Below are 46449 nucleotides of genomic sequence, written 5' to 3' on the forward strand. Positions count from 1 at the left end.
TTTCGAATAACGTGCAGGCTCACTACGCCTACTTAAATCTGCATGAATGTTGGGTTTGAGAAGGCTGTTGTCAATATATCCTGAGCTTAAATTTAGATTATAGTGTTGTGATTTTGTGGTTTTTTTAACGATTATTTAGATGAACACCTAAGGGTGTAAGACACAAATTGTTTAATGAAAAATTGAAAATTATATTTTCGGCCTCCGGCCCTTATGCTATAAAGGTTTCCTAACCTTTCAATCTAACCTTAAGTTACGTGTGTTTGCCCGAAAACACGCATAATCTTGCTATACAACACTCAAAGAGAGTTACCCATGACTAATTTTCAATATTACTTTCAACAACTGCCTTGTTTTAACTGTAAAAAAACCAAAGTAAACACGGATCTTGGCTGGTTAACGGCGGCGATGAAAGAGGATGTCGTAGCACAAGCGGCTGCAATTATCGCGCAAGAAGGCATTGAATCAGAGCTTTCAGTAAACGTGACTTGCACTAAAGACGAAGCTCGTGATTACTTATTGCTGAATTTTTATGGTTATTCAGAAGAACAACTAGCGGATCAAGTAAAAGCCGAAGATGAAAAAGAAGTAGCGGATGAAATAGCAGAGCTATTGGCAGAAGGTAACGATACCGCAATCTTTGAGCACGAAATCGCACTACAAAGCTGTACTGAGTGTAACATTGATTAAGCGTTAAATTAGGCGTTAGCAGAGGAGAATTTGCTAACGTCTTTTCGTGTCTTCCATTTTTAGTTCTACCCAATTCAAATATTAATCGTACGTAAATGGCCATGACCCGCGTCATACGTCTCTTTTAAATGCTGTTGTAACAGTAAGAAACTTTGCTCTCTGAACCAACGATGAGCAGAGTCATTCTGGTATTTACTGTGCCAAAGTAAATAATAACTATGCAGTGGAAGCTCAAACGGCAACGGTTGAATTGTGATTGGTAATTTATCGGAAAATTGACCCGCGATATGCAGCGGTGCCGTCACAAGCGCATCTGTTTGGCATACAAGTTCTATGGCAGAAGTAAATGATGGAGTCTTTGCGAGCACTTTTCTTTTTTTCTTATGCTGCTGAAATAACTCACCAACGTACTGCTTCATTTCTCGTAATCCATGAACTAATACATGCTTTGATTCAAAGTAAGCCTGTTGGCTCAATGGCTGATTGGCTAAGGGATGTGAATTAGACATGATGATCACGTACTCATCATCGATCAGTTTCTTTCCATAAATGTTTTCTGGAAAATGATCCAACGTGGAGGCCACTAACTCAATTTTACTCTCTGAGAGCGCTTGAATGTGTTGCTCTTGCCAAAGTTGACCGTATAAGGATGCATTAGGTGCGTGAGCCACTATTTCTTTGCATATAACGGGAACAATGGATTCAGAAAGAAAGGCGGTGTAAGCCAGTGTAAACTCTCGGGTGCATTCTTTAGGAGAGAAAACCTCTACGTCATATAAGTCATCAAGGGTAGCCAATATTGATGGCAGTTTTTTCAGCAATGTCTCACCTTTTTCACTCACGACAAACTGGTTTCCCTCCCGAATCAAAATAGGATCATTAAAGGCGGATCTTATTTGAGTTAAGGTTCTGCTCATTGCTGATTGCGTGACGTTTAATCGCCTCGCAGATTCAGTCAAACTTCGAGTCTGTAGCAATGTGTATAACGGGCGTAGCAGTTTGTAGTTATTCATACCTCATCCTTGAGTTCTTATTTACAGCTGTTTTAGCATCCAAACATCACATGCACCATGAAGCGTGTCTTCAAGTGGTTGCGGTAAATGTTCAAAGCCTAGTTTTTCGTACAATCGCACTGCCGCGACCATATTGGAAAGCGTATCAAGGTAGCATTGAGTAAACCCTTGTTCTTTACCAAACGCTAGACACGCGATAGCAAGTTGCTTTCCAAGACCGAGCCCTCTGCTCTCTTCAAGCAAGAACAGCTTTTTCAATTCACAGGTATTCTCATCATTACCAAAGGGGGCAAGGCCACAGCCACCGACGACTTTTCCATCCAATAACGCGACCAAATAATGACTGCGGTTTTCTTTAGTATAAGACAAACTCATTGCATCCACTTCGGCATCCGATGGACCAAAGCCCTCACCGACGGCTCCGTATTCTTCGCCTACGCATTTAATAACACGGCTTAACTCTTTGTTATGCTCTGCTGACACTTCTACTATTTTAAGGCTCATAATTGCTCTCTTAGGATCGATAACTCATATCGAAAATGTGGCTAACTCAACAAGTGTATCTCTATATTTTATTGATATTGTATTCACCATTATTTAAAGCTGATTACTTGTGCTTGGTTTGTGTTAACAACGCTTGCTGAGGAACCATTTGCTGCTTACTGAGCTCTTCCGCTTTCAACTCTAAATAACGTTCTCTCTCATTATAACGCTTGGTAGAGTCTGTATTTCTCAGCGGTTCTTTCATTTCATTTTGTCGTTGATTTAATATCCGCTCTTGCACATCCATTTTAAGCTGCATGCTTGGAACCGCTGCAACCGTGGTCGATAGCATTAACGCCGTTAATAAAAAATAGGTTCGTACAGCCATAACATTCACCTTTGTATCACTCATTTTGTTTCGATGAATTAACTATAAGGTGACACAGCAATGATTAAAAATCACATTAACTCATGCAAGTCATGATTTAAAGTCAAACCCATTATTTACGTCTTACCACCCTATCAATTGGCAAAATTCGGGATGTTCAACTCCAAAAATCGTAGAACACTCTCCGATAGTTGACTTTACAACAGCAATAAATAACGTGGTTTAATGGGATTGTTTTAGTGTGGATACACGGTATAAAATAAATAGATAACGAGGATGTGAGTTATCGTTGAGGCATTAAAAAATAAAAAGTGACATCACTAAGATGTCACTTTATGAAGATAATTAAAATTTATAGTAGCAAAGTTTACGACTTATCTTCTTTCACTGTCCAATAGATGACAACGTCTTGCTTGCCCCATTGTCTTGCTTTTTCAACATCGTTGCCCATGTAAATATCAATTTTCTTTTTCCAGCGCTTATTCATTTTATCCAGAACAAGGTATGTACCTTCAAACCCTTCGATTCTCACTTCTTGATTATGAGTAAGCCCCATATCAATAAGATCTCTCGACACTGCAATTGACTTCATTCCTGGCTTAAGCGTATCACCCCAAGCAGCAAGGTTTGGCGTCGAATCGGTTTCTCCAACACTTGAAGTATATGCACTGGCCGTCACTTTGAGTGACTGTTCACCACCTCCGCAGCCAAATAGTGACGTCATACTAAGTGCAGCAAGAAGATAAAAACGAACTTTCATAATAGTTTATTCCTTTAATTGATGAATAGATTGTCTGTGTTACTTTACCCGTATTCTTAAAAATTTACTTTACACATAAAGGAGTTCAATATCCTTTTTTAGAGTAAGTATCAAGGTTAAGAAAACTTAAGACCATAATTATTCTCTGTTTTTCAGTCACATAGTTAATATTTTAAATATCAAACCAAATTACTTCTTACCCCCATACAGCTTTGCAAAGTTCGGAATATTTTGTTCCCACACCGGTGAATCCTCTCCAATAATTGACTTTAAAACATCAATAAATAGCTTGGTTTTAATGGGTGCATCTCGATGTGGGTACACGGCATAAAAAGTGCCAAAGTCCTCAAGATTCAAATGCGTCATGATCGGTATAAGCTTACCTTCAATGATTTCATCCTCAATCATTTGTGCGGTAACAACTGCTAGCGTATTTCCTGCCAGTGCGCTTTTTACTACCATTTCAACATCATTGACTTTGTAAGCGGTATTTAGATGAAACTGCTGCTCAATATCGTTCTCATCAAGATAATTGAATTTATTAATGAATAATCCAGGCGCGGCATAAATCGTCGCTGGCAGTGATTCTAATTTTTCAATTGTCTCTATCTGACCGTGTTCCTGAATGAAATCTGGAGAGGCGACAATTAATAAACGACTTCGGGCAATCTTACGAGAAATTAAACTCGAGTTCTTTGGCTTACCAATACGAAAGCCAATATCAAAGCCCTCTTGCACGATATCAACGACTCTATCTTCTAATCTCAGCTCGCATTTCACATCAGGGTACTGTTTCTGAAAAACAGAAATTGCATCTTGAACGTACTGACGACCAAACATCATTGAGCTAGTGATCTTTAATATCCCTCTTGGCTCTGAATGGTAGTTTTGCGCCAAGCGATGCGTGTTATTCAACAATTCACGTAATTGCGTCGCTTGGTTCACCATCTCATTGCCTGCCGCCGTTAACGACAACGAACGAGTGGTGCGATTAAGTAACCGAACCCCTAGTTCCTCTTCTAAACGACTTATCTGTTTTGAGATAACAGAGCGATCTAGGTTCTTTTGCTCGGCAACATTAGTAAAAGAGCCAAGCTCTGTCACTTCAAGCAATAACAGTAAACGATTAGAAAAATCCATATGAGCCTCATGAGAATAGATAAATATACATTGGTGCAATATTAGCATCAATATTATGCTATTAACGGTATTTTTCTCATCTAATAGATTGTTTATAGTTATCTCACTAACGGAGAGGACGCCCTTTCAACGTTACTATATTTGACTAGCCGATAGGCGATTTAGAGGAAGTACATTATGAAAACATTATCAATCACTAACCAAAATGGCATCGCAACCGTTGCTATCAACAACCCACCAGTGAATGTGTTGACCATTAATCTAATCAACGAAATTAATGAGTTTGTGCTTTCTTTAAAAGACGACCGAGATACGAAAGTGGTTGTATTTAAATCACTGCATGAAACGTTCTTTTTAGCGCACCTTGATCTTAATGTGATTAACGGCACTCAAGGTGGTCAAGCGGCATCTATTGAGTTCAACCACATGATCATGAATATCAAGGCGATGAAACAAGTGTCTGTTGCCTTAGTTGATGGCGTAGCTCGTGGGGGCGGTAATGAGTTTGTTATGGCGTGTGATCTTGCTTATGCCACTGAGAATGCTGCATTTGCTCAACCAGAAGTTCACGTAAATATTCCAACTGGTGGTCAGGGTGCGGTGCAATTTGCAAGAAGAATGGGTAAAAACAAAGCATTACAAGCTCTGCTATTGGGTAACGATTTCACTGCACAACAAGCTGAAAACTTAAACATCATTACTCAATTTGTACCTAAAGCAGAAATGGAGGCATTTTTAGCCATGACGCTTGGGGTAATTAGTAGCTTAGACATTCGTAATATCGTGATGTACAAAGAAATCATCAGCACGTCAATTAAAGACGAAGACGCAGGTGCAGAGCTAGAATTACGCTACTTCTTAGAGCGTGCTAAAGAGCAAAAAACAGCGAGCATTATCTCTGCGTTTCTAAAACACGGTGGTCAAACTGAGCGTGAAGCAAAAGACATTCAAGGGATTTTTGTTGATACGGCGGCTGAACTGTCTGAATAAAGTTACGTTATGCCCATAGTAGCCGTCGTATTGACGGCTACTTTTGATGATACAGCCAAGACAATGTTAAAGAAGACATTTACCCGTGTTTTTATATCGGGAATGAACTACTCTCTTTAAGTATAAAGTCAAATATACAAAGAGGATAACGATGGATTTAAACCTGCTTAAAACATTTGATGCAGTGATGAAATCAAAAAGTGTTAATGCAGCCGCGGAAGCACTAAACGTGACGCCCCCAGCGGTAAGTCACGCGTTAAATCGCTTACGAGAGCAATACCAAGATACCCTTTTTATCCGTCAAGGCAGAGGAATTACCCCCACTAGCTTTGCCTTAGAACTGCATAGTGAAATTCAAGGTCCTCTTAATCTTCTCATCAACGGTTCAAAATCTCGTTTAGAGTTTGAACCAAAAAATAGTCAGCGTACCTTTCGTATCTCTAGTCATAAAGATATTGATTTACTGATGGTGCCAACGTTAGTCAAATATAAAGAACAACATGCCCCGAATATAACCATCGATGCCGATATAGAACATTTAAATGAACAGGATAGACAAAATGCTCTCCGTAACAGAAGCGTTGATGTTATCTTAGCGACCGTACCACTGACCGATCATGGTTATATTAATCACGTTTTATTTGAACAAGAGCTAGTCGTAACAGCAAGCAAAAACCATCCAAGAGTAAAAGACATTCTAACGATGGAAGACTTCATGAATGAAAGCCATCTTATGTGGAAAACACAGCGATTAAATACGAATACGCTTGATTCTTTAGTTATTGAAAATAATCTTCCAGAAAGAAAAGTGGCTTATAGAACAGGCTCAACAACGACAGCACTTATGTTAGCGTCAGAAACGGACTGGTTATGTGTCACCAGTCGATGGCATGCAATTAAAGTTGCAGAGAGTTTTGGTTTGAATATATTTCCTGTTCCTTTTGAAACAAATAAAATCCCCGTTTATATGACATGGCATCAAACTCAAAAAAACGATACTGGTCACCAGTGGCTGCGAGAAGCCATCATTAACTCTGTTCCTAAAAAACCATAGTACTTAGTTATTATTCATCATTACTGCCTATAAAAAAGGCGACACTATGATTGTAGTCTCGCCTTTAATATTAGATCGATTGGTTATTTATCCCTCAAATACCCAATTCTCCCAACTTTGCATTCTAAGTATGACTTTACGTACAAGACTGAACATTTCCCATTTTGGTGAATACACCGCGACATGAGCATCAGTTCCCGAAGGGATTGGCATTCCATCCATCAAAGATGGGTTGTCTAGCTCTAACTTGACTAAAATCCGACCACCTTGGCTAATGTTTTCAGGAGCCAGCATAACTCCTGATGGAGCAATTGCACCTTGCGCTATAATATTATTTATTTGAACAACATGCGCTTTATAGGCGTGTCCGGGGATCGTATTAAAGGTAACTTCGGCAGGATAACCTTTCTTAATATATCGAGCAGGAGACTGCTTAAATGCTGCAAATAACTGTTTGTCCTCTTTGTGAACAAAGACAAGATTACCTTGAAAAGGAACAATTCTACTTTTCATTCCGGGTCTTAAAGCGACTTGCGTAACATAACCATCAGTAGGAGCAACCACCGTTGTGTGCTCCAAATTAAATTTAGCCAAATCAAGTTGCGTTAAGTATTTATTTTTATTCGCTTTTTGTTGTAATAATTGAGATTTAATATCATCGATACTTTCTTGAGAAGAAAATCCTTTCGTTCCTAATTTTTTATATCTAGCAAACTCGGCTTGGTAAAAATCAATCGCTGAATCTGTACGTTTGATATCACTTTGAACTCTATTCACTTTATCTTGAAAAGGGGTTTTATCTATTTGATATAAAGGATCTCCGGCTTTTAGTTCTTGATTACCCTGAACAAATACTTTGGTTACTAAGCCCTCAACTTGCGAGGTAATTGGCGTCGTCACACTATAAAGTCTCGCCATACGGGATACAGGTTGATACATCGCCATGTATAAAAATATCCAACCAACAAGGAACAGGCCAATGACAGAAGCCGTTGTAATCGTCCATTTATTTCTCGGAAGATTACAAACTTTAAATATGATGATACATAAAGCGATGTAACTTAATATGATGATTGTTTCCATCTTTTTACCCCTTACTATTCTTTTCTAATTCGTCAAGGCGGGCAACTAAAGATGAATAATCTTCTGATGACACACTTTTTCTCTCACCTAACCACTCTTTTTTCTCACCGTTATACATCGTTGCCCAAATCCACAAAAACGGCCACAGAACATGAAGAAAAAACAAACTAACCCAACCCGCTACATGTATTGCGTCAGCATGAGGGTGATCTCGCTTAAGAGCCATCTCATAAGGGATATCATGCACAATAATTAAGCCGTAAATAAGTATTAATAAAACAGCAAAAAGTATCCCTAACGAGGCGTAGTCTAAAAATAGGTTCATATCATTCCTCTAGAATTGTTTATTGATTACCTTCATTGAGGTCTTTGATTTACTTATGTCGTAATTCAGGTTTAAATATTAGCGACTACGGCGATGGGTAACTATTGATTAAGCTTTAAATGTGGATTTAGCTCTGTTTAATTCTCAATCTTTATTATTCATGGCTACCAAGAAAAATTTAATAATAAAGATCGGGCAATCCATTCAAGTCCTATTAATAAAGCTTATAATTTGCTATATGACGGTTTAATGATGCGTTGATGCAATGGCAAGAGCACGCCAATTGAAGATATCGCTTCTTGAATCCTTAATTTATCAACAACAGAATAAGATTAATCATAATTTAAGGAATCATCGTGCGTAAATTCATTATGTATTTAACTGCGCTCAGTTTACTGTTGCTTGCTCTTGTCGGGTGCTCAGCGTTCTCCAATAGCCCCAAACCTTTGCATTTATCTGAACAGTATTACAATTATCTTCAGCCCTCATTTGATCAGTACTTAGCCGAAACCAAAGATTGGCTCTCTGAACATCGCGCTTTTATCTCTGATGATCATGAAAAAGAATTAACAATGAACATGCCTTTTGAGCGTGGTAATACAAAATCGAAAAAAGCAATTCTACTGGTGCATGGATTAGGAGATTCTCCATACAGCTTTAGTGATCTTGCGACTACATTTGCTAAGCAAGGGTTTTATGTGCAAGTTCTTTTGCTTCCGGGGCATGGAAGTAAACCAGAAGATATGCACTTAACGACATATCAAGACTGGCAAAATATTGTTGACCATTACGCTAATCTACTTAAAAAAGACTATCAAGAAGTGTGGCTAAGTGGGTTTTCAACTGGCGCTAATTTAACGGCGATTCATACATTAAATAATGGAGGGATTGATGGTCTTGTCTTTGTCTCTCCCGGTTTTGAATCACTAAATCCTACATTAGAAAAACTAAGTTCAGTCGTTTCTGTATTTTGGGATGGTATATCAAAAAAAGAAAATAATTTTGCACGATACAGCTCTATATCCATGCACGGTATGGCTCAATACTCCGACAGTGCCGTTGCATTTAGAAATACGATCGCCAATAAAGAAATTACCGTACCTACCTTAATTGCCATTAGTGAAGCAGATAGTATTATTAATTCACAAGCAACCACGGGATTTTTCGCAGATAAGTTTGTAAACCCTAACAGTCAATTGATTTGGTATGGCGATCAACAAAGCCTACTAATAAAGCAACGAACTCAAGCCTACCCGATGACGTTAGATACGTTACACATCAGCACCGCATCACATATGAGCCCATTATTTTCGCCCAACAATAGTTATTATGGGAAAAAAGCAGAAAAGCTGATCTGTACAAATAGTTTAGACGACGAACAAACCCAATCCTGCAAGCAAGGAGAAAATGTGTGGTTCTCTGCATGGGGTTATCAAGAAGAAGGAAAGGCTTATGCTCGACTCACATGGAACCCATATTTTGACAATTTAGAGAATGAAATCAATAGATTGGTGCAGATAAATTAAGGTGTAATTGCATAGGATAATTACCCTGAATTACAAAAAAAAGATCTTATCTATTTTTCATAAAAAAGGGCAACATTCGCCCTTTTTATTTTGGATAATTAAACAGTATTCGTAATTAAAGACTAATTCTGAGCTTCAGGCTTCATTGATGCTCCCGCTTTTTCTTCTGCCTCTAACGCTTCTCCACGAGCGATTAACCTTTGAATCACTTTAGATAATCCTAACGTCAATACCGCCATAAACGCCGCCACTTGCGCTAGCATATAAAAATAACTGGTATATACCGTCTCCACCACTTCTGGGGTAAATACGATGTCTTTAGGTAAAGCGATTTTTGTTGCTATCACAGCCGCTAATATTCCACTTAATGAGATAGCCACAGCACGTAATCCAATCGAGAAGGCTGCAAGATAACGCGGTACCATTTCAAAAATGAATCCAGCGCCTAATGCACCAACGATAAGCTCTGCACCTGATTGGAAAAAGTGAACAAATAAAATCCAGTCTGCTGAGATTTTTCCATTTTCTCCCATTGTGCCCGCAGAAAATCCCAACAAAGCAAATGCAATAGTGGTTAACATAAATGCGCCGGCAATTTTAGTTGGAATCGTTGGTGAGTAGCCTTTGCGATCTAACCATGCGTACAGTTGGATCATTGGCCCACCAAGCACAAAACACCATAGCGGATTAAATGCCATGTTCGATTCAGGGTGAATAGGAATAAAGCCAAGTAAGGTGTCATCCATTAAATTAATCGCATACATGTTCATTGAGGTAAACATTTGACCATAAAAGAAATAGAACACGATTAAGATACAAACGGTAATAAGCACTGCCACCATTTTATATTGAAATGCACGGGTCGCTTTTGTTATCTCATAAATGAAGTAACCAATAGCGCCAAAACCTAATGCATAAAGAATGTATTTACCCGTATCAAGATTTGAGAATATCCAAAATATTAAGCCAAGCATTGCTGCTGAACCCGAAAAAAATAACACCCATGTTTTTACTGATAATGGTGCTTTATCTAAATCATTACCGACACTTGCAAGCTCTTTACGATACTTATAAAAGAGAACCAAGTTGAGCGCCATTAATATTGCAGATACAAAGAAAACACCTTGGTATGCGAGATAAGTGATTAAAAAAGGAAAAAGGTATTTAGCAGAAAAAGAACCAAGATTATTAATTGAATAGTTAACCGTAAGACCTTGTTGAAAGGATTCACGGTTAGTTTCAGAATAGGAGTTACCAAACAGCACCGTTGGACAAGTAGCAGATAAACCACGAGCAAAACCAATTAATGCAATAGCTAAAATACTCATTGGAATATTAAGTTGGCTTGCCCCAATACCGAGTAATAAGAACCCCACTAAATAAACCGCATAACCAATATAAACGGCACGAAACGCACCTATAAATTTATCCGCTAGAAAACCACCAACAGCTGAAAATACAGGACCAACCGCACCAAAGGCGCCCATCATCATAATGGTATCGGCTTCACTGTAATTAAGATCATTGAGGAAGAATTTGGTTAAAAGAACAAAAGCACCATAGAAAGCGGCACCCCATAAAAATTGTCTAAAAATTAGAACCTTAGCTATCGTGGGAAATCGTGCATTATTGTCTTGCATACTGCTACTCCAGAATCATAATGACATTATTAACACTTACTTTTTGCAAGTGTATTTTGTCTTTATATCATCTGCGTGTTCCTCTATTTGATACACAAATCTCAAATTTAACCGTCAAATCTTACGTTATTTATATAATGCGATCTAAACCCTAAATTGACCTACTTTTAACTGACATTAATATTAAATGTAGGGTTATATTTATAAAAATTATAAATTTGCGGTTTTATACGCTAGTGATAGTTAATTATCTTATCAAGGGTTCTACTTTTTAATTACGCCATTATATAGTGATAAACTTACTGCTATTACTCATATATCAGGTGCCAATTACAGTTTAACGAGAGAGTAAATTCAATTATTTTGGATTGTTGTAAAAAACATATCCCAAAAAATAACCCCACTTAAAAAAGCGGGGTTTTTAATTACTATCAACCAATCTTTACTGACTGATTGCATTCAATATAGCTTATTGTGGATTAAGACCTAATTTTTCTAACACTAACTTAAAGTTAGCTTGGCGTTCTTTAATATTATGAACATCACCAGTCGAACAAGTCGCGTCAGGACAACCACGGTTTACAATACCAGAAACATCATCAATAAATTGAGTCCCTTTCAAGCCACTATCAACATATTTTTTAATTTCATTGTAGTAGTTCCAATCGGCGTATTGCCCCCCCTCATCTGAATAAGCTTGTACTGAGGTTACCCAGTAAAACAAGCCTGCAATCCATTTAATTTCTTTATTCTCTTCAGAACTACAAATCAACCCTGGATTCGAACATAGATCAAGATCTGCATATAATGGGTTTGTCGGTGGCGCTTCAACCGTTATGCCATCAATAGTTTTGCCAATCGTCTCAGGATCCACGTGTGAACGTCCTAAATAATGGTTCAACGTACCGAAGTTCTGACGACCAGTGGTTTGAATAACACCTCGGCCCCACCAACCACAACCCTCCACACTTTCTTGGCTACTGCCGTCCCATAGGAAAGTACCCGCTTTTTGACCAACGTAAATTTTACATTCGTCACGCTCCCATACTTGTTTAGAGGTATCGACTTTATCAGGCACAACGTTACAGTGACCACTGTTTGTCCAACGACCAACGCTACCATTAACAAGAAGGCCACGCTCTTCTAATACTGCATCAGGAGCAGCAAAAACTGGAGCTGGAGCGCCGTACCATTTAGCGTGTGTTAAAGCACTGACTTCCATCTTGTTATCACGAGGACAAGAATAAGCAAAGTCTAAACCTGAAACCGGATTAACACCGTAATCTGCGTATTTTTGTCCAAGCTGACCACAACTCGCAGACATCGGATAGTCTGTTGGAGCACCATATTTCACTTCAGACCAGTTATTTTCGTCACAAGCATTGTAGCGAATAGTCTCTTGCATACTTTGAGCTAAGAAAGCAGCGATCGCGACTTTTGCATAAATGATGTTGATAGCATCATCCACTTCATCACTCAGTAGCCAGAACTTATTGCCTGCAACACCGATATTGTGCATTGCATTTAGACCATCAAGGAAGTCTGGCCATTTATACACGGTCGATGGAACCCACTGGGATTGCGGTGTTTCATATAAGAACACTTCGTTATTCATCACATCGGTAACATTCGTTAACTCGCTGTTCAATGCTTCAATACGTGTTAATGAGCCTTTTTCTAACTCTGCTCCAACATAATATAGAGGCACTTTCGCACCTTGGTAACGTTCAATTTTAGTCGTTAAATCAGCGCTATCTTTGTCAAACAAAATAGCAAAAATATTACTGTACGCCGCTTTACGAATTTGTTGATCATGAGTGAGGTCACCCATGAAATAGGTAGCGGCTTGCGCTGTTGGAATATTTGCCAACATAGCTGGAGTCTTCATGTAATCGGTGACTTGTTTCACATACTCAAGTGCACTGTGCCATTGAGCATTTGACAATGCCGTTGTTGCGCTTGATTTAGTGAAAACAACAAAATCAGCTTTAGTTGCTGTTGTTACTTTATAAAGCTCTAATTTATCAAGTAAATCTGCGGTGTAGTTAGAGGCTGCATTCCACACAGATTGTCTGCCTGAATGCGTATCGTAAGCAAAATCACCAATACTTAAAGACCATCCAAAACTCGCTTCTGGCGCAACCGTTGATATGATGAGATTATGAGCTTGAGCCCAACCCTTCAGGTCATTGCTAAGTGCATTTACTTGAGTTATATCGATTTTACTACCCGTAATATCAACCGCGTTTGTTAGCGCTTCCTTAACCGCAATATTATCTATAAATTGGCCTTTATCTTGTATCGCTTTATCAAGCACATCACTACTGATAATAATTGATGAAGAACCTGCTTGTTCTAACATTTCAATGATAGATACAAACGCATTAGTTAGTTTATTTACATCAGCTAACTCTGTACTGCTACTTGTTTCAATCGTTAACGTCATCGGTGCCATTGACGATGGACTAGTAACAACAAATGTATTTGGCCAACCAGTGACTTCTAGACGAATAGGATCCATCGGATTTGGTAACGAAAGAACCGGAGCTGTACCTGGATCTGAGCCATCACAATTTAGATGAAGTGCCCATGAACTATCACTACCTGGTGTCGTTTGTGTCCAGTAAACCGCAGAATAAGCGATACTGTTATGAACCATAATGTCACCGCTTGTTGCATGATCACCACGTGTCCAGTCTGGATAAATATTGAAGCCCTCGCATAATCCACCTAAAGCAAAAGGAACAACGCTAGAGGTCTGATTTTCATCAGAAGCATATACATAACCACTAAGCATCACGCTCAATATTGCAGCTGTTATTTTATTTATTTTTTTCATAATTTAATTCTTTCCATGTTCACACATTTCAATAGATCAAACATCTGATCCTCAGTGATGATTGACCGTTGCACTCCGTGCAATTTTCTTCAAATCATTATTAATGTATGTAACATAGCGAATCATGCATCACAATATACCTTTGATTTATTTAGTAAAATATGATTATTACCTCTAATAAAAAGTAGGTAATAAGAGAATGAATGATTTATAACTGTGAGGTGAGTCCAATACAAATTCCAAATGATTTTGTGTTCTAATATCACTATAAGTTTAGAGAGGCTTTATTGCCGCACTCAAAATAACATTCCATTATCTCGCTCATAATCCACATTTATTTATCATGGTGAAAATGACTTATGCGTTATTGCCTCATTGCTTTTTATTTTAGTTATTGCAGCTTCTCAGTAAATGCGACCCCTTGGGAATCAATACAAGCGCCTAGCCAGACAGCGGTCGAATCTATTGGTAGCTATGCTAATGGGTGCCTTGAAGGTGCACTCGCTTTACCCTTAAGCGGTTCTGGTTACCAAGTCGTTCGCAGTGAACGAAAGCGATATTTTGCGCATTCCGATACCATTCGTTTTATTCAAGATCTTTCCCTCACATCAGAAAAAGAACTCAATAAGCAGCTATTAATTGCGGATATGTCATTACCACAAGGCGGTCGATTCTCTCATGGTCATTCAAGTCATCAAACAGGTCTTGATATTGATATTTGGTTTCGTTTATTGGCCCAGCCCTTAACAGAGAAAGAGCTTAATCAACCTTATTCAATTAACCTTGTCGATAAATCGACATCAAGCATTCGAGACAAATACTGGAAAACGGAGCACTTTGGTTTAATTAAAGCCGCCGCACAGGATGACAGAGTGGCGCGTATCTTTGTGAATTCGGCCATCAAAGAAAAACTGTGTGAGCAAGAGAATGGGGATACTCAATGGTTGCGTAAGGTTCGTCCTTGGTGGGGACACAGTGCACATATGCATGTACGTCTGTCTTGTTCAGACAAAGACACTAACTGCATTAATCAACCCGAGCCACCAAAAGGAGATGGCTGCGGACATGAAACACAGAGTTGGCGACTAAACCCTGTGCCACAGAAAAAAAGAGCACCCGCGCCAATTCAACCTGAACAATGTCTGGAAATGCTAAATAGCCAAGAGTAGAAATAGGAAGAAGAAGAAGAAAATTAGGTCACTTATACGCCGGTATATATGACCTATTTATTTTCAGATGTGTTTTATTCAACAGGCAATAATTCAATAAAATCTTGCGCGAGAGATTGTCGAAAAAAATCAGACATGGACGCCATAGTAAATACCGCGGCGTCTTCAAAAATGGTCGTAGACCCACTGAGTGTCCAGTAAGAACTTCCTTTGTTAGTGTTCACTTTCACTTTAAAATGCGTTGGCGTCGTAGTAACCATTTTTCAATTCCTTAAAATAAGATACAGGATCATGCTACCACTTCCATTTCACGAAACCAGACTTTCCCCTTATCAATCGCAAGATTCTTTTTATTTGTAACTGGCTTGTGCTTTGAGATAATTTTTATTGTTAATCATTGTTTATGGAAGTGAACACCGTATTACCTCTATTTTACCTAAGATATAGAGGGTAATATGGGAGTATCTATTGTTAAAAAGGCAACAATGACATTATGGATCAACTACGCGCCCTAAAATATTTCACCGCAACCGTGGAGGCAGGAAACTTCTCCGCGGCGGCTAAAAAATTTGATGTCCCAGCGTCTTCTGTCTCTCGCCGAATTGCCGACCTTGAGGCATCACTTGGGGCTCAACTTCTCAAACGAACCACACGAACCGTATCTCTGACCGAGGTGGGTTTACAGTATTACACTCAAGTGACGGATCTTATTCAGCAACTTGAACAGTGTGATCGCTCAGTGAAAGATTATCAAACCCTCCCTACTGGCACGCTTAAAATTAGTTCAATGGTGGGCTTTGGTGAGCGTATTCTTGCTCCGATATTGGATGAATTCTCATTACGCTACCCTGATATTTTATTGGACGTAGAATTAAACGATCAACTCTCTAAGCTAGACAGAGATGATGTAGACATTGCGATTCGCGGTGGCTTCGCGCCAGATGAACGGGTCGTTGCTATACACCTTATGGATAATCAATTCGTTCCTGCAGCTTCACCGTCTTATCTCGCCAAATATGGCCAGCCTAAAAGCACAAAAGATCTGCCTAATCATAAAGGGCTTTATTTTAAAACCCCTCATGGTCCAACACCGTGGTTAAGTGAAATAAACGGTGAATGGAAAAACGTATCGGCCCCAAGCTCACTCATCACAAATAATGGAAAATGGTTGGCAGAAAAAGCAGTACAAGGCGAAGGGATCCTGATGATGCCACGATGGGTATTGCAACCCTACTTTGATGTTAACGAATTAATAGAGCTTCATTTTGATGAACCATTAAGCATCACACAAAGCCAAATTCTTGGTGTGTATATGCTTTATCAAAAACTGGCTTATGCAACCCCTAAAGTCAAAGCCGCGGTCGATTTTATCACTGCCAGAATAAAAGGACAAAAATAGCGACTTTACTGCCTATTTATTAATGAATTTTCTTTTATACATCGAAAATTTGGAATAAATATCTGACTTTCAAAAAAATTAAATATCTTAATTCCACCTTTAACTTATAAGTCTCGCGAATGAAACCTATAGATTACAAAGACACTGGTTATTTAATGATAATAATAAAAAGAGAGAGTCATATGAAAAAGACACTATTAGGCATGATCATCGGATCAACGCTAGCTGCTAATGTTTACGCAACCCCCCACCCACTAGATGAGGCGAGCGTTCAGATTGTAAATAAAATGACTGAACTGGCTGTCCTTGCCAGCAACCCGAGCAATGTTACCCAAGATGGCGAACAAAAGTATCTTGAATATAAAGGTAAAAAGCTAAGAATTAATTTTGACGGCAATGTGAAATTTGGCTTAATGGATTTTGATTCGGAATTTGAAACCGTATTTGATTTCCTTCCTACTCAATGGGAAAAATATTGGTACGACGGTGGATTTGACATCTACCCAGAAACATTTGATATCGCTGAGAAATGTACATTTGGTCTTTATGCTGCAGCAAGAGGCTCTAAAGACAACGAAGGTAATTACATTTGGGAAAACACGATGTCGACCGAGATCGATACCTCAGAGTGTACTCCTGTTATTGAAAAACCAGCGGTCTTCTTTAACACCAATCAATTAGAAAATGTGTTAGTTGGTGACATCTCTGGCGGCGTATTATTTGCTCAAGCACATATCGTTCCGGCTAAAGTCGATGAGCAAGAAAAACGCATGCATTTGGTTGCTCAGCGCAAAACAAAAGTCATGTTTAAGCCAACAGAAGCCTTTGCTTCGTACGCTGAAGTCACATTAACAGCAATGGATCATAACGGAAAAACACTCGGCACCCTAGAGATGATTCGTCCTGATACATTAGCGCGTAACGTAATGGCAATCGCTGAAATTACCGACACAAACATTGATTTTAGCTATGATCCTGAAGCGGCGTTTAATGTACGTGAAGTCTCGAGTGATGCCATTTCTGCCGCACTTACAGACCATAACGTCGTCAAACTAAGCACGTGGAATGGCCACTGGATCCGAGACATTGCGCTTGAACAAAATAACCCACAACTTGATGGTAAAACGTTTGTATTTACATCAAGCGCTGGTTACAACTCAAATGTAAGTTATTACCCACAACGTTCTAAAACCATTGTAAATGGTACAACAACGGTATTTAAAAACGTGAAAGGAACATGGGTATTACAAGACGATTTACTTTTTAATGACATCGGTTACGCCGATGGTTTCTGGTCAGCCGACTTACCAAAAGAATGGCTTAATCCTGGTCTGAGCCTGTCATTCGAAAACCAAGGTAAGAAAGGGACATTAAGCCAGATAAAAGTGGGCGCACCAACTGAATTACTGATGCATACCATTGACGTAGGTATGCTTGTTGAGCCTCGTGATTCTTTCCATTTTCAAGCCGACAAAGAAGCACAACGTGAGTACTTTGAAACCGCACCAGTCAGTAAAATGATTGTGAGTGAATATGAGTCAGTACACTTTACTGAAGTGATGCTGCCTGATGGTACGTTATTAACCGATCACGATCCAAGTGATGGTGGCTGGCACTCAGGCACCATGCGTCAGCGTATTGGCAAAGAACTTATCTCTATCGGTATAAACAATGCGAACTATGGTATTCATTCAACTGCGGGGGTTGGCGAAGGAGAAAACCCTTATTTAGCGGCTCAGCTAACAGCCCATAACACCCGAGGCAATTACAATAATGGCGTGCAAATGCACGGTGGCTCTGGTGGCGCAGGCATGGTGACGCTTGATAGCTCAATTGGTAACGAACTTAGCCATGAAGTGGGTCATAACTATGGTTTAGGCCATTATCCTGGTGGGTTCAATGGGTCTATCCATAAACCTGCAAATATGAGCAACTCAACATGGGGTTGGGATTCTTCACGTGATGTGTTTATTCCAAACTTTTCACCGTCTAATAATGGCGTTCAAAGCTGTCTTGACGGCCAATGTGTTGAACCATTCAATGGCATGTTCAGCTTTGGATCCGATTCAATGGCTGGCGGCTGGGCTATGTATGGCGCGCAACGTTTTACCATGTATACCCCGTATTCAATGCATTTCATTCAACAAAACTTAGAAAGCAAAATCGTATTTGATGAAACCTCATCAACCGGTTTTAAAAAGTGGGATGAAAAAACAGAAGCCATGGTTGAATACACTCACACGATTGACGATCTTGAAACAACCTCTGTGGCACCATGGGAAGCAAATGCGACTCATATTGCAACGCTACTGATCGATTTCGATAAAGTGACACTTTCAACGTGGAACGGTCATTGGGAACGAAATATGTCGGTTCCTATGGCATCAACAGCAAATAAAGGGAAGATTTTCACTTTCAATTCAGATGCTGGTTACACCTCTAACCTAGAAATTAATGGCGAAACGGTAGTCGTTCACTACGGCAGCCGTTTCGTGTTTGTTTCAGATGGTCAAACTTGGGTACAAGATGGACAATATGAGCAAAATAAAGTTATTCGTCCTACTTCATTTGGCGTTCCTGTAACGACGTTGGTTGGTTATTATGATCCTCAAAACAAACTGGATAGCTATATCTTCCCTGCCTTACACGGGTCTTATGGTTATGTTTATCCTGATGATTCAGCGAACTTAATTGCTGGCGAGTGTGCGTTAGAAATCAACACAAGCAAAGGGGATATTTTAACCTATGCCCTTAAAAACAACCGTCGTAATGCGGACAACATGAATAAGTTCCACGTTAACGTGGCTCGCTCTGAAAAACCGGTAACGGCAGCGGTTGTGTGTGATGGTAAGGTACTGAACTCAATGGTAATCAGCACCCCAAAACGTGATCCGGTTTATACCATACAAGAAGGTAATGAAGCAGTACGTTCAGTGTCATTTTCAATTCACAATACGCCAAGGATCTTAGCGGGACGTTACGAATCTGAACAATGTGCAAACGTTGATCATAAGCATTAATGTGTAATCAACTCAGACGATAAACCTATTTTTATCGTCTCTCTATCAGTAAAAGGGGTTATGATCTTTCTCAGAGAAAGTATCTTAGCCCTTTTTTATTCATCCATTATAGTCCGACTAACATCCTTTTGTTTTACTCTCTTACTCCCGTAAAAACAACAATAATTAACGATTAATAATGAAAATAACGTAAAAATTCAGGGGTATTTCACGCGCTCTTCTAGCACGTTAAATTATTAATTTTTTCTTTATTATCAAATAGTAAATCTTACTTTTCACATCCAGAAATAAAAAATTGATACAGCTCAAAAAAACATCGGTGGATTAGGCGTAAGTTGATCTTAATTTAACGTTTTTGAGGGAATAAAAATGACCATCTCCAAAGTTTTTCTAAGAGATATTCTTGGTTTGGCTTTAGTAATTTCAACGGTTTTAGCCGCGCTCTATATCCTCTTAGATATAGTCGCTGTATTTGCTTATTTAAACCATGAAGAAAAGATCGCATCGATATTTTTCGACGAATCCTTTTATCTTCTGGTATTTTTCATCCCCCCTTACTTTATAAGTAAGTACATCAACCATCTCGACATGAAAACACCACAAAAGAATATTGGTTAAATCGGAAAGGGAATAAAGAAGCTAAAAAACAAAAAGGCTAAGATCTTTCTCATTGAAAGTATCTTAGCCTTTTTTCATACCCTATCGTTGCAATAGGATGAATAATTAATGAGTCGTACGATTTGTGCCATTACGAACGAGATCTTGTCCCGTTTGAAAAACGTCTTCGGTTACCCAACGAGAGAATAATAGTTGGTGTTTATCATCCAATACGGCAACAAAGCGACGACCGTCTTTATTATTGGTTGCCATAGCAATACCTGCAACATTCGTTAGCCCTAAACCACCACTTTCTACAGAAATTAAGAACGTTTCTAAATCTTCTAGATTAGTGATCATATCTACTTCGTTGGTCATATTTATATTCTCTTGATAAACAAAACTTACTTTTTTGGCAATGCCATTACGATAGGCGCTACTTTACCGAGGTTCCTGATAAATTGAAACTCCCTTATCTATACTCTACCTATAGATTTATCATCATTTACTGCAATCAGTGTTAATCTAAAACTCTATTGGTAAACGGAGCCACATCATGTCACAACAAAGAGCGTTCAATGCCATTCTTGGCGCACTCGTCGCTGATACTGCGTCGATGGGGTTTCATTGGTTATACGATCAAACCTTAATTAAAAAATACACCGCATCAACGCCTGAGTTTCATGCCCCCAATCAAGACGAATACGAAGGTAAAGGTTATTTTGCTCACAAAGGAAAGGCGGTAGGCTCTCCTTCTCAATATGGCGCACAATTGACTGCGATGTTGGCGTCGTTATCCCACACTCAACCGTATTCAGAAAGCCGTTATATCGCGAGTTTTCGTACGTGGTTTGATTTTGGCGGTCAATGGCAAGGGTATATAGATAAACCAACCAAAATCGCGTTATTAGCAATGCATCAAGAAGAGGTTTCAATATTTGGTGCCGATGATACACAAAACCCAGCCATCTCTAAACTGCCTGCATTAGTTGCTTATCACTATAAAGAGGATGCACTGCCTGACTATATTGAATCGGCGGTTCGTGTTACCAATAATAATGATATTGCGGTGAAATACGCACAAGCAGTCGCTATCATGATAAAAATGGCGATCAACGGCCATACCGTTAAAGAATGTATTGAAGAAGCAAAGCAGAGCTGCTCATTCATAAAAGAAGAGATAGAAAAAGCAGAACAAGATAGAAAACTCACCTCTTTGCAGGTTGCAGAAAAGGTTGGGCTACATTGTGGCTTAGATGCCTCTTTTATTGTTGTTATGCATATTCTATTAACCGCGACCTCTTATGAAGAAGCCATTCAAACGAATATTTATTGTGGTGGCGATAACTGTGGCCGTGCGATCCCACTCGGTGCTATTTTAGGGGCGTGTTTTACTGATTCGAATCAGGCAATTCCATCATCTTGGATTGAACAATCTACCTTGCCTAATTCATTGCTTGCGCGTTTTTTATCTTAGAATCACGAGAGTAAAATAAAACAGCTTCACTCTTTATGCTGAAGCTGTTATTTCACTAATTTAGACACAAAAGGAATATTACGGTGTTTATCTTGCCAAGGTAATCCATACCCTATCAACATGTCGTCATTTTCCATTTCATACGCAAAATATTGTGGATAAGGAATATCAACACGACCCGGCTTCACAAACAATGTGGCGATAGAAAGGGACTTTACACCAAACTCTTCAGCAATGTATTTCGCTACACGCTTCATTGTGCCACCAGATTCAATAGCATCGTCCACTAAAATAACGTGTTGGCCTTTGATTGGGATATTTTGATGATACACAATGCTTGAGTTGTTATTACTGTCACCCGGCGTATGCGGACAAGAGACATAATCCATCTTGATGTCCAACGTAAGCTCTCTCACCATGTCTGCAGTAAAGATAATGCCCCCTGGAACCATCGAAATAATCACCACTTCTTCACCAGAAAACTGTTTATTTAATTTGTCACTAACAATACGAATGCCCGCATTGATCTGTGCGGTACTTAAGACCAAGTCACCGATGTGTTTATTATTCATCTTATTCACTTATGTTTATCCATTGCCGTCACTCTAGCATTTTCTGATAACGCGTTGTTTGGCGGTGTTAACATATTGAGTTTACCGTCAATATCCCACGACAATTTAACAAAACTAAGTCCATGATTAAATGGGACTCAGCGAGTAGAGATTACTCGTCAGTTTTGAGGCCAGAGATTAACAAAGTATGAGTTCTCTTCGGTGACAATGACGCGTCTTTCTCTTTAGGGAAATTATTATTCCAAGTTGCCAGTGAGCACAAAGATATATACCCATGACTTTCAAGCGTTAGCTTGAAAGACTGTAAACTTGCTCTTTTGTGGTCTTGATATTCTTTCATTATTCTGATTTTTACAGCAAATAGTACGGCTAACTTACTATTGATTTCTTTGCCAACACAGGGCATTCAACTTTTTGTTATACCATAACTTGCTGTCTTTTATAAAAGCCAAGTAACCCCAATGACTCGCTGGTACTGCCATCATCTACTCTTTGGCCTGATAGATAAAAATACCATCACAAAAATAGACGCTTATTTTAATAACAAGCGTTGAGCACCATTGCCCTCTTCATGCAAAATATCATCAGGGTTTAGTAACTGACATCTATCCATACTCAAACAACCACAGCCAATACATCCGGTTAAGTTTTCTTTAAGAGACTGGATTTGTTCAATTTTTTTATCGAGATCTTTTTGCCATTTCTTTGCGACCTTTTCCCAATCACGTCTTGTTGCCGTTTCCTTCATGGGTAGGTCAGCTAACTCTTTCGTTATTTCTTCTAGCGTAAAACCAACAAGCTGAGCCACTTGAATAAGCGCAATGCGCCTTAACATTGACGGATGAAAACGGCGCTGATTTCCCGCCGTTCGGATAGAGGCAATGAGATTTTTAGTTTCATAGAATCGCAATGCAGAATCGGCAACACCACTTCGCTCTGAAAGCATGCCTATCGTAAGCAATGTTTTTTCATTTAACATTAATCACTCCATGATATTGATAAATTAAGTTGAATAAACGTAACGTTGCTCTCTTTTAGAGTGACACAAACATATCATCAATCATTTTCTCTAAAGGTGCATCGCCATTACTTGCACAAGCATAAGCTCTTAATCCCATAATTTGTACTTGAACAAAACGCGCTAATTGAGTCACATCTTTGTCTTTGCTTAACTCACCTTTCTGCTGTGCTTCTTCTAACAAAGTAATAAATTGACCTTCCATGATAACGAGCATTTTCTTTGCTTCAGCGAGCAATTCTGCGTTTTCTTCCGTTAATTCTGCAATCGTTTTTACCAGCATACACATACGACTTGGTACTGGCCCTTTATTGCCAATAATATTCAACGTGACAAACTCTTTTAAAGCAGACAAAGGCGATGTCGTATTCGCTTTGCATTCAGCAATGTGGGCAACACCCATTTCGGTGTATTTGTTTAATACTTCTTTGAATAGCCCTTCTTTACTGCCAAATGTCGCGTAAATACTGCCAGGACGCATATCAATCACGTCTTGAAGATTACGCATTGATGTGGCGTGAAAGCCTTTCTCCCAATAAAGATTGGTGGCTTTTTCAATCACATCATCTCTGTTAAATTTGGCTGATTTTGCCATAATAAGTTACTCTCAAAAAACTTGAACACTTGTTCAATAATAGCACTTTGTAGATTGAAATGCAGTTTTTGCTTAAAAACAATCTCCTCTACTCAATAACTGAATCAATTTGATCTATGCTTTGTAAACCACATCATGATCAATTAAAAACCATTCTCTAAGGAATAATAATGAATCAAATTAATCCAAAAAAACTTTTAAATAGTAAATGGACGGCCGTTAATCCGATCAAAAAAGAAAAACATTTTTTAATTACTGAAATTGAATTTGAAGACAATGAAGTAACACATTGTTTAATAGAAGCCGTAATGACAAAACGAGCAGAATCTCTGGATTGGAAAGAATTAAAAGACCAAGAAAATTGGCTTTCAGGTTGGAAATAAAAAACGCCTATGTCAAAAGAAAACATAAACGTTAATTAAGAAAAAATAGCGTAAAATTAGCCTTGTTTCTTTAAAAATAGATCGATTGACCCTTTTGGGGTTTTGGCGATTTTTTGCATTAATGAGAAATCAGGGTTTGTAATCGCATAATCGTTTTCTAGGGTATCTAACAGCACTTGCCATAATGAAGCCGTCACTTCAGCATCGGCTAACGCTCTATGGAACACACCATCATTATCGATTTGATGATAAGCCACTAACTCTCCCAACTTATGCGATGGTGCTTCTTGAGTCAGTCGTCTTGATACCAATAATGAACACGCGAACGTTCCATCATAATCTCGCTGAATCGCGTCAAGCTCTGCATCTAAAAAACGCTGATCAAACGAGGCATTATGAGCCACTAAATTACACCCTTGAATGAAGTCCGCAAACTCGTGCATGACCGTGGCACAATCATCCGCTCCCATCAGCATGGCATTGGTAATGCCGGTGTAATTCGCAATGAACGAGCTTACTCTAAAACCAGGATTCATCAATTTTTGAAAGCGATCAACAATAACGCCATTTTCTAGCTTCACCGCACCAATTTCTATGGCGCGATCGCCTTGGTTTGGAGATAAACCCGTGGTTTCGAAATCGAGAACAACAACAGTATTAGCAAGCGCGGCTGGGTTTTTAGAAGAGCTTAAAGGCACGAAATATTTCCAAGTCATATAATTAGTCGCCAATGATACCACTTCTGTTGTTTATATATAAAATGATAAGAACATGACTCTCACGTAAGGCTAATTAATAAGCACGCTATTTAAGGATCTTTTCTCTGAAGATTTAGATAGCGCCCAGCCAGAAGCATTGACATCGCTAATGTTGAAATTACCCCACGCAAGTTTTACGTAGACATACGTCAGTTATCTATCGTTCTTAATAGGCGAAAACTGGATAAAAAAGAGTTTGAATTACTAGTGTAGATTTAGCGTTTAATAAAGTACTCAAAATAAAAAAGCGCGAGCTGATATCATCAGTCTCGCGCTTTTTTTGCTAAGTAACGTTAATTAAAATTAAGCTACATGCATTCTGTTTTTATGATCTAGGTACTCGTTATAAGTACCTTGGAAGTTAACCAATTTCTTACCTGTAACGTCAATGATTTGAGTCGCTAGAGAAGAAACAAACTCACGGTCATGGCTTACAAAGATTAATGTGCCTGTGTACACTTTTAATGCTTCGTTTAGCGCTTCAATCGCTTCCATATCCATGTGGTTGGTTGGTTCGTCCATAACAAGTACATTGATTTCTAGCATCATTAACTTGCCAAACAATAGACGGTTTTTCTCACCACCAGAACAGTTTTTCGCTTGTTTATTTGTATCATCCGCTGTAAATAGTAGACGACCCAAAATACCGCGAACCATCAAGTCATCGTGTTTCACTGTACGCCACTGTGAAATCCAATCAAAGATGCTTAAATCGTTATCAAAATCAGCCGTACTGTCTTGTGGGCAGTAACCAAAGGTCGCATTTTCAGACCATTTAACGATACCTTCATTTTGCTCAAGGTCGTTAACTAAACAACGTAACAATGTCGTTTTACCCACACCATTTTCGCCGATGATAGCCAGACGAGTACCCGCTTCAAGCAGTAAGTTACCGCCTTCAAATAATACGTCTTCTTCAAAACCGTGGCCTAAATCTTTCAATTCAAGTGCTTGGCGGTGCAATTTCTTGCCTTCACCGAAGTTAATTGATGGGCTCATACGGCTTGATGATTTGACTTCATCTAACGAGATTTTGTCCATTTTCTTTGCACGAGAACTTGCTTGCTTCGCTTTAGATGCGTTCGCACCAAAACGGTTTACGAAATCTTGCAGTTCACTGATCTCTGCTGCTTTCTTCGCGTTACCAGAAAGTAGTTGCTCACGGATCAAACTAGACGCTTCAAGGAAGTATTCGTAGTTACCTGGATAAACACGAAGTTCGCCGTAATCAATGTCTGCCATATGAGTACATACAGAGTTTAGGAAGTGTCTATCATGCGAGATGATGATCATTGTACATTTACGTTGATTAAGCTCACCAGCTAGCCAGTTAATCGTATTAATGTCCAAGTTGTTGGTTGGTTCATCAAGTAGCAAGATATCTGGGTTTGCGAACAATGCTTGTGCTAGTAACACACGCAGTTTCCAACCTGGAGCAACTTGTTGCATTAAGCCATAATGAAGTTCTTCATCAATACCGGCTTGTAATAGAATGTCACCGGCACGGCTTTCTGCGCTGTAACCGTCCATTTCTGCGAATTCACTTTCAAGTTCAGCAACCTTCATGCCATCTTCTTCACTCATTTCTGGTAGTGAATAGATGCGCTCACGCTCTTGTTTGATTTCCCATAATTTCTTGTCACCCATGATCACAACATCAATTACACTGTATTTTTCAAACGCAAATTGATCTTGGCTCAACACGCCTAATTTTTGTCCTGGCGTCATTGATACGTTGCCTGAACTAGGAGTTAATTCACCACTTAGAATCTTCATGAACGTTGATTTTCCGCACCCATTCGCACCGATCAAACCGTAACGGTTGCCGTTGCCAAATTTAGCTGAAATATTTTCAAATAAAGGCTCTGCGCCAAATTGCATTGTGATGTTGTTTGATTGTATCAACGAAGTAATTCCTAGGGTTTACTGACAAGTCATTATTGGGCTAAATTAGAGGGCCACAAGATGAAGGACGAAAGTATGATGAATGAGAAAATCTAGCCGCGGATTATACAGAGATCTTGATCACATTGTCGAGAGATATGACGTTTTAATACACAATAAAAAAAGCCCCAGAATAATCTAGGGCTCTCAAAAAGCACTAATCGCGCGAATGGAATTAGAAATAGGAACTAAATTAAAATTTATAACCGACAGTAAAAGAGAATTGATCAGCAAAAACATCATGTTCTCCATCTTTTAAGTTCATAAAATCTAAACGTAAATCAGTATAAAAATGTTGGTTAAATACCGCTCTTGTACCTACACCAAAAAACAGCGTTGAATCCTTCCAATCACCAAGATCATGTCCGACAACGCTTACCTCTTCTTTGAATGTTGCAAATCCCACGACTCCATAAGGCTTAATTGATGCATTTTGCATATAGAATGTGTAACCAATATCAGCATCTAGTTTGAATGTTGTCGTATCACTGTCAAAAATAGAATCGTTACCACTTCCTTTATTAAGAGAAAGATTTACCCCTACGATATCGTTAATGTCATAGCCATAACCAAGAGTTAAACCGCTAGTTGAGTAATCACTCCCAAAGGTGATATCTTCAATACTGGTTGAGTTAAAACCAATACCAACTCGATGACCATCAAACGCATTTGCATAAAGTGTTGTAGAAGATAGAAGTGATGTTACTAGAAGTGTTTTTAGTGCTAATTTCATGATTACTCTCATCTTAATTAAATAGTAATGATTTCATCCTTGAAGTCGTATTCTTAGTCGTTGAGTAAATATTATGAGATTGAAGAGATTGAGGCTAAACACCTCTCGTTATAACGTTAATAAGTCACTCTTATCACATAAAAAACCCCAGAATAATCTAGGGCTTCTATTTATATTATAATGAGTCGTAAAGGGTTATCGCCATACTCCCCATTCGCCTGTTGTTCCCGGCTCTTCACCTTTTGTCCACCACTGAGCAACCCATGTTCCTCCTTGATGTGTCACTGTCTCTCCCGCCTGATAGGCATTATTTTTATCCCATTGATTCGTTGGTTCGACTGGTGGCTCAACAGGAGGAGTGATGTCGGCTTTAATTAGCGACAGTTGATAGCTTAGATTTGCCTTAGGAGCGAATACTCGATTCGCATAAATATTAGTGGTGTCATACATATAATGGCTCATCTCTTGATGCCAAATACCAATAAACCATGCTTTATTTTTCAACTGATTAAACTGACCCGCTAACTCTGCCGACCATGTTGCTGTGTTATTTACGGTTATCGCTAAGCTAATGTCTGTTGTCTCTGCGCCTGTTGCATCAAAAGTTCTAAATCTTACCGAGTCTCCAGATTCTACAGGACCAAATCCTTGACTAATGTAATAGCCTAAATCGGAATATTGTGGCGGTGGCTCAACAGGATCGATAGGCCCGGGAGGCGTCGTTCCAGTCCCATCAAAGGTGATATCACTGCAGTTATAAAATCCTTCGCCTGCGGCATCTTCACGTTGCCAACGAGTGTAGAGCACAGCTGAATCGACACGGTCTGCTGGGAGAGTAATTTTAATGCGGTATTTTTTATCGTCTCCAACAATAATATCTCCTGCCGTATCGACGACATCGAGATCACCCCAAGTAAGCGGAACGGTTGGATCATAATTTACGTTAGATAAATAGAATTGCCAGTAAGAAGGGTTATGAGGGGCGGTGGCATTAAAGACGAGTTCAAGTTGGTTATTCTCATCTAACGTAATGGCCGTTTTTTGCCAATGCGTTGATCCCACATTCAACCCTGATTTGGCCTTATCTCCTGCGGAACATAAATTACCATCACGAACAATGGCTTGAACATGGGCCATGTCTTTATAATTAGGAACATTGGCCGCCACTTCATTACGCTGAACAAAGGGGAATGCACCAGATTCATCAAACGCAGACTGACACGCTTGATTTGGAATGGTGTTATCCCAAAACCCACCATCAAGATAACAGGTGTTTTGCCTCGCACTTGGGTATTCAACCCAGCCATGCGCTTGTGCTCCCATTGAGGATAATGCGCCAACAAAGGCAATGGTAAGCGAATTGATTTTTATTGTATTTGTCATATTTCATCCTTGTCTATAAACAATAAAAGCGAGGCGATTAACGCCTCACTTTCGTTTATAAAATTAGCAAGGATTGATGAATTGGCGATAAAATCAGACACAAATAAACGGTTTATTCACGCATTTGTTATCTGCTTTCCATCTAATAATGAGTCAAATGAAAGCCTATTATATTCTTTCGAGTCAGTTCATTATTTATGTTTCACATTCATTTTGGATCAATACTGCATTCTTCTTACTTAGATGATCTCTGTTGCTGCTTCTTCTCTTTCTTTTCTTGTTTACGTTGTTCAATCAATTTTGCCGCGTCACCACCAACGTGAGTTTCCCCTCTTTCATTAGCCAACTGCACTTGTTTTTCACGCTCACGGAAACGAGATTTTTGCTCTTCGGTATGTTGGTCAATACATTTAGGGCAACTTACGCCTTTCTCAAAAGAGTCTGACTGCTTATCTTCGTCTGTGATCGGTAAACGGCACGCATTACACACATCATAATGACTTTTCTCTAATTGATGATTGACGGCAACTCGACCATCAAACACATAACAATCACCTTCCCATAAGCTGTTTTCTTCTGGTACTTCTTCAAGGTACTTTAGTATTCCACCTTCAAGATGGTACACCTCATCAAATCCTTGCTCTTTCATGTAAGCCGTCGATTTTTCACAACGAATACCACCAGTACAGAACATAGCTACTTTTTTATGCTTTGCTGGGTCTAAATTTTCAGTAACGTATTGAGGAAAATCGCGGAACGTCTCTGTCTTTGGGTTAACAGCGTGTTTGAATGTGCCGATATCAACTTCATAATCGTTACGAGTATCAACCAATAGCACTTCTGGATCAGAAATAAGTGCATTCCAATCGGCTGGTTTTACATACGTTCCCACCACATGAAGAGGATCGATGCCCTCTACGCCCATGGTGACGATTTCTTTTTTCAATTTCACTTTAGTACGATTAAAAGGTTGAACGTCATTGATTGATTCTTTATAAACTACATCCGCTAAACGTGAATCTTCTTTGAACCAAGCTAGCAATGTATCAATGGCTTGGCGAGAGCCAGCAACGGTGCCATTAATGCCTTCACTTGCCAGAAGTAATGTACCTCGGATCTGATTGTCTTCCATCACTTGTGTTAATGGCTGACGTATTTCGGTGTAATCTTCTAATGAAACAAATTTGTATAACGCACAAACGATATATTGAGACATGGGTAACTTTCCTTTTTTGCGAGGCTGGATCGTAAATCCAGAGCAATGAGTATTTGCCTTAGCGGCTTATAATAGTGCGGGGAGTATAGCGGAGGTCTATCGATACAAATACGGACAGTTTTTGTGGTTTTTAAGTCTCTGTATATTTAAACAAAAAAGGCAGACAACGATTATCGTCATCTGCCTTAGGCATATTTACTTATTATAATTCGCGATTAATTACGAATTATATTCACTGATATCGAAACCAAGTAGTTTACCAATACCTTCACCGTACGCTGGATCAGCTTTATAACAATGAATTACGTGACGTAGTTGAATCTCTTTTGGCACACCATTTAAGTTACGCGCTGTGTTATCAAACAAAATCGCTTGTTTCTCAGCGGTCATTAGACGGAATAGATCACCCGGTTGTGAGAAGTAATCTTCATCTTCACGGTGATCCCAATGTGCTGCTGCGCCATCTAAATTTAGTGGTGGCTCAGAGAAATCTGGTTGCTCTGCCCATTGGCCTTCGTTATTTGGTTCATAACCTAATGTACTACCAAAGTTACCATCAACACGCATTGCACCATCACGGTGGTAACTATGTACAGGGCAACGAGGGGCGTTCACTGGGATGTGCTGGTGATTAACGCCTAAACGGTAACGTTGAGCATCGCCATACGCAAATAAACGACCTTGTAGCATTTTATCAGGAGAGAAGCTGATACCCGGAACCACGTTTGCAGGGTTAAACGCTGCTTGTTCTACTTCTGCGAAATAGTTTTGTGGGTTGCGGTTTAGCTCAAATTCACCCACTTCAATTAATGGGTAATCTTTGTGTGGCCATACTTTGGTTAAATCAAATGGATTGTAAGGTACTGTTGCCGCTTCTGCTTCTGGCATGATTTGTACTTTCAATGTCCATTTAGGGAAATCTTGGTTATCAATGCTGTCTAGTAAGTCACGTTGATGACTTTCACGATCATTACCGACTAATTCGCCCGCCTCTGCATCTGATAGGTTTTTAATGCCTTGTTGAGAGACAAAGTGGAATTTCACCCAATAACGTTCATTATCGCTATTGATGAAGCTGAATGTATGGCTACCAAAACCATGCATATGACGGTATGTCGCAGGAATACCACGGTCACTCATCACGATAGTTACTTGGTGCAGGGCTTCTGGTAATGACGTCCAGAAATCCCAGTTATTTTTCGCGCTTCGCATATTTGTGCGAGGATCACGTTTTACAGCGTGATTTAAATCAGGGAATTTCAATGGATCACGTAAGAAAAACACAGGAGTATTGTTACCCGCTAAATCCCAGTTACCTTCTTCAGTATAAAACTTCAGAGAGAAACCACGGATATCACGCTCAGCATCTGCCGCACCACGTTCACCCGCAACGGTAGAGAAACGCGCAAACATGTCTGTTTTTTTGCCAATGTCTGAAAATATTTTTGCTTTTGTGTATTTGGTAATATCATGAGTAACCGTAAACGTACCATAAGCACCTGAACCTTTTGCGTGCATACGACGCTCAGGAATAACTTCACGATCAAAATGCGCCAGTTTTTCTAAAAACCAAACATCTTGCAGAAGTTGAGGACCACGTTTACCCGCAGTTTGAACATTTTGGTTATGTGCAACAGGGCAACCTGCTGCTGTCGTTAATTTCTTACTCATTACTCATTCCTTAGTATTATTATAAAAGTACACAGTAAAGCGATTAATAGAGGTGGTGCTAAATACAAAAGTGACAATTTTCACTGTCTAACCCGAAAGTACCATCACGGCTAGACAAATGATGTAAACCGGCAGATACGCCCATTTCATACCCTGCAACCAGTGTAGGATATTTCATGGAAAGGCGCTTAACCGCAAAATCTTCTGGTGGTGCGATCACTCGAATCGTCGTTCCTTCTGGAGGGTTACGAATAAATTCCAGTGATTGATTATAATTTTCTGCTCGTACTAACATAGCTTGTGCTATTTGAGGGTATCGAGCTAATAACTTAGTCATTAACCAAGGTGATCGTGTTGGTTTCATTTCATAACTGAGTGGATGAGATAAAATGACCGTAATGTCTCTCGCCCCTCTTCGATACGCTTCTTTCACCGGAATAGAGTCCGCTACACCACCATCAGTATAACAACCACCAGAGAAACAAGGCGTCGACTTGTAGGCGATAGGAAGCGCAGTCGTTGCTTCTAATACGTCATCCACATTCTCTTTTTTTACTTGATAGTAATCCGCATTGCCGCTGTCAATATTGGTAACGGCAGCATACAAAGGAATAGAAGAAAACAAACGTTCAAAATCCAAAGGATGTCGTGTATTTGATTCATCAATTAACCATCGAACATCAACAAGATCACCTCCTCTCGCAAACCGAGGAAGATTAAAAAAGCGCTTATGAGTAGCAAGCTTGGTAATTACATGAAAGCTGCGTTGAGGATAATGTGCAAGGTAACCTAATAAATTAGACGCTCCCGCAGACACTCCAATAGCAAAATCATAAGGCATAAATTCATTTTTCATGAAGATATCCAGTACGCCGCTAGCAAAAATGCCACGCATTGCACCGCCTTCAACTACTAATGCACTCTTCGCCATCTCTTTACCCTTTAATAATCTATGGGTATAGAGTAACCATTAAAGAGAATAAGAGATAATCGCTTGTACTTATAGCTGTGATTTACAAAACCTATCAAAAACTAGATTAAAATCATGAATTCATTCATTACTCTCTCTATTGAGAAGTAAATATTGACCATTTAATTAAAAAAGCATATGAAACAATTAGTTAAAGGACGTTATATCTTAAGAAATAAATTACCTTTATTTGCTTCAATGCAAAGAAATAAACTTCATAGCAATCACTTCATTTCTCTTTATCAATCACTCTCTACAACCCAATCAACAAATTATCACAAATTAAAATAACATCAATATAAACAGCAAGTTAAGCAAAAACACAACGATATATTGTTACTAATTATTGGCTCAATTATAAATTAAAAACAAGATTATTACCTTACCGTAATAATGAATTACAGTTTATCTCATTGTGTCTAAAGAGATAAAGGCGAAAAATAGCGCCATCGTTTGAGCAATCAAATAACCAAAAGAACGACACAATTTAATAAGAGATTTTTTATGGCAACGAATTGCTTAAATAAAAAAATAACAAAAATTCTGACATTCATTAAGAGAAAAAATATGACTATTACAAAACTGCACCCTGCCATTGATAATGGTTTCTCAGCAACCGATGAGAACTTTCAAGGCGGAACATTACACTGCCAATGTAAAGAAAATAAAGTAGCAGTAAAACTAACGGCACAAACTGCACATAACCACGCTTGTGGCTGTTCTAAATGCTGGAAACCAGAAGGCGCGATTTTCTCTCAGGTTGCCGTAATTTCTCGTGATAACGTTGAAGTAATTGCTAACGCTGAAAAATTAGTTGTTATCGATGAAACAGCTACAATCAAACGTCATGCGTGTAAAGAGTGTGGAACTCATATGTACGGTCGTATTGATAACCAAGATCACCCATTCTTTGGTTTAGATTTCGTTCATACTGAATTGTCTGAAGATGCAGGTTTCTCTGCGCCACAATTCGCGGCATTTGTTTCATCGATTATCGAAACAGGTACTGATCCTAAAGACATGGATGCTATCCGTGCTCGCTTTGAAGCATTAGGCCTTCCAACTTACGATTGCCTATCTCCAGCGTTAATGGATGCCATTGCAACTCACATCGCAGCACAAAATAAATAAGATCGATCTTATTTTTATAACCACTAAATAAAAAATCCGGATCACCCACTGAATGATCCGGATTTTTATTACTATTTTCTGTATTTATTAATACTCAAATAATGGAAGATACTCTTCATAGCCTTCTTTCTCTAAATCTGATTTTGCGACAAAACGCATTGCAGCTGAGTTCATGCAGTAACGCAACCCCGTTGGTTTCGGTCCATCACTAAAAACATGCCCTAAATGTGAGTCTGCAAACTTACTGCGGATCTCGGTACGTTTACTGAATAAGGAAAAATCATCTTCTTCAGCAATATATGCTTTATTGATTGGCTTAGTAAAACTTGGCCATCCCGTGCCTGATTTGTATTTATCGGTTGATGAAAATAACGGCTCACCACTGACGATATCAACATAAATACCTTCGGCTTTATTATCCCAATATTTATTATTGAATGGGCGCTCGGTTCCTTCCTCTTGCGTTACGTAATATTGTTGGTCCGTCAGCATTTTTTTAATCTCAGAGTCTGATGGCTTGTTGTATGGCTTTACGCTTTGCGCCATTGTTTTCTCATCAATATATTGGCGTAATGTCTTTGGGTTCTCATTTCTATCTTCACCAAACACCGCATCTAAGTACTGATCACGTCCTGAGTTGTAACGGTAATACTTATAACGTACTGGATTATTTTTGTAATAATCTTGATGATAATCTTCTGCTGGCCAAAATTTCTCAAACTCAATTAGCTCTGTTGCTAATGGTTTTGGGTAAATTCCCGCCGCATTAATCGCATTCATGAACTCTTGAGCAATCACTTGCTGATCTTCATTATGGAAGAAAATTGCGGGACGATATTGTGGACCTCTATCCACAAATGAGCCTTTATTATCTGTCGGGTCCATGTGTCTAAATAGTTGATCGAGCACTTGCTCATAGCTAACGATCTTAGGATCAAACGTCACTTGAATTACTTCAATATGTCCAGACTTTCCTGATGACACTTGTTTGTAGGTAGGGTTTTCAAGTGAGCCTCCTGAATAACCTGAAACCACATCCACCACCCCATTTAACTTTTCTAAATCAGATTCCGTACACCAAAAACAGCCTCCCGCTAATGTTGCAACTTCGTAGTTTCCTTTCTTCAGCGTAGACATGTCTTCAGCGGTTGAAAAAAAACTGGTCATGACAGCAAAAAATGGAATAAACAGTAGTGCTATCGTTGTAATTTTTAATCGGTACTTCATAACAACCTCTTTATGGTTTCTTATTAATATAGTTATCAGAGTGATGTGAATCGAGAAAGTTGCAATTTATTATTAAATATTAATTCTGTGTTATAGCTTTTCGTTATTAAGATATAGCTCATACATATGGTAATGCTGTCGGGCTTTTTATTGATTCAGTGCATCTTTTTTCACACTTTCTTTGGGTAGAGTGGTTTTATATTTCCTTTCAATATAGAAGAAAAATCATGACTCAAGTGAATCAAGAGCGTTTAATTAATCACTTTCTAGATATTGTTCAAATCGACAGTGAATCAAAAAATGAAAAAGCGATTGCAGAAGCACTTGCAGAACAACTAGGTGGACTAGGCTTTACCGTTACTAAATTACCCGTGCCTGAACACGTATCAAACGGCTTTAATATTTACGCAAGATTAGAAGGCGAGTTAGAGGGCAGCATTGTATTTAGCTCTCACATGGACACAGTAACTCCGGGTAATGGCATTGAACCTATTATTGAAGATGGCGTTATCCGCTCTAAAGGCAACACCGTTCTTGGTGGTGATGATAAATCGGGTATCTCTGCGGTAATAGAAGCAGTACGTGTTATTAAAGAAAATAACCACGCCCACAAAACGATTGAACTTGCGTTTACGGTTTATGAAGAAGGTGGCTTACACGGGTCTAAAAACTACGATATGAGCTACATTCAATCTAATCACGCTATCGTATTAGATTCAGGCGGTCCTATCGGTACTATTATTACCTCAGCGCCCGGACAACAGAATTTAAAAGTAACCATTACGGGTCGTCCTGCACACGCAGGTTTAGCACCTGAAGAAGGGATCAATGCATTAACCGTTGCCGCTGATGCAATTACAAACATGACACTTGCACGTATTGACGAAGAAACGACAGCTAACATTGGCGTGGTTCGTGGTGGTCAAGCGACAAACATCGTTATGCCAGAACTGTACATTGAAGGTGAAGCGCGATCTCTTGATGATGTGAAACTGGCAAAACAAGTTGAGCACATGGAGTCAACGTTCAAAGCAGCGGCTGAAAAGCACGAAGCTCAAATCGAGATTATCTCAACGCGTGCTTATAACGCTTACAAAATTTCAGACGACAATGCACACGTTGCAAGCATTAAAGAAGCATTTGAAAGCATCAACATTAACCCATTCACTAAATCTACTGGTGGCGGCTCTGATGCGAACGTATTTAATGAAAAAGGCTTAACAACAGTAAACCTTTCTACTGGTATGTCTAAAGTTCATACTACGGAAGAGTTTATTAAAGTCTCTGATATGGTTGATATTACTCGTTTCTTAACGGCGTATTTAACTCGTTAATTACCGACGTTGATTGATACATAAATGGAAGAGCGACTCCAACTGAGAGTCGCTCTTTTTTTGCTGAGATTACCTGAGAAAAAGAAAGTGAAAAATCCCGTTAAAAATGAGAAGCCAACGGTAGATTGTTTTCTAAAATCCCTTATTATTAATAAATAACAATAGTGAAAAAACTTTTATTATTGCGTCTAAAAAACAAGTAAACGGTTACATCTAGCGGTCATTATCATTGATATTTCAATAAGGTGGGTGCAACATGAACATACCAAAAACAACAATCCTCTACGTCATCGCGTTTGTTTTTATCAGTATCATAAGCTTTAGGGTCTATATGATTAAACAACAATTAATCCAGATAAATGAACACGTCCCTACCCAATCAGAAGCAACCCATATCTATGACTATTTACTCTTGAATCAACGTTAATGCATTTATTCATTGAGCGATGATTACGATTAAAAGAACAAGATAAAAATTAGAAACAGTTCACGGAATTAACTTACAGAATAAAAGCCGTTATCAAACCAAGTTATGATAAATCTTTCCAATATTTTCATATATTAAAGGATGATTTATGAACTTCGTTGACGGTGTGTTACACATCGAGTCATTTCTAGCCATTACACTTGGGATAATTGTTCTTTTCTTAGGTCGTCGATTAACACAGATGAGCTATTGGCTAAAAGAATTCAGCATTCCAGAACCCGTCTCTGGTGGCATTCTTGTTTCTGTTCTTTTCGCTGTTCTTCATTACGTAACACAGGTTGATGTCTCTTTTGATTTAGCTACTCGTGATCTCCTATTAGTTTACTTCTTCACGACTATTGGCATTAACGCCAGTCTTAAAGATCTCTTTAAAGGCGGTAAACCGCTCATTATTTTATTGAGCATTACCATTGGCTATATGTTCATTCAAAATCTCACCGGCATAGGGTTTGCTTTATTGCTTGATCAACCTGCCGTTTTTGGTTTGTTAAGTGGCTCAGTCTCTTTAATTGGGGGTCATGGAACCGCTATCGCATGGGCGCCAAAGATTGGGGAGCAGTTCGATTTAAACACCGCCATGGAGATAGGTATTGCAAGCGCCACCTTTGGGTTAATTCTTGCCAGTTTAATGGGGGGGCCAATCGCAAAATATTTAATTAATAAACACAACTTAAAAGCCGTTGAAGGTGAGAAAGTGGATGTCGGTACTCAGCAAGACTCCAAACAAACTCGCATTACGTCTTATGATTTTCTAGACGCCATGCTTGCTATCCACATCTGTATTATATTAGGCGCAATTTTAAATGAAGTGGTGTCTGGATTTGGGTTAGATCTTCCTCTGTTTGTGAGCTGTTTGTTTGCCGGTATTTTAATTTCTAATCTAATACCCTCTTCTTACCCTCGCTTAACCGGTACTCGTTGGCCTTCTCGTAAGCCAGCAGTCGCTTTGATTGCAGATATGGCCTTAGGCGCATTTTTATCAATGTCTTTAATGAGTATGCAATTATGGGCGTTAGTGGATTTAGCGGGGCCTATCTTTATTATTTTGGCAGCTCAATTCTTTATTGCGATATGTATTGCCATCTTTGTTGTCTTTCCTCTTATGGGGAAAACGTACGATGCAGCGGTGGTTTGTGCAGGATTTGGAGGGATATCTCTAGGCTCTACTCCAACCGCCATGGCAAATATGTCAGCAGTGGCACAAAAATACGGTAATTCACATCAAGCATTTATTATTGTGCCTTTAGTCTGTGCCTTTTTTATCGATCTAGCTAACGCGCTGATTATTCCTTATTTTATTGGAATCGTCGGATAACACCCCTCCTTCCAATCATCTTTTCATATAAAAATAGTCCGATCTAGCATCGGGCTATTTTTTACACTTAAACACGAGCCTTAGTGATAGCAGAAGCTTCTCGACTAACGACATTCATGATAGCTGTTCACGCTTTATTCATTCTCTCTATATTATGCTAATCTCATCTTATTATCGTTCAACAGGTCATTCACGTGATTTCATCGTTATTTTCTCGCTTTGCGTTCATTGGTTCTCTGACAATATTAGGCGCGTGCAGCCAATCCACCACTGATGCCAATTATCTTGCATCAGAGTCGCTACCTAACTATTCACAAACCAGTTTTCAACAATACATCGATGAAACCAAATTATGGTTAGCAGATCACCGTGTGTTTAAAAGTGATGATATTGAAAAAGAGTTAATGGTGAATTTACCTTTTGAAATAAAGCCAAATAAACCTAACGGAAAAGGCGTGCTTTTAGTTCATGGTTTAGGCGACTCTCCTTTTTCATTTATTGATGTTGCTCAGCACCTAGCGGATAAAGGCTATTTAGTCCGCTCAATATTACTTCCTGGGCATGGCAGTAAGGTCGCAGATCTCATGCTGCCGAGTTTAGAAGACTGGCAAAATGTCGTTCATCACCATACCCAATTACTTAAAGCTCAAACAGATGAAGTGTGGCTTGGTGGTTATTCTACAGGGGCCAACCTTGTTACTTCTGAAGCTCTGAAAGACGATGATATCTCTGGATTACTTTTGTTTTCTCCGGCGTTTAAACCGGGCTCATCAACTGTAAAATTTGCAAAAATCGCAAGCTATTTTATGACATGGGCAGATCAAGATCCTGAAACTAACCCTATCCGTTATAACTCACTCCCTATGCACGGTGCTGCGGTTTATTATGATACGGCGAAAATTGTCCAACAGGATCTTAAGGATAAAAACTACACCAAACCTGTCTTTATGATAACCAGTGAAGGCGACAGAGTCATTGATACAAAATTTGCCACTACCGTATTTGAAACCCAATTCACGAATGCTAAAAATCACTTAGTGTGGCAAGGTGAAAATGTATTCCCTGCCACTAATGCCACTACATTTAGCATGAACCGTCCAGATTTGAAAATAGTCGATGGATCTCATATGGGGCTATTATTTTCACCCAATAATCCTGAATATGGCAAAAAAGGAGTTGTACGAATTTGCAGTAATGGGCAGACAGAAGAGCAAGAACTGGCCTGTGAAGAAGGTGCTGATGTGTGGTTTTCATCTTACGGAATAAGAGAAGAAGGTAAGATTTTTGCGCGCTTAACTTATAACCCTTATTTTGAACAAAGCATGGAAATTTTAGACTCAGTGATGAACGTCTCTGCCTCCAATTAATCACAAGTGACATTCAACACAAGTCAACACTGTCACTAAGCACCATAATGTGTACTATTCTTTATTTATCTAATAGCGCAATTGATGAGTTGATTATGGTAAAGCATTTTGTGTATTTCAATTTAGCGCATTAACTCAACGTTGGGTTCATTACTTTACTTCATCAACATTTAACTATTAAACGCACATAAAAGAGTAATAACCATCGTATTCATTCTAGGTTCATATTGCATACTTTATGGTGTTTTTTTACTCTGTCGCTAAGGTTTCTTATGACTCGCTATTCTCGACAACAGATTATATTCCACTGGCTTAGCCTTCTTCTTATTACCATTACTTATGCAGCAATAGAAATGAAAGGCTTAGTCCCTAAAAGTAGCCCATGGCATGATTATCTAAAATTGATTCATTTCAATGCAGGTTGCTTAGTATTTATAACGATGCTGATTCGTCTTATTTTACGAAAATATAATGAAGCTCCAGCGATTACTCCTACGCCACCTCAATGGCAGTTAAGGTTATCGACTCTCGTCCATAAATTGATGTATGCCAGCTTCATTCTACTACCAATACTAGGCATCATCGTGCTTACTGTTGCAGGTAAACAATGGGCGTTATTTGGTGTCCATATTCCAGAGATAATGGTACCTGACAAAGTCACTGCTAAATCGATTAAAGAAATACATGAAACAATTGCAAATATTGGGTACTTCCTCATTGCACTGCATGCAGGGGCTGCAATTTACCACCACCATATTGTAAAAGATGACACACTCAAACGTATGTTGCCTTAATCAATAAACGACACACCTCACTTTAAAAAATAGCGCCGTATTCTCATGGGATACGGCGCTATTTTTGTGGTGGAATAAACATGACTCAATAAAAGTCATACTTATAAATCCCCCTAATTAATGGACTGTAATCGTTGAGATCGAATACCAATTATTAATCTGTGGCATATCAATCGCTAACTTAATTTTTGCATCACCATTATCATTAATCAAAGCAACTTGCAGATCATAAACCCCTGCTTTATCTGGCACGGTAATATCATCTTTAATATCAATCACTGATGCCGTTCCTTTTCTTGTTTCTGCTGGCAACCAATCTAAGACATTTCTAGAGGTATCTTGCTGCCTCTCTAAAGTTCCTGATGAATCAACAAAACGATACGCTAATTGATAAGGATAATATGAAGGAGCTACCCCTGTGTTTTTCCATTCCGCGTGAATTTGAATAACGTCACCAACACGCGCTTCTTTAGGGTGAGTAAATGAATTCAATTCAAATCGATAACCTAATTTTTTAAGGACTTCTTGTACTGCTGGTTGATACTCATCAGGAATCGCGTGTGATTTAGCATTAATTAATGAGGCATGATGATCGAGAGCATAATCAAAGACATCGGTAACATCCGTAGAAGTGTATGAATGCTGAGTTTGCCAAACCGTCATATCATCACAAGTTTCAAATTGAACAGGTGCTCGTTTCCAAATACCTCGAACTTGAGAACCATTTCTTTCCGCGTTATCTAATGCTTCTGGATACCCCTCATCCATGTGACTCCATGAATCCGAGAAATAGCCGTACTTATCGCCTAAACAGTCTGCTCGCCAACCTGAAGGGTTTGCACTATTCGTTGCTTGAGCTAAAAATGTCTCGTTTACATTGGATGAACCAATCAACATGACAGTAGGTACTTTTGTAAACGCCGTTTGAAACATAGAGGCATACTTCGAAAATTGAGAGAAATCGCGAAATAAACCGTCTTCATTTTGTGCATATAACCCTAATGTCCCATTGCCTGGGTAAGCATCTTCAAGGTTCCATTCACCCCAAGAGCCAACCATTCCAATATCGATACTGGTAATGACATTCGGATCATCAAACTTACTGCCTAATTCTGTAATCAACTTCTCTGCGGCCATTAAGAACACGGATTCAGTATAATCAGGAACTAAAGGACCATTTGGAGAAGTAACAACCGATATTTTAGACAGTAACCAATCTGGTAATTTGCTTGCGTCTGCTCCATATCCTGTGTTTTCCATAGCCACAATACGTAAGGCTAGTTTTTTATTAGCCGAAGTCGCTTTATCAACAACACTCTGAATCGCCGTGAAATCAAACGAATCGGCATCTGTTGGCTGAATATCAGACCAATCCCACCGATAATAAACCGTGCTGGTTTCGGGATAAGAAGGCACCGGTTTCCATTGATTGTCTTTAATCGATATTGAATGAAAATCAGTAAAGCCAATGTCTGGATTAACTAAAATAGCATTGCTTATTTTAGGATAAATGGTAATTGTTTCAGAAGAACTTGAGTCATCAGAATCAGAGCCACAACCGACCAATAAAAAAGACAACATAAGAGGAGAATACTTTAAAAAAAACATTGAAAATCCAAATAAATAAACCGCAATGAGTGTAAGGAAATAAAGTAAATGACTGTTAGAATAATGTCAGAGGAAATGTAATTCTTACTTGTGAAATGATGTTAAGTGAGTAGATAACCCCTTGTAGAAAGAGACAATCAGAAGCATGATCAAGGTATCATGCTTCTGGATCATCAAACTGACCATTTATTGAATTGCTTTAATATCCTTAGCAATAGTGATCAACGTTGATAAGATCGTTTCACCGTCCACTCGAAGAGCATTATGTTCATATTCGCTTGTCATCCATGCTTTGGCATTTGGCATCAATTGTAAGGTTTCACGAGAAAAATCAAATTCAACAAACATGTCATTCACATAAGCTGCTGCCGCTACCGGTACTGTATTTTTAGCTAACTGCTCAGGATCATACAATGTAGGCCAATCAGATTTACTTGCTAAAAGCTCTGCAGCCTCTTTTAAAGGTTTTAATGTCTCAAGTTGATCAAACATCCATGGATAGACCATCTCACCAGTAAAACGTAATGGAGAGCCTTCTTGATAGTTAAATTGAGGGTAGCTTGCTCTCACACGGTGTGCAGACCAATTGGATGCAAAATTCTGACAATAAATAGATTCATGTAAAATGGCATAAAGTGGATTCGTTAAATAATTTTGCTGTGCTAACACATAATTTAAGAACCCATAACTCAACTCAGGTTTACCATTAATATCAACAAATGCACTTTCTAATTGAAAATACAGATCTTCTGCTCCACCAGACACACCAAAACAGATCCCCATTTGTTGGAATTGCTCTACAGTGAAGATCTGGTTATTTGGTAAACGTACCTGATTATTCAATAAATAATGTGCGATTTGATCACATTTACATTGAGCTTGTGGAAAACGGGCAAAAAATTCATTATTTTTATCTTGAGTTCGTTTGTATGTTGCATAATAAACATCATCAACCGGACGAGAAATAGACGGGATCCCTCCTGTAATATATGAGCACAATAAGCTATCAGGAAACAGAGACAGGTAAGTCAGAGAGCAAAACCCACCAAAACTTTGACCGATGATTGCCCATTTATCAATATTAAAATGCTGACGAATCGCTTCTGCATCACGGACAATATTATCAGCTCTAAAATGGCTTAAATATTCCGCCTGTTGTGATGACGTTAAATGTTCAATTGTTTGAATCGTGACCGGCGAGCTTAATCCGGTCCCTCGTTGATCCAATAAGATCACTCGATATTCTTCTAATGCTCTTTTCAACCACCCCGAATGACTCGTTGGCCTCATGGCTGGAAATCCTGGACCACCTTGAAAATACACCAAATAAGGAAGATCCCGATCAACGTTATCTATTCTTACCAATTCACGAGCAAATACGGAAAGATGATCAAGTGTATTCCGTTGATCGTTATAATCGACAGGCAATGAAAAATAATGGGATTGGTGTTTAACACCATCAAGAAAAAAAGGAATTTCAGAATGTGTAAGCATGACATGTCCTTATATCAATACTTACCTAACAGATTGTTAAGTAAGTATAATTTTTATTTACTTTTCAGCCGCAACCACTGATATTTCAACTAATAATGCATCACGAGCCATACTCGCCTCTACGCAAGCACGCGCAGGAGCATGGCCTTCAGGAACCCATGCATCCCAAACAGCATTCATTTCAGCAAAATCTGCCATATTTTTAATGTAGATCGTAGCTGAGAGCATGTGTTCGCGAGAGCTGCCAGATTGGGTTAGCAATAGATCCACTTTATCAAGCATCGTTTGTGTTTGTTCTGCAATACCTTGCGTCGCATCAGCACATACCTGACCACAAAGGTAAATGGTTCCGTTATGTTTCACAATACGGCTCATGCGTTGCTTTGTTTCTTGGCGTTCAATCATATTTTACTCTATTTGGGTAAATTTATAGGGTGTTAACACAGAGATACAGTGTAATAAAAATTAAGAAAAAAGACGAGTACATAATCTAAATGATTGATTTTATAATGGAAGAATGATCATGGTTCGGTAGGATACGGGCGATGTGAAAAGGATTTTACGACAGATAAAAAAACGGCGAGCACTAAGCTCGCCAATACCGTTATTAAAGCAATAACCGTAAGATGTGTAACAATATGAGCCAATCTTTCGATTGGTTAAAGGACAAAGGTTGTCTATTCGAGAGTTATATTACCTTTTGGCCTTTTTACTTTGTCATCGTTGTGTCAGCGAATAACATAGAACTGTCAAAGTTTTGGCTACCCTACCATTTCATCTAATGCACGTAATACATCTTGATCATAGTTCTGAGAAAACACCAATTTACAGATCTTACGCCTAACCGCTAAACCCGCAATTAAGTTCTCAATCGAAAGATGTCTTCCATGATCTTGCTTATTATAAAACTCAATGGTTTTACTGAGTGTTTCATAAGGCAAGATCTCACCGCTAACTTTAATATAATCAAGCTTCTCTTGAAGCTCCTTACATTCTTCAGAAATAGATGCAGCACTGTGTCCTGTCATAGCAGACAAAGCCGTTATACTGCGTTCTAGCGCTTCTTCTGACGTATATTTTGTTAACGTTATCGTTAATTCATCTGCATTAATTTCAGCAGAGTGCTTACGTAATTTAACACGGCGGCCTAATCGACCAGATTTATTCGGGGTATTTCGTTTAATAGGTTCAAACTCACCATCAATGATCGTGGAAAGCTGATCAAGGGCTTGTTTTGGCATGATCTCGTTACGTAACGGGTTTGGCATCGTTGGCGCCATGTTACGTTTTCCTGCATTTGTCGTTCGAGCACGGGAAAAACGGATCACTTCTTCAGGATCACATCGTATATCAACTTGGTAATCAGGCAATTTATCTGAAGGATCCAGCATAGTGATCGTCAAATGATAGCCCCATAAATTAACAATAAATAACTCATCCGTTACTTTATCTTTTGCTAATTTTTTTAATTCACGAATAAGATCTAACGAGAAACGTCTCCAATCGACGTTACGAGCGAGTTTTTGGTTTATCTCACTCAGGAGTAGGTTGTCTGTCATTCTACGAGCCAGACGGCTTCTGAAGAAGCTATAGAGCTGAAAGACCAACGTATGTTGCTTTAGAATCTCTGGTGGAAACAAAAAGAAGTAATCTTTGGTTAATAATTCATCATAAAATGACGGTTCCCATACCAAGATATACAAATTAGGTTTGATCTTAATCTCACCGTCTTTGCCTTCTTTTGGTGCTTCATCTGAGGCTGTAATTGTTCTAGCTAAAAATCTAAAACGATCACTTTTAAAGCCTTTTGGCATATTTTCACTTAACCAACGTCCTGTTAATTCATGAAGTTGGAAATCAGTAAATTCAATTCGATCAATACTTTCACGAATAGAATCACGTGCTGGTCCTGAATCTTTCTTACCACGTAATGTTAGAATATCAGTGATGTAGATTGGGGTTTTATTCCCCATCGTTTTGGTTTGAATATGGTAATCATCTTGATGATGATCATGATACTGAACGGTCAATGTAAATAACGCAAATAAAGTCATTAGATCATCAACAGTCATTATGTTTTTCGATGATCTTGTTTCAATGATCGCTTTCGTACCAGAGATAGCTACCATCGCTTTTTGATAATTTTTACGTGTTCTAGGTGGTGCTAATGCTTGATCTATTATCCCTGCCCAATTTGTTGGAGAAACTACAAACTGATCGGCTTCATCACGCATACTTGGAGGTACACCTAATCCATGTTCTGTTAAGAATTGACGATTAACTTGAGTTTGAGCTAGGGCTTTAGAACGTTTTTGCTTTTCTTGTTCTTGGCTTTGTTCTGATCTTAAGCTGGTAATACCGAGTATAGAAATTAATTGAGAAGGATTAATAAATCGGTGCAGCATTGTTTTTCCAGCAAGTCCTTCTTCAAAACGTACTGGTGATTGTTCGAATAAACCGATACTAACTGCTGTTCTTAGTCGTTGTTGAATTGCAGCTCTGGTTAAGTGACCATCTGTTGTTTGAATAATTTCAGTTGTTGAAACTAAACCATCAGGCGAAGAAAAACCTTTTAGAGAAATGAGATTCATTAATTCTAAAATACTTTTAGTTACCCCTTTAAAATGTTGATATTGGGTAATCCAATCTACAAGATTTGCAGGGATCTCAAATAAATGGCCGCCTTTGTGATCTCTAGGCAGAGGTATGTAGATCTTTTCTTTTTCAGAGGTTTTTATATGATTCATTTTCAACTGACATTCATTGTATTTTCATCATTGTTTCGTATAGGTTAATGGAATTGGATCTTTAAAGAAAGAAAAAAATTATTATTCTTTTAAACTGATCTTTATGATT

General features: G+C 38.8%; 40 protein-coding genes. 14 read left to right on the forward strand and 26 right to left on the reverse strand.

Annotated elements, in window-relative coordinates; genetic code table 11:
* Positions 1 to 315: 315 nt before the first annotated feature.
* A complete protein-coding gene (locus AACV33_RS06025) occupies positions 316 to 690 on the forward strand; it encodes a hypothetical protein (RefSeq protein WP_182699196.1) in 375 nt (124 codons plus the stop codon).
* A 74-nt stretch (positions 691 to 764) separates the two neighbouring features.
* On the opposite strand, the gene AACV33_RS06030 is transcribed toward AACV33_RS06025, so the two are convergent.
* The 5 genes from AACV33_RS06030 to AACV33_RS06050 form a co-directional block, all read right to left on the reverse strand.
* Positions 765 to 1703 carry a LysR family transcriptional regulator gene (locus AACV33_RS06030; RefSeq protein ID WP_182699197.1) on the reverse strand — a complete coding sequence of 313 codons (939 nt, stop codon included), beginning with the start codon at positions 1701 to 1703 and terminating at the stop codon, positions 765 to 767.
* Between the two features lie 21 nt (positions 1704 to 1724).
* A complete protein-coding gene (locus AACV33_RS06035; protein WP_023602747.1) occupies positions 1725 to 2207 on the reverse strand; it encodes a GNAT family N-acetyltransferase in 483 nt (160 codons plus the stop codon).
* Positions 2208 to 2310: 103 nt separating this feature from the next.
* Positions 2311 to 2574, reverse strand: coding sequence for a hypothetical protein (locus AACV33_RS06040; protein WP_182699198.1), 264 nt, complete (start codon positions 2572 to 2574; stop codon positions 2311 to 2313).
* A 367-nt stretch (positions 2575 to 2941) separates the two neighbouring features.
* Positions 2942 to 3334 (reverse strand): 3D domain-containing protein, encoded by a 393-nt coding sequence (locus AACV33_RS06045; protein WP_017021154.1) that lies wholly within the window; start codon positions 3332 to 3334, stop codon positions 2942 to 2944.
* A 189-nt stretch (positions 3335 to 3523) separates the two neighbouring features.
* Positions 3524 to 4474: a LysR family transcriptional regulator gene (locus AACV33_RS06050; RefSeq protein ID WP_182699199.1), complete on the reverse strand. Its 951-nt coding sequence runs from the start codon at positions 4472 to 4474 to the stop codon at positions 3524 to 3526.
* Between the two features lie 177 nt (positions 4475 to 4651).
* On the opposite strand from AACV33_RS06050, the gene AACV33_RS06055 reads away from it, so the two are divergent.
* Positions 4652 to 5464 (forward strand): enoyl-CoA hydratase/isomerase family protein, encoded by an 813-nt coding sequence (locus tag AACV33_RS06055; protein ID WP_182699200.1) that lies wholly within the window; start codon positions 4652 to 4654, stop codon positions 5462 to 5464.
* A 151-nt stretch (positions 5465 to 5615) separates the two neighbouring features.
* The gene (locus tag AACV33_RS06060) at positions 5616 to 6518 is read left to right on the forward strand and encodes a LysR family transcriptional regulator (RefSeq protein ID WP_182699201.1); all 903 of its coding nucleotides are present in this window, start codon (positions 5616 to 5618) and stop codon (positions 6516 to 6518) included.
* A gap of 87 nt (positions 6519 to 6605) precedes the next feature.
* Here the strand turns inward: AACV33_RS06060 and AACV33_RS06065 are convergent, their stop codons facing one another.
* Both AACV33_RS06065 and AACV33_RS06070 read right to left on the reverse strand, forming a co-directional pair.
* On the reverse strand, positions 6606 to 7601 hold the full coding sequence (locus tag AACV33_RS06065; protein WP_065611246.1) for an HlyD family secretion protein: 996 nt from the start codon (positions 7599 to 7601) through the stop codon (positions 6606 to 6608).
* A gap of 4 nt (positions 7602 to 7605) precedes the next feature.
* Positions 7606 to 7926 carry a DUF3302 domain-containing protein gene (locus tag AACV33_RS06070; RefSeq protein ID WP_017021161.1) on the reverse strand — a complete coding sequence of 107 codons (321 nt, stop codon included), beginning with the start codon at positions 7924 to 7926 and terminating at the stop codon, positions 7606 to 7608.
* Between the two features lie 356 nt (positions 7927 to 8282).
* On the opposite strand from AACV33_RS06070, the gene AACV33_RS06075 reads away from it, so the two are divergent.
* Positions 8283 to 9452: an alpha/beta fold hydrolase gene (locus AACV33_RS06075; RefSeq protein ID WP_182699202.1), complete on the forward strand. Its 1170-nt coding sequence runs from the start codon at positions 8283 to 8285 to the stop codon at positions 9450 to 9452.
* Between the two features lie 122 nt (positions 9453 to 9574).
* On the opposite strand, the gene AACV33_RS06080 is transcribed toward AACV33_RS06075, so the two are convergent.
* Entirely contained in the window at positions 9575 to 11092 is a 1518-nt protein-coding gene (locus tag AACV33_RS06080) for a peptide MFS transporter (protein WP_182699203.1), read from the reverse strand.
* Positions 11093 to 11561: 469 nt separating this feature from the next.
* Positions 11562 to 13931 carry a cellulose-binding domain-containing protein gene (locus AACV33_RS06085; protein ID WP_182699204.1) on the reverse strand — a complete coding sequence of 790 codons (2370 nt, stop codon included), beginning with the start codon at positions 13929 to 13931 and terminating at the stop codon, positions 11562 to 11564.
* 359 nt (positions 13932 to 14290) lie between these two features.
* Between AACV33_RS06085 and mepA the strand changes: the two genes are divergently transcribed.
* Positions 14291 to 15100, forward strand: a complete 810-nt coding sequence (gene mepA, locus AACV33_RS06090) for a penicillin-insensitive murein endopeptidase (protein ID WP_182699205.1) — start codon at positions 14291 to 14293, stop codon at positions 15098 to 15100.
* 74 nt (positions 15101 to 15174) lie between these two features.
* On the opposite strand, the gene AACV33_RS06095 is transcribed toward mepA, so the two are convergent.
* Positions 15175 to 15360 carry a hypothetical protein gene (locus tag AACV33_RS06095; RefSeq protein ID WP_017021012.1) on the reverse strand — a complete coding sequence of 62 codons (186 nt, stop codon included), beginning with the start codon at positions 15358 to 15360 and terminating at the stop codon, positions 15175 to 15177.
* Between the two features lie 233 nt (positions 15361 to 15593).
* On the opposite strand from AACV33_RS06095, the gene AACV33_RS06100 reads away from it, so the two are divergent.
* Together AACV33_RS06100 and AACV33_RS06105 are read left to right on the forward strand one after the other, a co-directional pair.
* The gene (locus AACV33_RS06100) at positions 15594 to 16499 is read left to right on the forward strand and encodes a LysR family transcriptional regulator (protein ID WP_182699206.1); all 906 of its coding nucleotides are present in this window, start codon (positions 15594 to 15596) and stop codon (positions 16497 to 16499) included.
* Between the two features lie 182 nt (positions 16500 to 16681).
* Positions 16682 to 19519, forward strand: a complete 2838-nt coding sequence (locus AACV33_RS06105) for a M66 family metalloprotease (protein WP_182699207.1) — start codon at positions 16682 to 16684, stop codon at positions 19517 to 19519.
* 723 nt (positions 19520 to 20242) lie between these two features.
* On the opposite strand, the gene AACV33_RS06115 is transcribed toward AACV33_RS06105, so the two are convergent.
* Positions 20243 to 20494, reverse strand: coding sequence for a hypothetical protein (locus tag AACV33_RS06115; protein WP_012551609.1), 252 nt, complete (start codon positions 20492 to 20494; stop codon positions 20243 to 20245).
* A 178-nt stretch (positions 20495 to 20672) separates the two neighbouring features.
* Here AACV33_RS06115 and AACV33_RS06120 point away from each other — a divergent pair, with 178 nt between their 5' ends.
* Positions 20673 to 21593, forward strand: coding sequence for an ADP-ribosylglycohydrolase family protein (locus AACV33_RS06120; protein ID WP_182699208.1), 921 nt, complete (start codon positions 20673 to 20675; stop codon positions 21591 to 21593).
* A gap of 47 nt (positions 21594 to 21640) precedes the next feature.
* Here the strand turns inward: AACV33_RS06120 and AACV33_RS06125 are convergent, their stop codons facing one another.
* From AACV33_RS06125 to AACV33_RS06135, 3 genes are all read right to left on the reverse strand, one after another.
* On the reverse strand, positions 21641 to 22165 hold the full coding sequence (locus tag AACV33_RS06125; RefSeq protein ID WP_023602758.1) for a phosphoribosyltransferase: 525 nt from the start codon (positions 22163 to 22165) through the stop codon (positions 21641 to 21643).
* Positions 22166 to 22697: 532 nt separating this feature from the next.
* Positions 22698 to 23144 (reverse strand): redox-sensitive transcriptional activator SoxR, encoded by a 447-nt coding sequence (soxR, locus tag AACV33_RS06130; RefSeq protein ID WP_012551608.1) that lies wholly within the window; start codon positions 23142 to 23144, stop codon positions 22698 to 22700.
* Positions 23145 to 23199: 55 nt separating this feature from the next.
* Positions 23200 to 23778 carry a TetR/AcrR family transcriptional regulator gene (locus AACV33_RS06135; protein WP_182699209.1) on the reverse strand — a complete coding sequence of 193 codons (579 nt, stop codon included), beginning with the start codon at positions 23776 to 23778 and terminating at the stop codon, positions 23200 to 23202.
* Positions 23779 to 23948: 170 nt separating this feature from the next.
* Between AACV33_RS06135 and AACV33_RS06140 the strand changes: the two genes are divergently transcribed.
* Positions 23949 to 24161 (forward strand): TIGR02450 family Trp-rich protein, encoded by a 213-nt coding sequence (locus tag AACV33_RS06140; protein ID WP_017021019.1) that lies wholly within the window; start codon positions 23949 to 23951, stop codon positions 24159 to 24161.
* A 56-nt stretch (positions 24162 to 24217) separates the two neighbouring features.
* On the opposite strand, the gene AACV33_RS06145 is transcribed toward AACV33_RS06140, so the two are convergent.
* From AACV33_RS06145 to AACV33_RS06175, 7 genes are all read right to left on the reverse strand, one after another.
* Positions 24218 to 24877: a 3'-5' exonuclease gene (locus AACV33_RS06145; RefSeq protein ID WP_051108237.1), complete on the reverse strand. Its 660-nt coding sequence runs from the start codon at positions 24875 to 24877 to the stop codon at positions 24218 to 24220.
* Between the two features lie 345 nt (positions 24878 to 25222).
* Entirely contained in the window at positions 25223 to 26824 is a 1602-nt protein-coding gene (locus AACV33_RS06150; protein ID WP_083198982.1) for an ABC-F family ATPase, read from the reverse strand.
* A 232-nt stretch (positions 26825 to 27056) separates the two neighbouring features.
* Positions 27057 to 27596 carry a porin family protein gene (locus AACV33_RS06155; RefSeq protein WP_182699210.1) on the reverse strand — a complete coding sequence of 180 codons (540 nt, stop codon included), beginning with the start codon at positions 27594 to 27596 and terminating at the stop codon, positions 27057 to 27059.
* A 195-nt stretch (positions 27597 to 27791) separates the two neighbouring features.
* Positions 27792 to 28979, reverse strand: coding sequence for a lytic polysaccharide monooxygenase (locus AACV33_RS06160; protein ID WP_182699211.1), 1188 nt, complete (start codon positions 28977 to 28979; stop codon positions 27792 to 27794).
* A 235-nt stretch (positions 28980 to 29214) separates the two neighbouring features.
* Positions 29215 to 30195 carry an oxygen-dependent tRNA uridine(34) hydroxylase TrhO gene (gene trhO / locus AACV33_RS06165; protein WP_182699212.1) on the reverse strand — a complete coding sequence of 327 codons (981 nt, stop codon included), beginning with the start codon at positions 30193 to 30195 and terminating at the stop codon, positions 29215 to 29217.
* Positions 30196 to 30414: 219 nt separating this feature from the next.
* Positions 30415 to 31866, reverse strand: a complete 1452-nt coding sequence (locus AACV33_RS06170; protein ID WP_182699213.1) for a catalase — start codon at positions 31864 to 31866, stop codon at positions 30415 to 30417.
* Positions 31867 to 31924: 58 nt separating this feature from the next.
* A complete protein-coding gene (locus AACV33_RS06175) occupies positions 31925 to 32797 on the reverse strand; it encodes a patatin-like phospholipase family protein (RefSeq protein ID WP_012551600.1) in 873 nt (290 codons plus the stop codon).
* A gap of 606 nt (positions 32798 to 33403) precedes the next feature.
* Between AACV33_RS06175 and gfa the strand changes: the two genes are divergently transcribed.
* Complete coding sequence (gene gfa, locus AACV33_RS06180; protein ID WP_023602764.1) at positions 33404 to 33967, forward strand: S-(hydroxymethyl)glutathione synthase; 564 nt, start codon at positions 33404 to 33406, stop codon at positions 33965 to 33967.
* 87 nt (positions 33968 to 34054) lie between these two features.
* On the opposite strand, the gene msrB is transcribed toward gfa, so the two are convergent.
* Positions 34055 to 35194, reverse strand: a complete 1140-nt coding sequence (gene msrB, locus AACV33_RS06185; RefSeq protein WP_065612264.1) for a peptide-methionine (R)-S-oxide reductase MsrB — start codon at positions 35192 to 35194, stop codon at positions 34055 to 34057.
* Between the two features lie 227 nt (positions 35195 to 35421).
* On the opposite strand from msrB, the gene AACV33_RS06190 reads away from it, so the two are divergent.
* From AACV33_RS06190 to AACV33_RS06205, 4 genes are all read left to right on the forward strand, one after another.
* A complete protein-coding gene (locus AACV33_RS06190) occupies positions 35422 to 36528 on the forward strand; it encodes a M20/M25/M40 family metallo-hydrolase (protein WP_065612265.1) in 1107 nt (368 codons plus the stop codon).
* A gap of 575 nt (positions 36529 to 37103) precedes the next feature.
* Entirely contained in the window at positions 37104 to 38330 is a 1227-nt protein-coding gene (gltS, locus tag AACV33_RS06195) for a sodium/glutamate symporter (RefSeq protein ID WP_023602767.1), read from the forward strand.
* A 194-nt stretch (positions 38331 to 38524) separates the two neighbouring features.
* Entirely contained in the window at positions 38525 to 39697 is a 1173-nt protein-coding gene (locus AACV33_RS06200) for an alpha/beta hydrolase (protein ID WP_182699214.1), read from the forward strand.
* 272 nt (positions 39698 to 39969) lie between these two features.
* On the forward strand, positions 39970 to 40491 hold the full coding sequence (locus tag AACV33_RS06205) for a cytochrome b (RefSeq protein ID WP_017021035.1): 522 nt from the start codon (positions 39970 to 39972) through the stop codon (positions 40489 to 40491).
* 117 nt (positions 40492 to 40608) lie between these two features.
* On the opposite strand, the gene AACV33_RS06210 is transcribed toward AACV33_RS06205, so the two are convergent.
* The 4 genes from AACV33_RS06210 to AACV33_RS06225 form a co-directional block, all read right to left on the reverse strand.
* Positions 40609 to 42099 carry a DUF4832 domain-containing protein gene (locus tag AACV33_RS06210; protein WP_182699215.1) on the reverse strand — a complete coding sequence of 497 codons (1491 nt, stop codon included), beginning with the start codon at positions 42097 to 42099 and terminating at the stop codon, positions 40609 to 40611.
* Between the two features lie 186 nt (positions 42100 to 42285).
* Positions 42286 to 43593 (reverse strand): alpha/beta fold hydrolase, encoded by a 1308-nt coding sequence (locus AACV33_RS06215; RefSeq protein ID WP_182699216.1) that lies wholly within the window; start codon positions 43591 to 43593, stop codon positions 42286 to 42288.
* A gap of 57 nt (positions 43594 to 43650) precedes the next feature.
* Positions 43651 to 43998: a RidA family protein gene (locus AACV33_RS06220; RefSeq protein WP_017021038.1), complete on the reverse strand. Its 348-nt coding sequence runs from the start codon at positions 43996 to 43998 to the stop codon at positions 43651 to 43653.
* A gap of 356 nt (positions 43999 to 44354) precedes the next feature.
* On the reverse strand, positions 44355 to 46340 hold the full coding sequence (locus tag AACV33_RS06225) for a replication initiator protein RctB domain-containing protein (protein ID WP_017021039.1): 1986 nt from the start codon (positions 46338 to 46340) through the stop codon (positions 44355 to 44357).
* Positions 46341 to 46449: the final 109 nt, after the last annotated feature.

This window comes from Aliivibrio sp. SR45-2, from assembly GCF_963890165.1.
Taxonomy (GTDB): domain Bacteria; phylum Pseudomonadota; class Gammaproteobacteria; order Enterobacterales; family Vibrionaceae; genus Aliivibrio; species Aliivibrio salmonicida.

What these genes read in the sequence shown, in the direction of transcription:
- AACV33_RS06025 (WP_182699196.1), top strand. Translation starts at nt 316, where the DNA reads ATGACTAATTTTCAATATTACTTTCAACAACTGCCTTGTTTTAACTGT.
- AACV33_RS06030 (WP_182699197.1), bottom strand. Translation starts at nt 1,703, where the DNA reads ATGAATAACTACAAACTGCTACGCCCGTTATACACATTGCTACAGACT.
- AACV33_RS06035 (WP_023602747.1), bottom strand. Translation starts at nt 2,207, where the DNA reads ATGAGCCTTAAAATAGTAGAAGTGTCAGCAGAGCATAACAAAGAGTTA.
- AACV33_RS06040 (WP_182699198.1), bottom strand. Translation starts at nt 2,574, where the DNA reads ATGGCTGTACGAACCTATTTTTTATTAACGGCGTTAATGCTATCGACC.
- AACV33_RS06045 (WP_017021154.1), bottom strand. Translation starts at nt 3,334, where the DNA reads ATGAAAGTTCGTTTTTATCTTCTTGCTGCACTTAGTATGACGTCACTA.
- AACV33_RS06050 (WP_182699199.1), bottom strand. Translation starts at nt 4,474, where the DNA reads ATGGATTTTTCTAATCGTTTACTGTTATTGCTTGAAGTGACAGAGCTT.
- AACV33_RS06055 (WP_182699200.1), top strand. Translation starts at nt 4,652, where the DNA reads ATGAAAACATTATCAATCACTAACCAAAATGGCATCGCAACCGTTGCT.
- AACV33_RS06060 (WP_182699201.1), top strand. Translation starts at nt 5,616, where the DNA reads ATGGATTTAAACCTGCTTAAAACATTTGATGCAGTGATGAAATCAAAA.
- AACV33_RS06065 (WP_065611246.1), bottom strand. Translation starts at nt 7,601, where the DNA reads ATGGAAACAATCATCATATTAAGTTACATCGCTTTATGTATCATCATA.
- AACV33_RS06070 (WP_017021161.1), bottom strand. Translation starts at nt 7,926, where the DNA reads ATGAACCTATTTTTAGACTACGCCTCGTTAGGGATACTTTTTGCTGTT.
- AACV33_RS06080 (WP_182699203.1), bottom strand. Translation starts at nt 11,092, where the DNA reads ATGCAAGACAATAATGCACGATTTCCCACGATAGCTAAGGTTCTAATT.
- AACV33_RS06085 (WP_182699204.1), bottom strand. Translation starts at nt 13,931, where the DNA reads ATGAAAAAAATAAATAAAATAACAGCTGCAATATTGAGCGTGATGCTT.
- mepA (WP_182699205.1), top strand. Translation starts at nt 14,291, where the DNA reads ATGCGTTATTGCCTCATTGCTTTTTATTTTAGTTATTGCAGCTTCTCA.
- AACV33_RS06095 (WP_017021012.1), bottom strand. Translation starts at nt 15,360, where the DNA reads ATGGTTACTACGACGCCAACGCATTTTAAAGTGAAAGTGAACACTAAC.
- AACV33_RS06100 (WP_182699206.1), top strand. Translation starts at nt 15,594, where the DNA reads ATGGATCAACTACGCGCCCTAAAATATTTCACCGCAACCGTGGAGGCA.
- AACV33_RS06105 (WP_182699207.1), top strand. Translation starts at nt 16,682, where the DNA reads ATGAAAAAGACACTATTAGGCATGATCATCGGATCAACGCTAGCTGCT.
- AACV33_RS06115 (WP_012551609.1), bottom strand. Translation starts at nt 20,494, where the DNA reads ATGACCAACGAAGTAGATATGATCACTAATCTAGAAGATTTAGAAACG.
- AACV33_RS06120 (WP_182699208.1), top strand. Translation starts at nt 20,673, where the DNA reads ATGTCACAACAAAGAGCGTTCAATGCCATTCTTGGCGCACTCGTCGCT.
- AACV33_RS06125 (WP_023602758.1), bottom strand. Translation starts at nt 22,165, where the DNA reads ATGAATAATAAACACATCGGTGACTTGGTCTTAAGTACCGCACAGATC.
- soxR (WP_012551608.1), bottom strand. Translation starts at nt 23,144, where the DNA reads ATGTTAAATGAAAAAACATTGCTTACGATAGGCATGCTTTCAGAGCGA.
- AACV33_RS06135 (WP_182699209.1), bottom strand. Translation starts at nt 23,778, where the DNA reads ATGGCAAAATCAGCCAAATTTAACAGAGATGATGTGATTGAAAAAGCC.
- AACV33_RS06140 (WP_017021019.1), top strand. Translation starts at nt 23,949, where the DNA reads ATGAATCAAATTAATCCAAAAAAACTTTTAAATAGTAAATGGACGGCC.
- AACV33_RS06145 (WP_051108237.1), bottom strand. Translation starts at nt 24,877, where the DNA reads ATGACTTGGAAATATTTCGTGCCTTTAAGCTCTTCTAAAAACCCAGCC.
- AACV33_RS06155 (WP_182699210.1), bottom strand. Translation starts at nt 27,596, where the DNA reads ATGAAATTAGCACTAAAAACACTTCTAGTAACATCACTTCTATCTTCT.
- AACV33_RS06160 (WP_182699211.1), bottom strand. Translation starts at nt 28,979, where the DNA reads ATGACAAATACAATAAAAATCAATTCGCTTACCATTGCCTTTGTTGGC.
- trhO (WP_182699212.1), bottom strand. Translation starts at nt 30,195, where the DNA reads ATGTCTCAATATATCGTTTGTGCGTTATACAAATTTGTTTCATTAGAA.
- AACV33_RS06170 (WP_182699213.1), bottom strand. Translation starts at nt 31,866, where the DNA reads ATGAGTAAGAAATTAACGACAGCAGCAGGTTGCCCTGTTGCACATAAC.
- AACV33_RS06175 (WP_012551600.1), bottom strand. Translation starts at nt 32,797, where the DNA reads ATGGCGAAGAGTGCATTAGTAGTTGAAGGCGGTGCAATGCGTGGCATT.
- gfa (WP_023602764.1), top strand. Translation starts at nt 33,404, where the DNA reads ATGACTATTACAAAACTGCACCCTGCCATTGATAATGGTTTCTCAGCA.
- msrB (WP_065612264.1), bottom strand. Translation starts at nt 35,194, where the DNA reads ATGAAGTACCGATTAAAAATTACAACGATAGCACTACTGTTTATTCCA.
- AACV33_RS06190 (WP_065612265.1), top strand. Translation starts at nt 35,422, where the DNA reads ATGACTCAAGTGAATCAAGAGCGTTTAATTAATCACTTTCTAGATATT.
- gltS (WP_023602767.1), top strand. Translation starts at nt 37,104, where the DNA reads ATGAACTTCGTTGACGGTGTGTTACACATCGAGTCATTTCTAGCCATT.
- AACV33_RS06205 (WP_017021035.1), top strand. Translation starts at nt 39,970, where the DNA reads ATGACTCGCTATTCTCGACAACAGATTATATTCCACTGGCTTAGCCTT.
- AACV33_RS06210 (WP_182699215.1), bottom strand. Translation starts at nt 42,099, where the DNA reads ATGTTTTTTTTAAAGTATTCTCCTCTTATGTTGTCTTTTTTATTGGTC.
- AACV33_RS06215 (WP_182699216.1), bottom strand. Translation starts at nt 43,593, where the DNA reads ATGCTTACACATTCTGAAATTCCTTTTTTTCTTGATGGTGTTAAACAC.
- AACV33_RS06220 (WP_017021038.1), bottom strand. Translation starts at nt 43,998, where the DNA reads ATGATTGAACGCCAAGAAACAAAGCAACGCATGAGCCGTATTGTGAAA.
- AACV33_RS06225 (WP_017021039.1), bottom strand. Translation starts at nt 46,340, where the DNA reads ATGAATCATATAAAAACCTCTGAAAAAGAAAAGATCTACATACCTCTG.